General features: G+C 63.3%; 51 protein-coding genes (2 of these 51 cut by a window edge). 38 read left to right on the top strand and 13 right to left on the bottom strand.

Annotated elements, in window-relative coordinates:
- The 3 genes in view from ACSZPK_RS11255 to ACSZPK_RS11245 are tightly spaced (at most 24 nt apart) and all read left to right on the top strand, a layout consistent with a single transcriptional unit that may run on beyond the window.
- Nucleotides 1-1149: the 3' portion of a TolC family protein gene (locus tag ACSZPK_RS11255; protein WP_437881583.1), read on the top strand. The gene continues 93 nt to the left of window position 1, outside the view; only the last 1149 of its 1242 coding nucleotides appear in the window; the start codon falls outside the window, past its left edge; its stop codon occupies nt 1147-1149.
- Between the two features lie 22 nt (nt 1150-1171).
- A complete protein-coding gene (locus tag ACSZPK_RS11250) occupies nt 1172-2371 on the top strand; it encodes an efflux RND transporter periplasmic adaptor subunit (protein ID WP_437881527.1) in 1200 nt (399 codons plus the stop codon).
- 24 nt (nt 2372-2395) lie between these two features.
- Nucleotides 2396-5533 (top strand): CusA/CzcA family heavy metal efflux RND transporter, encoded by a 3138-nt coding sequence (locus tag ACSZPK_RS11245; RefSeq protein ID WP_437881526.1) that lies wholly within the window; start codon nt 2396-2398, stop codon nt 5531-5533.
- A gap of 71 nt (nt 5534-5604) precedes the next feature.
- Here ACSZPK_RS11245 and ACSZPK_RS11240 read toward each other — a convergent pair whose 3' ends face one another.
- Nucleotides 5605-6546, bottom strand: coding sequence for a cation diffusion facilitator family transporter (locus ACSZPK_RS11240; RefSeq protein WP_437881525.1), 942 nt, complete (start codon nt 6544-6546; stop codon nt 5605-5607).
- 99 nt (nt 6547-6645) lie between these two features.
- The gene (locus ACSZPK_RS11235; RefSeq protein ID WP_437881524.1) at nt 6646-7587 is read right to left on the bottom strand and encodes a LysR family transcriptional regulator; all 942 of its coding nucleotides are present in this window, start codon (nt 7585-7587) and stop codon (nt 6646-6648) included.
- A 292-nt stretch (nt 7588-7879) separates the two neighbouring features.
- Between ACSZPK_RS11235 and ACSZPK_RS11230 the strand changes: the two genes are divergently transcribed.
- Both ACSZPK_RS11230 and ACSZPK_RS11225 read left to right on the top strand, forming a co-directional pair.
- Nucleotides 7880-8710 (top strand): amidohydrolase family protein, encoded by an 831-nt coding sequence (locus ACSZPK_RS11230; RefSeq protein ID WP_437881523.1) that lies wholly within the window; start codon nt 7880-7882, stop codon nt 8708-8710.
- Between the two features lie 16 nt (nt 8711-8726).
- Nucleotides 8727-9467, top strand: a complete 741-nt coding sequence (locus ACSZPK_RS11225; RefSeq protein WP_437881522.1) for an SDR family NAD(P)-dependent oxidoreductase — start codon at nt 8727-8729, stop codon at nt 9465-9467.
- A 20-nt stretch (nt 9468-9487) separates the two neighbouring features.
- Here the strand turns inward: ACSZPK_RS11225 and ACSZPK_RS11220 are convergent, their stop codons facing one another.
- Both ACSZPK_RS11220 and ACSZPK_RS11215 read right to left on the bottom strand, forming a co-directional pair.
- Nucleotides 9488-10084, bottom strand: coding sequence for a TetR/AcrR family transcriptional regulator (locus ACSZPK_RS11220; protein ID WP_437881521.1), 597 nt, complete (start codon nt 10082-10084; stop codon nt 9488-9490).
- Between the two features lie 11 nt (nt 10085-10095).
- Nucleotides 10096-11307: a multidrug effflux MFS transporter gene (locus ACSZPK_RS11215; RefSeq protein ID WP_437881582.1), complete on the bottom strand. Its 1212-nt coding sequence runs from the start codon at nt 11305-11307 to the stop codon at nt 10096-10098.
- 244 nt (nt 11308-11551) lie between these two features.
- Between ACSZPK_RS11215 and ACSZPK_RS11210 the strand changes: the two genes are divergently transcribed.
- From ACSZPK_RS11210 to ACSZPK_RS11180, 7 genes are all read left to right on the top strand, one after another.
- Complete coding sequence (locus ACSZPK_RS11210) at nt 11552-11923, top strand: antitoxin Xre/MbcA/ParS toxin-binding domain-containing protein (RefSeq protein WP_437881520.1); 372 nt, start codon at nt 11552-11554, stop codon at nt 11921-11923.
- A 6-nt stretch (nt 11924-11929) separates the two neighbouring features.
- A complete protein-coding gene (locus tag ACSZPK_RS11205; RefSeq protein ID WP_437881519.1) occupies nt 11930-12676 on the top strand; it encodes an RES family NAD+ phosphorylase in 747 nt (248 codons plus the stop codon).
- Between the two features lie 87 nt (nt 12677-12763).
- On the top strand, nt 12764-13147 hold the full coding sequence (locus ACSZPK_RS11200) for a hypothetical protein (RefSeq protein ID WP_437881518.1): 384 nt from the start codon (nt 12764-12766) through the stop codon (nt 13145-13147).
- Nucleotides 13148-13562: 415 nt separating this feature from the next.
- On the top strand, nt 13563-13973 hold the full coding sequence (locus tag ACSZPK_RS11195) for a tetratricopeptide repeat protein (RefSeq protein WP_437881517.1): 411 nt from the start codon (nt 13563-13565) through the stop codon (nt 13971-13973).
- A gap of 264 nt (nt 13974-14237) precedes the next feature.
- Entirely contained in the window at nt 14238-15044 is an 807-nt protein-coding gene (tcdA, locus tag ACSZPK_RS11190; RefSeq protein ID WP_437881516.1) for a tRNA cyclic N6-threonylcarbamoyladenosine(37) synthase TcdA, read from the top strand.
- A gap of 102 nt (nt 15045-15146) precedes the next feature.
- Entirely contained in the window at nt 15147-16322 is a 1176-nt protein-coding gene (locus ACSZPK_RS11185) for an alpha/beta hydrolase (RefSeq protein WP_437881515.1), read from the top strand.
- Between the two features lie 304 nt (nt 16323-16626).
- Complete coding sequence (locus ACSZPK_RS11180) at nt 16627-17088, top strand: DUF1456 family protein (protein ID WP_437881514.1); 462 nt, start codon at nt 16627-16629, stop codon at nt 17086-17088.
- 19 nt (nt 17089-17107) lie between these two features.
- On the opposite strand, the gene ACSZPK_RS11175 is transcribed toward ACSZPK_RS11180, so the two are convergent.
- The 9 genes from ACSZPK_RS11175 to map form a co-directional block, all read right to left on the bottom strand.
- On the bottom strand, nt 17108-17518 hold the full coding sequence (locus ACSZPK_RS11175) for a SufE family protein (RefSeq protein ID WP_437881513.1): 411 nt from the start codon (nt 17516-17518) through the stop codon (nt 17108-17110).
- On the bottom strand, nt 17515-18720 hold the full coding sequence (locus tag ACSZPK_RS11170; protein ID WP_437881512.1) for an aminotransferase class V-fold PLP-dependent enzyme: 1206 nt from the start codon (nt 18718-18720) through the stop codon (nt 17515-17517). Before ACSZPK_RS11170 ends, ACSZPK_RS11175 begins: the two co-directional genes overlap by 4 nt.
- 91 nt (nt 18721-18811) lie before the next feature.
- Nucleotides 18812-19846: a 2,3,4,5-tetrahydropyridine-2,6-dicarboxylate N-succinyltransferase gene (gene dapD / locus ACSZPK_RS11165; protein WP_437881511.1), complete on the bottom strand. Its 1035-nt coding sequence runs from the start codon at nt 19844-19846 to the stop codon at nt 18812-18814.
- Between the two features lie 33 nt (nt 19847-19879).
- Nucleotides 19880-20503, bottom strand: coding sequence for a LysE family translocator (locus tag ACSZPK_RS11160; protein WP_437881510.1), 624 nt, complete (start codon nt 20501-20503; stop codon nt 19880-19882).
- A complete protein-coding gene (locus ACSZPK_RS11155) occupies nt 20503-20850 on the bottom strand; it encodes an ArsC family reductase (RefSeq protein ID WP_437881509.1) in 348 nt (115 codons plus the stop codon). The genes ACSZPK_RS11160 and ACSZPK_RS11155 overlap by 1 nt, the downstream gene beginning before the upstream one ends.
- A gap of 156 nt (nt 20851-21006) precedes the next feature.
- On the bottom strand, nt 21007-22002 hold the full coding sequence (locus ACSZPK_RS11150) for a sensor histidine kinase (protein WP_437881508.1): 996 nt from the start codon (nt 22000-22002) through the stop codon (nt 21007-21009).
- Between the two features lie 303 nt (nt 22003-22305).
- On the bottom strand, nt 22306-23502 hold the full coding sequence (dapC, locus tag ACSZPK_RS11145) for a succinyldiaminopimelate transaminase (RefSeq protein WP_437881507.1): 1197 nt from the start codon (nt 23500-23502) through the stop codon (nt 22306-22308).
- A 94-nt stretch (nt 23503-23596) separates the two neighbouring features.
- Nucleotides 23597-26299: a [protein-PII] uridylyltransferase gene (locus tag ACSZPK_RS11140; protein ID WP_437881506.1), complete on the bottom strand. Its 2703-nt coding sequence runs from the start codon at nt 26297-26299 to the stop codon at nt 23597-23599.
- Nucleotides 26300-26336: 37 nt separating this feature from the next.
- The gene (map, locus tag ACSZPK_RS11135) at nt 26337-27137 is read right to left on the bottom strand and encodes a type I methionyl aminopeptidase (RefSeq protein WP_437881505.1); all 801 of its coding nucleotides are present in this window, start codon (nt 27135-27137) and stop codon (nt 26337-26339) included.
- Between the two features lie 282 nt (nt 27138-27419).
- Here map and rpsB point away from each other — a divergent pair, with 282 nt between their 5' ends.
- The 26 genes from rpsB to ispD form a co-directional block, all read left to right on the top strand.
- The gene (rpsB, locus tag ACSZPK_RS11130; protein ID WP_437881504.1) at nt 27420-28163 is read left to right on the top strand and encodes a 30S ribosomal protein S2; all 744 of its coding nucleotides are present in this window, start codon (nt 27420-27422) and stop codon (nt 28161-28163) included.
- A gap of 122 nt (nt 28164-28285) precedes the next feature.
- A complete protein-coding gene (gene tsf / locus ACSZPK_RS11125) occupies nt 28286-29152 on the top strand; it encodes a translation elongation factor Ts (RefSeq protein WP_437881503.1) in 867 nt (288 codons plus the stop codon).
- A 178-nt stretch (nt 29153-29330) separates the two neighbouring features.
- A complete protein-coding gene (pyrH, locus tag ACSZPK_RS11120; protein ID WP_437881502.1) occupies nt 29331-30074 on the top strand; it encodes a UMP kinase in 744 nt (247 codons plus the stop codon).
- Nucleotides 30071-30628, top strand: a complete 558-nt coding sequence (frr, locus tag ACSZPK_RS11115) for a ribosome recycling factor (protein WP_437881501.1) — start codon at nt 30071-30073, stop codon at nt 30626-30628. Before pyrH ends, frr begins: the two co-directional genes overlap by 4 nt.
- A gap of 11 nt (nt 30629-30639) precedes the next feature.
- Nucleotides 30640-31401, top strand: a complete 762-nt coding sequence (uppS, locus tag ACSZPK_RS11110; protein ID WP_437881500.1) for a polyprenyl diphosphate synthase — start codon at nt 30640-30642, stop codon at nt 31399-31401.
- Entirely contained in the window at nt 31395-32198 is an 804-nt protein-coding gene (locus ACSZPK_RS11105) for a phosphatidate cytidylyltransferase (RefSeq protein WP_437881499.1), read from the top strand. Before uppS ends, ACSZPK_RS11105 begins: the two co-directional genes overlap by 7 nt.
- Before the next feature lie 8 nt (nt 32199-32206).
- Nucleotides 32207-33397: a 1-deoxy-D-xylulose-5-phosphate reductoisomerase gene (gene ispC / locus ACSZPK_RS11100; RefSeq protein WP_437881498.1), complete on the top strand. Its 1191-nt coding sequence runs from the start codon at nt 32207-32209 to the stop codon at nt 33395-33397.
- 15 nt (nt 33398-33412) lie between these two features.
- On the top strand, nt 33413-34765 hold the full coding sequence (gene rseP, locus ACSZPK_RS11095; RefSeq protein ID WP_437881497.1) for a sigma E protease regulator RseP: 1353 nt from the start codon (nt 33413-33415) through the stop codon (nt 34763-34765).
- Between the two features lie 74 nt (nt 34766-34839).
- The gene (bamA, locus tag ACSZPK_RS11090; protein WP_437881496.1) at nt 34840-37254 is read left to right on the top strand and encodes an outer membrane protein assembly factor BamA; all 2415 of its coding nucleotides are present in this window, start codon (nt 34840-34842) and stop codon (nt 37252-37254) included.
- Nucleotides 37255-37293: 39 nt separating this feature from the next.
- On the top strand, nt 37294-37797 hold the full coding sequence (locus ACSZPK_RS11085; protein WP_437881495.1) for an OmpH family outer membrane protein: 504 nt from the start codon (nt 37294-37296) through the stop codon (nt 37795-37797).
- A 2-nt stretch (nt 37798-37799) separates the two neighbouring features.
- On the top strand, nt 37800-38855 hold the full coding sequence (lpxD, locus tag ACSZPK_RS11080) for a UDP-3-O-(3-hydroxymyristoyl)glucosamine N-acyltransferase (RefSeq protein WP_437881494.1): 1056 nt from the start codon (nt 37800-37802) through the stop codon (nt 38853-38855).
- A 45-nt stretch (nt 38856-38900) separates the two neighbouring features.
- On the top strand, nt 38901-39341 hold the full coding sequence (gene fabZ, locus ACSZPK_RS11075) for a 3-hydroxyacyl-ACP dehydratase FabZ (RefSeq protein ID WP_437881493.1): 441 nt from the start codon (nt 38901-38903) through the stop codon (nt 39339-39341).
- Nucleotides 39338-40114: an acyl-ACP--UDP-N-acetylglucosamine O-acyltransferase gene (lpxA, locus tag ACSZPK_RS11070; RefSeq protein ID WP_437881492.1), complete on the top strand. Its 777-nt coding sequence runs from the start codon at nt 39338-39340 to the stop codon at nt 40112-40114. The genes fabZ and lpxA overlap by 4 nt, the downstream gene beginning before the upstream one ends.
- Nucleotides 40114-41247 carry a lipid-A-disaccharide synthase gene (lpxB, locus tag ACSZPK_RS11065; RefSeq protein WP_437881491.1) on the top strand — a complete coding sequence of 378 codons (1134 nt, stop codon included), beginning with the start codon at nt 40114-40116 and terminating at the stop codon, nt 41245-41247. Before lpxA ends, lpxB begins: the two co-directional genes overlap by 1 nt.
- Nucleotides 41247-41846 (top strand): ribonuclease HII, encoded by a 600-nt coding sequence (rnhB, locus tag ACSZPK_RS11060; RefSeq protein ID WP_437881489.1) that lies wholly within the window; start codon nt 41247-41249, stop codon nt 41844-41846. Before lpxB ends, rnhB begins: the two co-directional genes overlap by 1 nt.
- Before the next feature lie 93 nt (nt 41847-41939).
- The gene (locus tag ACSZPK_RS11055) at nt 41940-42437 is read left to right on the top strand and encodes a sigma-70 family RNA polymerase sigma factor (protein ID WP_437881488.1); all 498 of its coding nucleotides are present in this window, start codon (nt 41940-41942) and stop codon (nt 42435-42437) included.
- Nucleotides 42434-43387 carry a FecR domain-containing protein gene (locus ACSZPK_RS11050; protein ID WP_437881487.1) on the top strand — a complete coding sequence of 318 codons (954 nt, stop codon included), beginning with the start codon at nt 42434-42436 and terminating at the stop codon, nt 43385-43387. Before ACSZPK_RS11055 ends, ACSZPK_RS11050 begins: the two co-directional genes overlap by 4 nt.
- Nucleotides 43388-43510: 123 nt before the next feature.
- Nucleotides 43511-45925 (top strand): TonB-dependent siderophore receptor, encoded by a 2415-nt coding sequence (locus ACSZPK_RS11045; protein ID WP_437881486.1) that lies wholly within the window; start codon nt 43511-43513, stop codon nt 45923-45925.
- 263 nt (nt 45926-46188) lie between these two features.
- Nucleotides 46189-49722 (top strand): DNA polymerase III subunit alpha, encoded by a 3534-nt coding sequence (gene dnaE, locus ACSZPK_RS11040; RefSeq protein WP_437881485.1) that lies wholly within the window; start codon nt 46189-46191, stop codon nt 49720-49722.
- A 116-nt stretch (nt 49723-49838) separates the two neighbouring features.
- Nucleotides 49839-50792, top strand: coding sequence for an acetyl-CoA carboxylase carboxyl transferase subunit alpha (accA, locus tag ACSZPK_RS11035; protein ID WP_437881484.1), 954 nt, complete (start codon nt 49839-49841; stop codon nt 50790-50792).
- 151 nt (nt 50793-50943) lie between these two features.
- Nucleotides 50944-52248 carry a tRNA lysidine(34) synthetase TilS gene (gene tilS / locus ACSZPK_RS11030; RefSeq protein ID WP_437881581.1) on the top strand — a complete coding sequence of 435 codons (1305 nt, stop codon included), beginning with the start codon at nt 50944-50946 and terminating at the stop codon, nt 52246-52248.
- A 171-nt stretch (nt 52249-52419) separates the two neighbouring features.
- Nucleotides 52420-54051: a CTP synthase gene (locus ACSZPK_RS11025; protein ID WP_437881483.1), complete on the top strand. Its 1632-nt coding sequence runs from the start codon at nt 52420-52422 to the stop codon at nt 54049-54051.
- Between the two features lie 4 nt (nt 54052-54055).
- Nucleotides 54056-54901: a 3-deoxy-8-phosphooctulonate synthase gene (kdsA, locus tag ACSZPK_RS11020; protein WP_437881482.1), complete on the top strand. Its 846-nt coding sequence runs from the start codon at nt 54056-54058 to the stop codon at nt 54899-54901.
- A 145-nt stretch (nt 54902-55046) separates the two neighbouring features.
- On the top strand, nt 55047-56336 hold the full coding sequence (gene eno, locus ACSZPK_RS11015) for a phosphopyruvate hydratase (RefSeq protein WP_437881481.1): 1290 nt from the start codon (nt 55047-55049) through the stop codon (nt 56334-56336).
- Between the two features lie 111 nt (nt 56337-56447).
- Nucleotides 56448-56729, top strand: a complete 282-nt coding sequence (gene ftsB, locus ACSZPK_RS11010; protein WP_437881480.1) for a cell division protein FtsB — start codon at nt 56448-56450, stop codon at nt 56727-56729.
- A protein-coding gene (gene ispD, locus ACSZPK_RS11005; RefSeq protein ID WP_437881479.1) for a 2-C-methyl-D-erythritol 4-phosphate cytidylyltransferase crosses the window boundary here: on the top strand, nt 56726-57051 show its 5' portion. It continues 382 nt past the right edge of the window; only the first 326 of its 708 coding nucleotides appear in the window; the start codon lies at nt 56726-56728; its stop codon lies beyond the right edge, outside the window. Before ftsB ends, ispD begins: the two co-directional genes overlap by 4 nt.

Below are 57051 nucleotides of genomic sequence, written 5' to 3'. Positions count from 1 at the left end.
GAGGCCTTGGCCCAGGCCGAGCGCAACAATCCCGACCTCGCCGCCGCTGGCTGGTCGATTGCGATTGCCCAGGGCGAGCGCACCCAGGCTGGCTTGCTGCCCAACCCCGAGCTGTCGTGGGAGGTCGAGGATACCCGTAGCGACACGCGCACCAGCACGCTGCAGATCACCCAGCCCATCGAGCTGGGCGGCAAGCGCGGCGCGCGGATCGCCGTGGCCGAGCGTGGCTCGGATGCGGCCGCCGTCGAGCTGGAACGTGCCCGCAATCAGCTGCGTGCCGAGGTGATCCAGGCATTCCATGGCGTGTTGCAGGCGCAGATGCGCGCCGAGCTGGCCGAGCAGTCGCTGGCGCTGGCCGAGCGGGGTGTGACGATTGCCGAAGGGCGGGTCAGGGCGGGCAAGGTTTCGCCCATCGAACAGACCCGCGCCAGGGTGCAGTTGTCCGAGGTTCGCCTGGAGCTGCGGCGGGCGCGTTCGGCGCTGGTCGCCGGGCAGTCGCGGTTGCAGGTGGTGTTGGGCAGCGATCCGTCGGCCCGGCTGCGGGCGCTCGGTGAGGCCACGGCGTTGCCCGCCATGCCCGGGCCCGAGCGCTTGAGAGGTGCGCTGGCCGACAGCGCCGACCTGCGCCTGGCGCGCCTTGTCGTCGACCGGCAGGAGGCCTCGTTCGAACTGGAGAAGACCCAGCGCATTCCCGACCTGAACGTGACCCTGGGCAGCCAGTACAGCTCGGAAGACAAGGAGCGGGTGAATGTCGTCGGCCTGTCGATGCCGATACCGCTGTTCAACCGCAATCAAGGAAATATCCTCGCCGCCGCACGCCGTGCCGATCAGGCCCGTGATCAGCGTAACGCCGCGCAACTGCGCCTGCAGGGGCTGGTCGAGGACGCCGTGGCGCAATGGGACGCCGCCAGCGTGGAGATCGACGTCCTCGGCGGCAGCGTCCTGCCCGCTGCGCAGAACGCCGTGGACAGTACCGCCCGGGGCTTCGAAATGGGCAAGTTCGCCTTCCTCGATGTGCTGGATGCCCAGCGCACGCTGATCCAGGCGCGCCTGCAATTGATCCAGGCCCTGGCTGCGGCCACCGACTCCTGGGTCCGCCTCGAACGCATTTATGGCGACCTCTCGGTTTTCGCCCATGCCCCTCAGTGATTACATCGTTTCAGGAGTACTTATGAGCAGGAAATCGGCACTTGTCATGGCGCTGGTGGTGGGCTTCGCCTCCTTTGCCGCAGGCTATCCGCCGGCGGTCGCCGAGGAGGCTGGCCATGGCCACGAGGAGCACGGCCATGGCGACGAAGACGGGCATGGGGAGGAAAAAGGCCATGGCGACCATGAGGAGCAGGAAGGCCTGATCGAACTGAGCGACGAGCAGATTCGCACCGCTGGCATCCAACTGGCCAAGGCTGGCCCCGGGGCGATCGGCACGCGCTTGTCGCTGCCTGGCGAGATCCGTTTCGATGAAGACCGCACCGCCCACGTCGTACCACGCACACCGGGTGTGGTGGAAAGTGTCGAGGTCAACCTGGGCCAGCAGGTGAAGCAGGGCCAATTGCTGGCCGTCATCGCCAGCCAACAGGTGTCCGAGCTGCGCAGCGAGCTGGCCGCCGCGAACCGTCGCCTCGATCTGGTCAGGACCACCTACCGGCGTGAAGAGAAGCTGTGGAAGGAGGGCATCTCGGCCGAGCAGGATTACCTGCAGGCGCGCCAGGCCATGCACGAGGCCGAGATCACCCAGGCCAACGCCAGCCAGAAACTCAAGGCCATCGCTGGCGAGGGTAGCCGCGCCAGTGGCAATCGCTATGAGCTGCGTGCGCCGTTCGCGGGTACGGTGGTGGAGAAGCATCTGGTGCTGGGTGAGGTGGTGAGTGACGCCAGCAACGCTTTCACCCTGTCGGACCTGAGCCGCGTCTGGGCCACCTTCAGCATCGCGCCGAAAGACCTCGCGGTGGTGCGCGTGGGCAAGCCGGTCAAGGTGGTTTCCCCTGATCTGCAGACCGAGGTCAGCGGCAGCGTGGCCTACATCGGCAACCTGCTTGGCGAACAGACGCGCACGGCCACCGCCCGCGCGGTACTGAACAATCCCGAGGGCGCCTGGCGGCCGGGGTTGTTCGTCAGCATCGAGCTCACCACCTCATCCCATCAGGTGAGCGTCAGCGTGCCGGCCACGGCGATCCAGACGGTCGAGGAAAAGCCCACGGTGTTCGTCCGCGTCGAGCATGGCTTCCTGGCCCAGCCCGTTGTACTGGGCGGGACCAGCGATGGTTTCGTCGAGATCAGACAGGGCCTGGATGCCGGCGCTGAAGTCGTCACCCAGGGCAGCTTCGTCCTCAAGTCCGAACTCGGCAAGGGTTCTGCCGACCACGCCCACTGATCGCCCCGCGACGAGATTCCGACCATGTTCGAACGCCTCATTCAGTTCGCCATCGAGCAGCGCATCGTCGTGCTGTTGATGGTTCTTGCGATGGCGGGTGCCGGCATCGCCAGCTACCAGAAACTGCCGATCGACGCCGTCCCCGACATCACCAACGTACAGGTGCAGATCAGCACCGCCGCCGCCGGCTTTTCGCCGCTGGAAACCGAGCAGCGGGTGACCTTTCCCATCGAAACCGCGATGGCCGGCCTGCCCCAGCTCAAGCAGACCCGCTCGCTGTCGCGCTCGGGCTTTTCCCAGGTCACGGTGATTTTCGAGGATGGCACCGATATCTTCTTCGCCCGGCAACTGGTCAACGAGCGCCTGCAACTGGCCCGCGAGCAGCTACCGCCAGGCGCCGAGGCGGCCATGGGGCCGATTTCCACCGGCCTCGGCGAGATCTTCCTGTGGACCGTCGAGGCCGAGGAGGACGCGCTCAAGGACGACGGCACGCCCTACACGCCGACCGACCTGCGGGTGATCCAGGACTGGATCGTCAAGCCGCAACTGCGCAACGTGCCTGGCGTCGCCGAGATCAACACCATCGGCGGCTTCGCCAAGGAATTCCAGATCGCCCCGGACCCCAAGCGCCTGGCCGCCTACAAGCTGACCCTGGCCGATCTGCTGGTCGCCCTGGAACGCAACAACGCCAACGTCGGCGCCGGCTATATCGAGCGCAACGGCGAGCAGTTGCTGGTCCGCGCGCCGGGGCAGGTCGCTGGTGCCGAGGACATCGCCGCCATCGTCGTGGCCAATGTCGACGGCACCTCGATCCGCGTGCGCGATATCGCCGAGGTGCAGATCGGTCGCGAGCTGCGCTCCGGCGCGGCGACCGAGAACGGCCGCGAAGTGGTCCTGGGCACTGTGTTCATGCTGATCGGCGAGAACAGCCGCAACGTGTCCCAGGCTGTCGCCGCCAGGCTGCAAGAGGTCAACCGTTCGCTGCCCAAGGGCGTGGTGGCGATCCCGGTGTACGACCGCACCAACCTGGTGGACAAGGCCATCGCCACGGTCAAGAAGAACCTGATCGAGGGCGCGGTGCTGGTGATCGCGGTACTGTTCCTGTTCCTCGGCAATATCCGTGCGGCGATCATCACCGCCCTGGTCATCCCGCTGTCGATGCTGTTCACCTTCACCGGCATGTTCGGCAACAAGGTCAGCGCCAACCTGATGAGCCTCGGTGCCCTGGACTTCGGCATCATCGTCGACGGCGCGGTGGTGATCGTCGAGAACGCCATTCGCCGCCTGGCCCACGCCCAGCACAAGCACGGGCGCATGCTGACCCGCAGCGAACGCCTGCACGAAGTCTTCGCCGCCTCGAAGGAAGCGCGGCGGGCGCTGATCTTCGGCCAGTTGATCATCATGGTCGTGTACCTGCCGATCTTTGCCCTCACCGGGGTGGAAGGGAAAATGTTCCACCCCATGGCCTTCACCGTGGTGATCGCCCTGCTGGGGGCGATGATCCTGTCGGTGACCTTCGTCCCGGCGGCCATCGCGCTGTTCATCACCGGCAAGGTCAAGGAGGAGGAAAACCTGGTCATGCGCAAGGCCCGGCAGGGCTACGAGCCGGTGTTGGCCTGGGTCATGGGCCATCGCGCCGTGGTGTTCGCCGGTGCGGCGCTGCTGGTGCTGCTGTCCGGCGTTCTGGCCAGCCGCATGGGCAGCGAGTTCGTGCCCAGCCTGAGCGAGGGCGACTTTGCCTTGCAGGCGCTGCGTGTGCCGGGCACCAGCCTGACGCAGTCGGTGGAGATGCAGGCGCTGCTGGAGAAAACCCTGGTCGAGAAGATGCCGGAGATCGAACGGGTGTTCGCCCGTACCGGCACCGCGGAAATCGCCGCCGACCCGATGCCGCCGAACATTTCCGACGCCTATGTGATGCTCAAGCCCAGGGAACAGTGGCCTGATCCGGGCAAGTCGCGCGAACAACTGATCGCCGATCTGCAACGCATCAGCGCCACGGTGCCGGGTAGTAACTATGAGTTGTCGCAGCCGATCCAGCTGCGTTTCAACGAGCTGATTTCCGGGGTGCGCAGCGATGTCGCGGTGAAGGTGTTCGGCGATGACATGGACGTGCTGAACAAGACCGCCACGGAGATTTCCGAAGCGCTGGAGGGCATCCAGGGCGCCTCGGAGGTCAAGGTCGAGCAAACCTCTGGCTTGCCGGTGCTGACCATCGACATCGACCGGGAAAAGGCCGCGCGCTACGGCCTGAATGTCGGCGATGTGCAGGACACGGTCGCCGTCGCCGTGGGCGGGCAGAAGGCCGGTACTTTGTTCGAGGGCGACCGGCGCTTCGACATGGTGGTGCGCCTGTCCGATCGTTTGCGCACCGATATCGACGGTTTGTCGCGCCTGTTGATTCCCGTACCGCCACGGCCTGGCAACGCGGGCGAGCAGATCGCCTTCATCACCCTGGCGGAGGTGGCCAGCCTGGACCTGGTCCTCGGCCCGAACCAGATCAGCCGCGAGAACGGCAAGCGCCTGGTGATCGTCAGTGCCAACGTACGCGGTCGCGATATCGGCTCCTTCGTCGAGGAAGCCGCCCGGCGGCTGGAGAGCGTCCCGCTGCCGGCCGGCTACTGGACCCGTTGGGGCGGCACCTTCGAGCAACTGCAGTCGGCGGCGGCGCGTTTGCAGATCGTCGTGCCGGTGGCCTTGCTGCTGGTCATGGCCCTGCTGTTCATGATGTTCAACAACCTCAAGGACGGCCTGGTGGTGTTCACCGGTATTCCCTTCGCCCTGACTGGCGGCGTGCTGGCGCTGTGGTTGCGCGATATCCCGTTGTCGATCTCGGCGGGCGTCGGTTTCATCGCCTTGTCGGGGGTGGCGGTGCTCAACGGCCTGGTGATGATCGCGTTCATCCGCAATTTGCGTGAAGACGGGCGCTCCCTGCATCAGGCGATCACCGAGGGCGCGCTGACACGTTTGCGCCCGGTGTTGATGACCGCACTGGTGGCATCGCTCGGCTTCGTGCCGATGGCCCTGGCCACGGGCACCGGAGCGGAAGTGCAACGGCCGCTGGCGACCGTGGTGATCGGTGGCATCCTCTCGTCCACCGCGTTGACCTTGCTGGTGCTGCCGGCGTTGTACCAGTGGGTTCATCGCCGGGACGAGGAGGTTTAGTCCGTACTTTGCCGGTGCGGGTTGCCCGCGATCCTAAAGCGCCGCCTTGTTTCGCGCGCCTGCGTGGGCAATCAATGCTGCTGCAGGCTGCCTGGCGGGTCCACCTGCACGGTGACGTGGGTCAGGCCATAACGCTGGCGCAGGTGTTCGCCGACTTGCTCGGGCAGGGTCAGCGGATCGACCCCGGCTTCTGGGGTGACATGCACGGTGGCGACGCTGGCATCGTCGGTCAGGGTCCAGGCATGCAGGTGGCCGGCTTCGGCGACGCCAGGTAGCGTTTGCAGTTCTTCCTCGGCGCGGCGGGCATCGATGCCCGTCGGCGTGGCTTGCAGCAGCACCTGGATCGAGTCGCTGACCAGGCGCCAGGCCGAGCGCACCACCAGCAGGGCGACGATCACCGAGAGGATCGGGTCGAGAATGGTCCAGCCGGTGAACATGATGCCAATTGCCGCGGCAATCGCGCCCACCGAACCCAGCAGATCGCCGATGACGTGGAGCAGGGCCCCACGCAGGTTGCTGTCGCCCTTGTTGCCTGCGTTCAGCACCAGCGCGCCGACGATATTGACCAGCAGGCCGATCACCGCGACCACCAGCATCGGCCCGGCCATTACCTCGACCGGCTGGCGAAAGCGCGCGATGGCTTCCCAGACGATCCACGCGGTGAGCAACAGCAGCACCGAACCATTGGCCAGCGCCGCCAGGACCCGCACGCGCTCGAAGCCATAGGTGCGACGCGCATCGGGCTCGCGGGCCGCGATGCGGTAGGCGATCAGGGCCAGGAACAGGGCGGCCGAGTCGGAAATCATATGGCCGGAGTCGGCGATCAGCGCCAACGAGCCGGCCATCCAGCCCCCGACCGCCTGGACCAGCGCATAGGCGGCGGTGATGATGAACACCAGGCGGATGCGCCTGGCGTTGCTGCTCGTCACCTTCGGCGCGTGGCTGTGCCCGGCATGGTCGTGATCGTCATGCGAGTGGCCGGCGTGGTCATGATCGTGATCGTGCTGGGGCATCGTTGGCTCCTTCCTGGGCGGGACGATCCGCGGCGAATGGGTACATGGATGTTATGACGAGACAGTCGCGGCTGTAATCAGGCTGGCCTGTGGTGGGGTTCAGAGCGCCGGCAATTCGCAGCCCTCGATCAGGCGCCCCAGGCGCCGCGCCTTGTCGAACAGCACATGCATCATATGCAGCGCGGGGGCGGAAAGCGCTTCGAAGCGCGAGTGGACGAAGCAGATGTCGAAGGTGATGTCGTCGGCCAGCGGTACTACACACAGGCCGCTTTCCTCGGCGACGAATTCGTCGATGATGCTCAGGCCCATGCCTTGCTTGACCAGGGCCACGCCTTCCACGGCATTGGTGAAGTCCAACTGCGACTCGTAAGCCAGCCCGTGGCGCTGGAAATGCCCGGCCAGCAACTGGCCGAAGATCATGTCCGGGCGGAACAGCACCAGCGGTTGTCCGCTCAGGTCCGCCAGGCTCAGGGCCTCGCCGGTGGCCAGCGGGTGCCCGGGCGGCAGCACGGCAACCATCCGGCCACGCATGAACGGCAGCGAGTTCAGGTGTTCGTGGGGCACCGGCAGGGCGGCCACGGCCAGGTCGACCTGCCTGCACAGCAGTTGCATCGGCATGTCGCTGATCAGGCTGGCCTGCCACTGGATGTTCAGGCCGGGCATGTCGCGCTTGAGCGCGGCGAGGGCGAACGGCATCAGCACGGTCGACAGCGAGGCGCTGCAGCACACGCGCAGTTGCTTGCCGGGTTGGGCCGCCAGGGCCAGGGCGCATTCGTTGACCGCCTGGGCCGCCTGGTACACGCGCTCCACCTCGCGGTACAGCGTCTGCGCTTCGGTGGTCGGCACCAGGCGATTGTTGATGCGTTCGAACAGGCGGTAGCCAAGACGGCTCTCGATGTACTGCAGCAGTTTGCTCACCGCGGGTTGCGACACGTAGAGCATCTTCGCCGCGGCGCTCACCGAGCCGGTGAGCATCACCGCGCGGAATGTTTCCATGTGGCGCAGCTTGAAGATCCAGTGGGCGGAGTCGGGCCTGGGCATGCTTAACCTGGGGTTATGGTGTTCGCCATCCAGGCATGAGCGCATCCGCCCGGCCTGACATAAGGTGGGCGACACGATACCAAATGGCAGGGACCTTGGTTGGAGCGAGGCGGGAGCGGACGTTTCGGTTCACCGCCATTCCCGCGAAGGCGGGAATCCAAATACCCCGGTTTTTCTGGATTCCCGCCTTCGCGGGAATGACGATTGACGGTAGACCGGGCGCTTGCAGGATGTCTGCCCCTGCCCCAAAGCAGCCCCATTCGGGCTCGACTCTTCAATGGAAGCCAACCGCATGAGCATATTCGACGAGCCGAAGATCGACTGCCACAACCACCTGTTCGACCCGCAGCGCTTTCCCTACCGCAGCGATGCAATCTATTCACCCAGCGGCCAGGAGGTCGCGACTCAGCCGCAGTTCCAGCGGGTGATGGACGCCTATGGTGTCGAACATGCGTTGCTGGTCGGTCCCAACAGTGGGTATGGCACCGACAACGCCTGCCTGTTGCACGCCTTGGCCACCGGTGGCCGGCGCTTCAAAGGCATTGCCGTGGTCGACCACGCGATCACGCTGGACAAGCTGGCCGCGCTCAAGGCCCAAGGCGTGGTCGGTGTCGCATTCAACCCGGCGCTGGCGGGTGTGGCAGCGATGGCCGATGCGCTGCCTTTGCTCGCCCGTCTCGCCGAACTGGAGATGTTCGCCCAGGTACAGGTGCAGGGCGACCAGTTACCCGACCTGCTCGACTTGTTGGGACCGCTCCCGGGAGCACTGCTGATCGATCATTGTGGCCGGCCTGTGGTCGAGCAGGGCCTGGGCCAGTCAGGCTTCCAGGCATTGCTGCGCCTGGCCGACAACGGCCGCGCCTGGGTCAAGCTGTCGGGCATGCAGAAGTTCGCCGAACCTGACCTGCTCGACGAACAGGCCGGTCCCTACGTCCAGGCCCTGCTCGATGCCTTCGGTGCGCAGCGCTGCATCTGGGGCTCGGACTGGCCCTTCATCCGCCAGGCCGAGCGGGTCGACTACGGCCCGCTGCTGAAGCTGGCCGAGCGTCTGCTGCCGGACGCCGCCGTTCGCCGGCAGGTGATGTGGGAAACCCCGCGTCGCCTGTTCGGTTTCTCCGACTGACCCAAGGAATCCGTACATGAGCAACTCCCTCGAAGGCCAGGTGGCCATCATCACCGGCGGCATGCGCGGCATCGGCCTGGGTATCGCCAGGCGCCTGCATGCCGCCGGCGCGCGCATCGTCATCTGGGACCTGGCGGTGGATGACTGGGACAGCGCCAGTGCCGGCTTCGAGCCGGCGCTGCGCCAGGCGGTCAATGTCGCCCGGCTCGTGTCGGTGGAGAAGGCGTTCGGCGAAGTGCTCGAGGCATTCGGCCAGGTACAGATTCTGGTGAACAACGCCGGCATCAATGGTCCGGTCGTGCCGTGCTGGGAATACCCGCCCGAGGCCTGGGAGCAGGTGCTGGCGGTGGATTTGAACAGCGTGTTCTATTGCTGCCGCACGGCGATCCCGCACATGCGCGAGCAGGGCTACGGGCGCATCGTCAACGTCGCCTCCATGGCCGGCAAGGACGGTGTGCAATACATCTCGGGCTACTCGGCGGCCAAGGCCGGGGTGATCGCCTTCACCAAGGCGGCGGCCAAGGAGCTGGCCCAGGACGGGGTGCTGCTCAACTGCATCGCCCCGGCCATGGTCGAGACCGGCCTGATGGCCGAGATGACGCCCGAGCACATCGCCGCGAGCAAGGCCAAGATCCCCATGGGGCGGTTCCTGCAGATCGATGAAATCGCCAACATGGTGACCTGGATCGCCGGTCCGGAATGCAGTTTCACCACGGGTTTCGTCTTCGACCTGAGTGGCGGCCGCGCGACTTACTGAGTGTCAGGTAAACGGCGCGTTCATGGCCGTAACGCGTCGAGGTCGATGGCCGGGATAATCCGCCGCAGGGCCGACAGGCGCCGCTCGTAGGCCTCTGCGTTGCCATAGGTCAGGTCGACATGCAGGCTGTCGATCGCTGCCATGTAGGTTTCCGCGAGCAATTCGCCGACGCTCGTCGAGGGAGGCGGATGGCTGACGTTCAGGGCATCGAGGAAGCGCGCGCGCAGTTCCCCCAGGTAGCGTTCGAAGCCGTCGATCACGACCTGCCTGAGTGGCTCCGGCGGATAGAAGGCGGCACGCAGGAGAAAGCGCAATGAGCTGTTGCCGCGAAAGCGCTCGCTCAGTCCATCGAGGTAGGGTTCGCCGGCGAAGCCTGCGTTGCCGCTGCCCGCGAAGTGCTCGGCCACGTAGGCACGCTCGGCTTGCAGGGCGAGTTCGAGGGTCACCTGGTACAGCGCGTCCTTGCCATCGAAGTGGGCGTACAGCGAGGCTTTCCTGATCCCGGCGAGCACGGCGATATCGTTCAGCGAAGCGGCGTCGTAGCCGTGTTCGGCGAACTGATCGAGGGCCAGCAGGGCGATACGTTCGGCGGCGGGGCTGAGGCTGTCGGCAGTCATGGTGTGTCTCGTCAGCAATGATCGATCTGCGCGAAGGACGCTTCCTTCGGCAGGCTGATGGCGGTCAGCAGGCAGACCAGCAGCGCGCTGGCCGCGAGCAGGCCGGCCCAGGCCATGGGTCCATGTTGCAGGGCCAACGCGGCCACGGGCGTCGCCCCGGAGGACACCGACAGCTGGAACGCGCCGAGCAGCGCCGCGGTCGAGCCCAGCGAGCGCTCCTGGGACGACATCACCAGCGACATCAGCGTCGACTCGGCGATGCCCAGGCCGAACAAGGCCAGGGCCATGCCGAGCGCGACGCCTGCCAGGCCTATGGCGCTTGCCGTCGACCACAGGGTGAGCAGCGAGCCGGCGGCCATGCACGCGACGCCGATCAGCGACAGCCGATTGAGGCCGAGGCGGCCGACGAGCTTGCCGGCCAGGGTCGCGCCGATCAGGATCGCCACGCCGGTGACGCCGAACAACAGGCCGAAGGCCTGGGGGCTCAAGCCATATTCCTGCTGGTAGACCAGGGTCGCGCCGCCGATGTAGACGAACAGGAAGAAGAACACGGCCGCTGCCGCCAGGGTCGGTTTGAGAAAGCCTTTGTTCCTGGCGATGCGGAGGTAAGTCCGCAGTACGGTGCGTGGATGCAGGCGCTCGCGTTTATCCACGGCCAGGGTTTCCGGCAGGTTCAGCCAACTGTTGGCCAGCACCAGCAGCCCGAACGCGGCGAGCACCAGCATGATCGCGCGCCAGCCGAAATGCGCATCGATGAAGCCGCCCAGGGCCGGGGCGAAGATCGGCGCCACGCCCTCGATGGTCATCAACAGGGCGAACAGCCGGGTCGCACTGGCACCGCGGCTGACGTCACGCACCATGCTCATGATCACCACCAGGGTCAGCGCACTGCCCAGGCCCTGGACGAAGCGCAGGGCGATCAGCGTGTGCAGGGTCGGTGCCCAGGCCGCGCCGAGCGAACACAGGGTGAACAGCACCAGGCCGGCCAGCAACGGGCGGCGACGGCCATAGGCATCGACCAGTGGGCCGAAGATCAACTGGCCCAGGCCCATGGCCAGGAGGAAGAAGGTCAGGGTCAGTTGCACACTGGCGAAGCTGTCCTGGTAGTCCTGGGCGATCTGCGGAAGGCTGGACAGGTACATGTCGACCGCCGAAGGGCCAAGGGCGCCGATCAGGCCGAGACTGATCGCCAGCTTCAGGGGCGGGGCGTGGACTTTTTGGATATTCATGATCCTATGCTCTCATGCTTTGCTACCTACCGTTCGGTAGGCTTGGTTCGCGCAGCATATGCGGTTGTGTCGGGAGGGTCAAACGAGGCATGCCGCGAACGTCTCCTGCGCGGCGAATCATTACAGCGACGCGCGATAGGCGAATAGGCGGGTTTGCAGAGTTGCCGGGCTCAACCGGGTTTGTTCTATTTGCTTATTTTGTGTATGTTTTGTCTCAAACAAACATGGAGGCCCGCTCATGATCGCACTAAGCAAACCAGGGGTGGACGGCGATGCCGTTCTGCTCAAGGCGTTGTTGAATACGCGGGAGCAATTGGGCCTGACTCAAGTGCAACTGGCGGCCATCGTCGGCGTCAATCGCTCGGCGATCAGCCGCTGGAGTGAAAGTGGCGGCTTGAAGCCGCAAAGCAAGACGGGCGAGCTGGCACTGCTGCTGATCCGCATCTATCGCGCGCTATACACCCTGTTCGGCGGCAATCTCGACGACATGCGCCATTTCCTGCGTACGCAGAATCATCATCTGGCTGGCATTCCCCTGGAGTTGATGAGCCAGGTCCAGGGCCTGGTGCGCGTGGTCGAATACCTCGATGCCATCCGTGGCAAGGTGTGAGGCGCCATGGATATCTGGAATCGCTGCGACGGTCTCGCACAGATCAAGCCGATCCGCGGCGCATTGCTGCGCATGGTGGAAAACCAGGAGCAGGTGGCGACCACGCAACTGGTCGACACCCTCGACGAGCAGGCTGTACTCGAACAACTGCTGGAAGCCAGCAAGCCACCTCTGCCGACGGCCACCGAGGCGCTGCACTACCTGTTGCAGACCCCGTTCCGCTACCCGCCGCTGCGCTGGGGCTCGCGGTTCGGTCGCAAGCACGAGCCGAGCCTGTTCTACGGCGCCGGCTCGCTGGAAACGGCGATGGCGGAAACGGCGTTCTATCGCTTCGTGCTCTGGCACGGCATGGCCACGCCGCCGCCGAGCGGACGGATTCTTTCCGAGCATTCGTCGTTCGAGGCGCAGTACCGGGTCGAGCGCGGCGTGCGCCTGCAGCAGCCTCCGTTCGATGCTTTCGCCGAACAGTTGAGCGATCGCAGCGACTACCGCCACACCCAGCGACTGGGCAGTGCCATGCGCGATGCTGGGGTCGAAGCGTTCGAGTATCGATCGGCCCGCTGTGACGGAGTGAATGTCGCCCTCTATACCCCCCGGGCATTCGCCAAGTCCAAACCGTCGAACCTGAATACCTGGCTGTGTGAAACCACGAGTGGCTACGTCGCCTTCAAGCAGGCGCAAGGCGCGGGGGCGCCGATCCGCCACGACCTGTCGACATTCCTGGTCGATGGCCGGTTGCCACAACCGGCCTGAAGGGCATGGTCCGTCAAGCGCAGGACCGGCAGTTGACGACGCGTCGCTTAACTACCAAGGTGGCGTCCCCTGACAGGAGAGCGCCCGATGCACCCAGCAGCACTGCCACGCCAAGCCGTACTCGATCATCACGATGCCGTCGATTGCACGGTCTATCGGCCCGATGCCCATGACGAAGATGCCGAGGAACTCGATCTTGGCGACGCCAAGGTGCTTTTCACCGGTCCGTTCCAGGCGCCGCAGGCGTGGGATGCGGCGGAGCGCGAAGCCTTTTTCGATGGGCTCGACCCGGCCCTGTTTTTCACTGCCCTGATCGAGCCCGAGGCTGCGCCTGCCAGCAAAGCCCATTTTGTGGCTCAAGCCGGTGACTATCTGGCGGCGATAGAAGGTGGCGCGGTGACCATGTATTTCGTCCACGAGCGGGACGAAAAGGGCTATGTGCTGATTCGCGATGACCAGCCATTGTTCTGACGGACTGCCGGTTGGGCGAGCAGCCCATGGGCACCTGCGACATTGCGCCAGCTTGCCTGCGTTGCACCTGAACGGAGCGGCGAGCGCAGTGGGGGCGCAGACTTGTGCACAATGGCGAGGCACCTTGTCAAGCTTTCCTCACAATGCGTCGTAACTGCTTGATTCTTCGTTGTGATTTTTTAACCGAATGAAAAATAAGGATTTTTTACATTGGTGAAAAAATCATCAGTTTAAGCAGAAGGCCCATGGCATCGGCAATCGGTGACCTTTCCAAAAGGTTTTCCACGAAGTTATCCACAGGATTTGTGGATTGTGTTCGTGACCTGCCTGGAACGTTTTCTGCAAGGATTTGCAAGTCTTTACGACGGCGAAAAAGAGAGTAGAGTGCGCGCCTTCGCCGTCGCTCGCCGTTCCCATGAAGCCTCGTTTCCCTGCCGCCGTTCGCTCCTCATCGCCGCAAACCACCCGTCTACCCGCGCGCATGGCCTTCTGGCTGCTCGACCGTCCGCTGCTGGGCAGCAGGCCGAGCGTCAAACGTATCGCCGGGCGCCTGCTCAAGCAGCCGGCACGGCAAGGGCTGGTCGAGGCGCAGAGTCGCCTGGGGCAATTGCTGTGCCGCGATTGCGGCAACGCCCGTGACCGGCGCATTGGCCTGGAACTGTTGCGTCAGGCCGCACGTACAGGCGATTTGCGCGCCCAACTGGAGTTGGGCCAGTTCTACTCTCAGAGTCGTCAGCGTGAGCCACTGCAAGCGCGTCATTGGCTTGAGCAGGCCGCCGCCCAAGGTTCGACGCAAGCCATCGCATTGCTGGATGCGCTGTCCTAGCAGGCTGGCGGGCGGTGCAATCGAAATAGCTTGCGGCTTCCTGGCATCGCACTGTCCTGCCTAGGTTTTTCAACGGCCCAGCTCCCGCAGATCGTGTTCATCCCGCTCCCATGTTGCTGGCCATCTTCGGCGTACGGAAGAGCGGGCTGTCCGATACCTGTATGGCATCGCCCGGCCCATGTCTGGCGGGCCTTGTGTGGTTTTTCCGCTCACATCGGCAGTGCTTGCGCCTATAATGCCGGCCGTTTTTTCCGGGGGGATGCGATGGACGATCAGCGTTTCGGTGGTGTGGCCCGTCTCTACGGGGGCGAGGGCTTGCAGCGGCTCAAGGCCGCCCACGTCGCGGTGGTCGGCATCGGCGGTGTCGGTTCCTGGGCGGCCGAGGCGCTGGCGCGTTCCGGTGTCGGTGAAATCTCGCTGTTCGACCTCGACGATGTCTGCGTCACCAACACCAACCGCCAGGTGCATGCGACGGCCGCTAGCATCGGCCAGTCCAAGGTCGAGGTCATGGCGGCGCGGATTCGCGCCATCAACCCCGACTGCGTGGTGCATGCGGTGGGCGATTTCGTCACCCGCGAGAACATGGCCGAGTGCATCGGCGAAAACCTCGATGGGGTGATCGACTGCATCGACAGCGTGATGGCCAAGGCCGCGCTGATCTCCTGGTGCAAGCGGCGCAAGATCCAGATCGTCGCCACCGGCGGCGCGGGCGGGCAGATCGACCCGACCCAGGTGCGCATCGCCGACCTGAACAAGACCATCAACGACCCGCTGATCGCCAAGGTGCGTTCGCTGCTGCGCCGCGACTACAACTTCTCGCGCACGCCGGGGCGCACCTACAGCATTTCCTGCGTGTATTCCCTTGAGCAACTGCGTTATCCCCAGGCCGACGGCACGGTATGCCAGACCAAGGGCTTCGCCGACGAGGGTGTGCGCCTGGACTGCGCTGGCGGTTTCGGCGCGGTAATGATGGTCACCGCGACCTTCGGCATGGTGGCGGCGAGCCGAATGGTCGATAAACTGGTGGCTGGCGCGCGGCGTCCGTCGGAGCGCGCGTCGAAGCCGGGTTGAACTCTGTATCGACTTCTTTACCCAGCGGTTACCCAGTATTGACCCACCTGGCGATCATGGCTTGGCACTATGCGTGCTCCGCTTTCTCTGGATGATCTCCCTGTGCTGCGATTCCTTTCCCTGTTGGGTGCTGGCTTGTTGCTGAGCGCCTGCGCCCATCACCCCGAACCGCCCGCGTCGCCCGAGGCACGTATCGATCAACTCATGAGCGGTGCCTACCGGCCCGCACGCCAGCCCGTCGATGGCTGGCATGCGCAGTGGACGGTGGACGGCGAGGTTGTCGATGTGGACTGGCTGGCGCCGGTCCAGGGCTCGGCATTGCCGGTGATCCTTTATCTGCCAGGGCTTGGCGATGATGGACGTGCTGGCGAACCATGGCGGCGTGCATGGGCCGAGGCGGGTTACGCCGTGCTTTCGGTGCAGGCGCAGCGTCACGGATGCGCCATCTATGCCAGTCCGGACGCGCAGGTGGGGGCTTTCCGCAGCATCGCCCAGCGCGCCTATGCCGATGACGCCTTGCAGCGCCGCCTGCGTCAACTCGAACAGGTGCTGGGGGAAGCGCGCCGGCGCGCCCAGGTCGGCGATGGCGACTTCGCCAGGGCCGACTGGAACCGCCAGGTGGTCGCTGGTTTCGATCTTGGTACCCAGACGGCGGCAGCGTTGCTCACGTCTGCCCACGGCTGGGCACCGAAGCTGGCGATCCTGCTCAGTCCCTTCGAGCCGCCACAAGGGCTCGCCGAGCAGATCAAGGTGCCGGTGCTCGCCGTGACGGGAGCGGCCGACGACGATCCTTTCAACTGGGTAACACCAGCGCAACGTCATCAGCGCCTCTGGCAGCACTTGCCCGTATCCGCGAGCTACCAACTGCTGCTCGAACGCATGACGCATGCGCAACTGGGCGGCACTTTCGGTGGCGCTCCGGGGAGCGGCGGTGCGGCCGATGGAGAGCGTCCAGCGCCTCCCAGTGGTGGCGGGCGAGGCCCAGGTGGTGGTGGTGGTGGTGGTGGTGGTGGTGGTGGTGGTGGTGGGCCTAGCGGTGGACCTGGTGGTGGCCCTGGCGGCCCAGGTGGTGGCGAGAGGGTGTTCGAGAGCCGTGCGGGTCATGGGCAAGGCATGCAGGAATCTCTCGACCCGCGTGAAGCTGCGGCCCTGCTGTCGGTCAGCGTGGCGTTTCTCGATAGCAACCTGCGTACTGCGAACGACGCGAAGCAATGGCTGGAACTGGATGCCAACCGCTGGCTGGCCCCCGGTTCCAGATTGCAGGCACAACAGCCTTGACCCCTTCGCTGGAGGTCACTCCCTGACCTCCAGCCAGCCTTTTCTTCCTCTCTGAACTCCCAGTTCTGGCGCACCGGACGATGCGGCGTGCCTGTAGTTCGACAAGACCTACTACAGCACCGTTGCCGACAGCGGTTACGGGCGAGCCGCGCAACTTCACCCTGAGCCTGCGCGGGCAGTTCTAATCGCGTCAGCGGCAGGGACGCCCAGGCCGTCGTATCAGCCGCACGAAGCGGGCCGGCAATCCGTATAATCGCCGGCCTTTCGTGCCGCTTTCGGCACGATCCGTGGATGAGACTGCCGAATGACCAACAACGATGTGATACGCAACCTGCGCTATGTACTGGATGTCAGCGACCAGAAGATGGTGGATATCTGCCAGCTTGCGGATTACCCGGTGACGTTGGCCGAGATGACGGCCTATCTGAAGAAGGATGATGAAGAAGGTTTCGTGGAATGCCCTGACACCGCCATGGCGCACTTCCTCGAAGGGCTGGTGTTCTTCAAGCGCGGTCGTGACGAGAGTCGCCCGCGCCTGCCGGTGGAGAAGCGCCCGGGCAACAACAGCATCCTGAAGAAGGTGCGTGTCGCCTTCGAACTGCGTGACGACGACATGCACGCGATCCTGCAGGCCGCCGACCTGCCGATGACCAAGCCCGAGTTGAATGCCCTGTTCCGCAAGCCGGATCACAAGAACTACCGTCCTTGCGGCGACCAGGTGCTGCGTAACTTCCTGCGCGGCCTGGCCCTGCGCGAGCGTGGCTAGTCGGCGCGACGTTCAGCGGTCAACCCGCCTCGACCATCTGGCGCATCTTCAGCAGTACGGCATTCAGGCCGTTGCTGCGAGAGGGTGAAAGCTGCCGGCCCAGGCCGAGCTGGGCGAACCACTCGGCAAGATCCAGCCTGGCCAGCTCTTCGCCATCCAGCCCGGCGATGCGCGCCAGCAATACCGCGAGCAGGCCACGGATCAGCCGGGCATCGCTTGCGGCACGGAAGTGCCAGGTCGTTTCACGCTTGTCGCCGACCAGCCACACCTGGCTTTCACAGCCCTGCACACGATTGGCTTCGCTGCACTCGCTGTCCGCCAGCGCCTCCAGGCGTTCGCCCCACTGCAGCAACAGGCGGGCACGCTGCTCCCAGCCCGGGCAGGCGGTGAAGGCAGCCAGCGCTTCGCGGGCTTGCTCGGGCAGGCTCATCGCAGCAGCTCCAGTGCCTTGTCCAGCGCTTCGAAGAAACGCCGCAGGTCGGCTTCGTCGTTGTAGAGAGCGAGCGATACACGAATGGCTCCGGCAACCCCGAGGCGCTGCAGCAACGGCATTGCGCAGTGATGACCGGCACGTACGGCAATGCCCTGGTCGGTGAGCAGGTGGGCGAGGTCGCCGCTGTGTACGCCGTCGACACTGAAACAGGCCAGGGCGATTCGCGGTTCGCCGAGCAGGCGGACGCCGTCACGCTGGCGCAGGCCGGCCAGCAATCGCTGATGCAGGGCCTGTTCGTGCTGATCGACCGCGTTTGAGTCCAGTCGCCCCAGGTAGTCGAGTGCCGCGCCCAGTGCGATCACCCCGGATACTGGTGGTGTGCCAGCCTCCAGTCCCAGTGGTGCCGGGCGGAACGAGGAGGTGTGGTAGTCGGTCTGCCGGACCATCTCGCCGCCCAGTTGCCAGTGCCTGAGGTGTTGCAGTGCTTCACGGCGGCCATAGAGCAGGCCGACACCATCCGGGCCGTAGAGCTTGTGGCTGGAACAGGCGTAGAAATCGCACCCCAGCGCCTGTACAGCCTGACGAGCGTGAACCGCGCCTTGGGCGCCATCGACCACGCTCAACGCCCCGAAGGCACGAGCCAGGTTCACCAGCTCGGTGGTCGGCTGCCAGCGCCCGAGCACGTTGGACAACTGACTCACCGCCAGCAGGCGGGTACGCGGGCTGACCAATGCAGTGGCTTGTTGCAGGTCCACGTCGCCGGCAGCCGTGAGCGGCAGGATCACCAGCTTCAGCGACTTGCGCTGCGCCAGTTGCTGCCAGGGCAGCAGGTTGGCGTGGTGCTCGGCGGCACTGATGACGATCTCGTCGCCTGCGACGAACAGGTGTTCCAGGCCGTAGGCCAGCAGGTTGAGGGATTCGGTGGCGCCACGGGTGAAGACGATCTCTTCGGCACTCGCCGCGTTCAGCCAGCGGGCGACCTTGTGCCGGCTGTCTTCGAACGCACGGGTGGCGCGCTCTCCGGGCACATGCTGGGCACGGTGCACATTGGCGGCGCCGGCCTGGTAGTAGCCGAGCAGGGCATCGAGAACCGCTTGTGGCTTCTGCGCGGTGGCGGCGCTGTCGAGGTAGGTCTGGCCTTCGCTTTCAAGGGCCAGGATGCCGGGGAAGTCGGCGCGCCAGGGGGAGGTCAGGGACATCCGGATTCCATAGGCTGAATGTAGAAGCGGGCCAGGCCCGCGATGACCTGGAGTCTATCGCGCGCATGGCCCGCTTGGAGCAACACCTGGATCAGTTGTGCGCGTGCAACGCTTCGTTCAACTCGATCGCGGTCTTGTTGGTCTTGCACTCGACCGCGCCGCTCTGCGAGTTGCGACGCAGCAACAGGTCGGGCTGGCCGGCCAGGTCGCGGCCCTTGACTACTTTGACCAGGTTGTTCTGGTCGTCGAGCAGGGCGATCTTGGTACCGGCGGTGACGTACAGGCCGGCTTCGACGATGTTGCGGTCGCCCAGCGGAATGCCGATACCGGCGTTGGCGCCGATCAGGCAGCCTTCGCCCACGGAGATGACGATGTTGCCGCCGCCGGACAGGGTGCCCATGGTCGAGCAGCCGCCGCCCAGGTCCGAGCCCTTGCCGACGAACACGCCCGCGGAGACGCGGCCTTCGATCATGCCTGGGCCTTCGGTGCCGGCGTTGAAGTTGACGAAGCCTTCGTGCATCACGGTGGTGCCTTCGCCGATATAGGCGCCCAGGCGTACGCGGGCGCTGTCGGCGATACGCACGCCGGCCGGGACCACGTAGTCGGTCATTTTCGGGAACTTGTCCACCGAGAACACTTCCAGCAGCTCGCCTTTCAGGCGGGCTTCCAGTTGACGCTCGGCCAGCTCGGCCAGGTCGACCGCGCCCTGGCTGGTCCAGGCCACGTTCGGCAGCAGTGGGAAGATACCGGCCAGGTTCAGGCCGTGCGGCTTGGCCAGGCGATGGGACAGCAGGTGCAGCTTGAGGTAGGCCTCAGGGGTGGAGGTCAGCGCGGCGTCTTCGGCGAGCAGGGTGACGACCAGCGGCTTGGTGCTTTCGGCCAGGCGGGTCAGCAGTGCGCTTTGGGCGGCATCGATGCTTTTCAGCGCGCTGGCCAGTTCAGCGGCTTGCTGATTGGTCAGGGCGATCGCCTGGTTGCCCGCGCTGTAACCGACGATCGGGGTCACCGCAGCGATCAATTCGGCCGACGGCTTGAGCAGCGGTTGAGCGTAGAAGACTTCCAGCCAGTTGCCTTGACGGTTCTGGGTGCCGACGCCGAAGGCGATGCTGAACAGGGATTGCGACATGTCTGTTTACCTCTTGAATCGAATCGGGATGGATCAGGCTGGCCGGCGACTGAGCAACAGGCCCAGCCCGGCGCCGCCCAGCAGGACGGCACAGCAACGGTTGAACAGGCGCCGGGCGCGTTGCCCGGCGAGCAGCCGGCCCAGGTGCAGGCCGGCCAGTGAATACAGGGCGACTGCGACCAGTTCCAGGACCAGGAAGGTGCCGCCCAACAGGGCGAACTGTTGGCCCGCGGGCAAGCGCGGATCGACGAACTGCGGCAGGAACGCGGTGAAAATCAGGATCGCCTTGGGATTGCCGGCCGCCAGCAGGAACTCCTGGCGTGCCAGGGCCCAGAGGTTGGCGCGCTGGATTGGCAAGCCAGCCTCCAGGGACTGTGCCGGCGCGCGCCAGAGCTGGACCGCCAGCCACAGCAGGTAGAGCCCGCCAAACAGCTTGATCGCCAGGAACAGGCTGGCTGAGGTCTGCAGCACCAGGGCCAGGCCAGAGGCGGCAAGGGCGATCATGCCGGCGAATGCCAGCAGGCGTCCGAATGCCGCCAGGCAGGCCAGGCGCAGCCCGTGACACGCCGCATTGTTCAGCGACAGCAGGTTGTTCGGTCCCGGCACCAGGTTCAAGGCGAAGCAGGCGGGCAGGAACAACAACCAGACGCTGTTCATCAGGCGAAGGCCGCCGCGTAGAGATCGGGCTTGAAACCGACCAGGGTGCGCTTGCCCAGGTCGAGTACCGGGCGCTTGATCATCGATGGCTGGGCCAGCATCAGTTCGATGGCCTTGGCCTGGTCGAGATCGGCCTTCTGGCTGTCGTCGAGCTTGCGGAAGGTGGTGCCGGCGCGATTCAGGATCGTTTCCCAGCCGTGCTCATCGCACCATTTCTGCAGGCTGGCGCGGTCGATGGCGGCGGTCTTGTAGTCGTGGAAGGCGTAGCTCACGCCCTGCTCGTCGAGCCAGGTGCGGGCTTTTTTCATGGTGTCGCAGGCCTTGATGCCATAGAGCGTGTAAGTCATTGATTTCCCTTGGGAGCAGGGCTTTCCCCAACACTCCCCCAATATCTCGCAAAAACTCAGCCGGCGATTATGCCACGTCGGTCCACTCCGCGCTTAGGCTGTCGCGATAGGGCCTGTCATCGTGAGTGAAGCGTGCTGGTAGCTGGGTGTGCTGGGCTATTTGTCGACTGGAAACCTGAAACCGATGCGCAGACCTTCCGCCAGCCAATTTCTTGTCACCGTGGCCCCGATCGATCGTCCCAGGCGGTCAATCAATGTACTGCCGAATCCAGATTTCTCCGGGGCATTCAAGACAGAAGGCCCCCCAACCTCGGTCCAGTTCAAGTCCAGGTAGCCATCTGCCGCATCCCAAGAAAGTCTCACCTCGCCTTGCGCCGTACTCAACGCGCCGTGCTTGACAGCGTTAGTGGCCAATTCATGAATGCATAGCGCGATAGCGCTTGATATTTCATGGGCGATCAACTGGGCATGGCCGTCGATCCGGCATTGGCCGGAGAAGGGCGTCAGGACGGAGTCGAGTATCGATTTCAAGTCTACGGCGGCTGTGTTCGCGCTCGATAAGATTGCCTGGTATGACCGTGCAAGAGCCCCCAGTTTTCCAGCAACGATCCTTGCAAGGCCTGCAGAGTCACCTGAGGCGAATGCTTCTTTCTCTGACATGCTGACGACGGCGCCAACGACTGAAAAAATATTATTGATGCGGTGGAGCATTTCCCGGGACAGTAAGCGCTCGCGCTCCAGGGATTTGTCTAGTTCTCGTTTGAGCAGAATCTGCTCGGTAACGTTTCGAGAAACGCAAATGATAGAAGCCACGCCCCCCTGCTCATCTGTGACGGGTGTGAGCAGGTTATCCCAGTATATGGTGGCTCCATCGCCTTCACTGTAGCCTGCAAAGCGTGCCGGGCTGCCGCTTGCCGCTTGTGAAAGAGCCTCATAGGCAGAGGCGTGGACAGATGGCGGGAGCAAGGAAATCCATGGCGTTCCCTCGGCTGTACGGGTTGTCAGGCCCAGGGCGACACGTCCGGCAGCGTTGATGGCGAGAAGCACGCCGTCTGGGGTAATCACCTTGATGCAATCTGGCGTGGCAGCCAGCATTGCTTCTTCAAATTTGGAGACAGCAGTCCTACTGCATCCTTCATCACGGCTCGTCATCTGAATATGCCATCACTGCCCACCGGGTGTGTGGAGATTAGGGCATCCGCAAGATGCCAGCAATCCGGAGTCTGGGGGCGATTAGGGTATGGTCGCTTCCACTGCGGAAACTGGGTGAGCAGGTCTATCCATGCCTGGGAGCCTGCTCACGATGTTCTCGCGCAGAGCTGATCGCGATACGAACGACTCAATAACCGAGCGACGTGAGCCGCGAACAATTCGAACTCGAGAAACGTGGCATAACCCTGCTCGCCGCCCGCGTCCGGCCAGCCGTTGCATGGCAAGTCCTTTTGCCGGTAGCGATCAGCGGGTCTCGACGAAGCGGCGAATGCGCTCGGCCGCTTCGATGCACTCGGCCAGCGGGGCGACCAGGGCCATGCGCACGCGACCCGCACCGGGGTTGAAGCCCTCCACTTCGCGAGAAAGATAGGAGCCTGGCACCACGGTCACATGTTCCTTGATGAACAACTCGCGGGTGAAGCTGGCATCGTCGCCGGGCGTTCTGGCCCAGAGGTAGAAGCCACCGTCCGGGCGCTGCACGTCGAGCACGCCGCCGAGGATGTCGAGCACGGCATCGAACTTCTCGCGATACAGGTCGCGGTTGGCGCGTACGTGGGCTTCGTCCTGCCAGGCGGCGATGCTGGCCAGTTGGGTCTGCACGGGCATGGCGCAACCGTGGTAGGTGCGGTAGAGCAGGAAGGCCTTGAGGATATCCGCATCGCCCGCGACGAAGCCCGAGCGCAGGCCGGGCAGGTTGGAGCGCTTGGACAGGCTGTGGAACACCACGCAGCGCTTGAAATCGCTGCGGCCGAGTTCGGCGCAGGCGGTCAGCAGGCCGGGCGGCGGGTTGTCTTCGTCGAAGTACAGCTCGCTGTAGCACTCGTCGGCGGCGATGACGAAATCATGCTCGTCGGCCAGGGCGATCAACTTCTTCAGGGTTTCCAGGGGCACCAGGGCGCCGGTCGGGTTGCCCGGCGAGCAGATGAAGAGGATCTGGCAGCGCTCCCAGACTTGCGCCGGTACGGCATCGAAGTCGGGATTGAAGCCGTTCTGTTCCAGGCAGGGCAGGTAGTGCGGCTGGGTGCCGGCGAGCAGGGCCGCGCCCTCGTAGATCTGGTAGAACGGGTTGGGACTGACCACCAGGCCGCCAACGTCGCGCTGGGCGACCGTCTGGGTAAAGGCAAACAGCGCTTCGCGGGTGCCGTTGACCGGCAACACGTGGCGTGCGGCATCGAGCCAGCCGTTCGGTACGTTGAAACGGCTCTCGCACCAAGTCGCGATGGCTTGGCGCAGCGCTGGCAGGCCCAGCGTGGTCGGGTATACGGCCAACTGATCGAGATTGGCGCTCAGGGCCTCGGCGACGAACTGCGGCGATTTGTGCTTGGGTTCGCCGATCGACAGGGCGATGGGACGTTTGCTCCGATCCGCCTCGGCGCCGGCGAGCAGGGCGCGGAGTTTCTCGAACGGGTAAGGCTGCAAATGGGCAAGGGCGTTGTTCATGACGAGTCACTGCTGTGGTTCGTAAAAGCCCGCGACACTAGCACGTTGGGGCCGATTCGGACATTACGGGCGGTCCGGCGTCCGACCCGGACGCTCAGATACCGATCCGCAGCGGCCTGCCTTCGTTGTTGCCGGTCGCCGACAGTTGCCGGGCAATGGTGGCCTGCAGGTCGGCGCAGAGCTGCGGGTCCGACAGCGGCTGGTTGTTGGCGTCGGTGACGAAGAACACGTCTTCCACGCGTTCGCCGAGGGTGGCAATCTTGGCGTTCTGCAGCGACAGGTCGAAGTCGAGGAAGATCTTGCCGATCCGTGCCAGCAGGCCGGGCCGGTCCGGGGCGATGATTTCCAGCACGGTGACCGGACGTTGCGCGTCGTTGTGGATGCTCACCTGCGGCTCGAAGGCGAAGTGCTTGAGCTGGCGCGGTACACGACGCTGGATGATGTTCGGGTAGTCGTCCGGGTTCTTCAGCGCTTCGACCAGGCCATCGCGAATTTGCTGGATGCGCTGTGGGTTTTCACCGATCGAGCCGCCTTCCGCTTCGAGCACGATGTAGGTGTCGAGGGTGAACTGGCTGGTCGAGGTGATGATCCGCGCGTCATGGATGTTCAGGTTGAGCTGATCCATCGCCGCCACGGTCACGGCGAAGAAATCATGCTGGTCGGGCGCATAGATGAAGATCTGCGTGCCGCCCTCGAACTCGCGCTGGGTGGTTTCCTTGATCAGCACCAGTGGGTCGTTGCCGGCTGGGTGCTGGAGAATCGCATCGGTGTGCCAGGCCACGTCGCCAGCGGTATGACGCAGGAAATAGTCGTCGCCAAGCTGGCTCCACAGTTGCTCGGCATCGTCCTGGTCGATGCCGCCGCGCACCAGGATATCGATGGCCGCACTCTGGGTCTGGCGAATCTGCTCTTCGCGGTCCGGCGGGTTCTCCAGGCCACGGCGCAGGGCGCGCTTGGTCTCGGTGTAGAGCTGGCGCAGCAGGCTGGCGCGCCAGGAGTTCCACAGGCTCGGGTTGGTGGCGTTGATGTCGGCCACGGTGAGCACGTAGAGGTAGTCCAGATGGGTCTGGTCGCCGACGAACTGAGCGAAGTCGAAGATCACCTGCGGGTCGGACAGGTCCTTGCGCTGGGCGGTGGTCGACATGGCCAGGTGGTTCTGCACCAGCCAGACGATCAGCCGGGTATCCCAGGCGGGCAGGTGGTGGCGTACGCCAAAGGCTTCGGCGTCGATGGCACCGAGTTCCGAGTGGTCGCCGCCACGGCCCTTGCCGATGTCGTGATAGAGGCCGGCCAGGTAGATCAGCTCGGGCTTGGGCAGGCGGTCGATGACTTTGCTGGCCAGGGGGAATTTCTCCGCCAGTTCCGGCCATTTCAGCTTGCGCAGGTGCTTGATCAGGTTGAGCGTGTGCGCATCGACGGTATAGATGTGGAACAGGTCGTGCTGCATCTGCCCGATGATGTGGCCGAACTCCGGCAGGTACAGACCGAGGATGCCGTAGCGGTTCATCCGCCGCAGGTTGCGGTGGATGCCCTGGCTGGATTTGAACAGCTCGATGAACAGGCTGGTGTTGCGGATATCGCGGCGGAAATCGTCGTCGATCAGGTGGCGACTGTCGCGCAACAGGCGAATGGTATCGGCGCGCACACCTTCGATCTCGGGGTGCTGGGCCATCAGCACGAACACTTCCAGCAGGGCGAACGGCGTGCGCTTGAATACGTTGGGATGAATCGCCTCGAGGTAGCCGTCGCGAATCTGGAAGCGGCTGTTCAGCGGTTGGGCCGGACCGCTCTCGCCTTCGCGGACGATGACTTCCTCGAAGTGCTGGTTGATCAGGTCGTTCAGTTCGGAAACCGCCATCACCACCCGGTAATACTTCTGCATGAAGCGTTCGAGCGCGAGCTTGGCATCGTTGTCCTGGTAGCCGAGCAGGGCGGCGATCTTGCCCTGGTAGTCGAACAGCAGGCGGTCCTCGGCGCGTCCGGCGAGCATGTGCAGGGCGTAGCGCACTTTCCACAGGAACTCCTGGCTCGACGACAGCATGGCGTGCTCGCTCTCGACCAGGAAACCCTGCTGCACCAGCGCGTGCAGGTTCAGCGTACCGAACTGGCGGCGGGCGACCCAGAGGATGGTCTGGATGTCGCGCAGGCCGCCGGGCGAGCCTTTGACGTTGGGTTCCAGGTTGTACTCGGTGTCGTTGTACTTGGCGTGGCGCGCGCGCTGCTCCTTGCGCTTGGCCAGGTAGAACTCCTTGCTAGGCCACATCGTCCGCGGGCTGGTGACTTCCTGCATGCGCTGGCGCAGGTGCTCGGGGCCGGCGATGGTACGGCTTTCCATCAGGTTGGTGACCACCGTCAGGTCGGCCCGTGCCTCTTCGGCGCACTCGGCCACCGAGCGCACGCTCTGGCCGACTTCCAGGCCGATGTCCCAGAGCAGCGTGAGGAAGCCTTCGATGGGCTCGCGGAAGGTTTCGTGGTCGGCGCTGTCGAGCAGGATCAGCAGATCGATGTCGGAGTAGGGGTGCAGTTCGCCACGGCCGTAGCCGCCAACCGCCAGCAGGGCGATATCGGCGTCCTCGCTCCAGTCGAAGCGCTTCCAGGCCTCGCGCAGGATCTGGTCGACGAACCAGGCACGGTCTTCGACCAGGCGACGAATGTCGCGGCCGCTGCGAAAACGTTCGTCGAGCGCCTCGCGTGCCTGGCGGATAGCCTTCTTGAATGCGGCGATGGGGCTGGATTTCAACGCCAGTTCCGCCTGGAACTGGCCGCGGTCGAACAGTTCCGGGTCCATCTGCGGCATGCGGGCTACCTTCTCTTCTATCTATAAAGGACGATCGTCAGGCGTTGGTGCGGGCGATGGTGTCGTCGCTGCGCAGGGTGAGGATCTCGTAGCCGTCGGCGGTGACCAGGATGGTATGTTCCCATTGCGCCGAGAGCTTGCGGTCCTTGGTGATCGCGGTCCAGCCGTCGCCGAGCAGGCGGGTTTCCGGGCGACCCTGGTTGAGCATCGGCTCGATGGTGAAGGTCATGCCTTCCTTGAGTTCGACGCCGGTGCCGGCGCGGCCGTAGTGCAGGACCTGGGGTTCTTCGTGGAACACCGCGCCAATGCCATGGCCACAGTATTCGCGCACGACGGAGAAACCGTTCTTCTCGGCGTGCTTCTGGATCACCTCGCCGATATCGCCCAGGCGCGCGCCGGGACGGACGGCCTCGATGCCTTTGTACATCGACTCCTGGGTGACGCGGCTGAGCTTGGCGGCCCACTCCGGCACCTTGCCGACCAGGAACATCATGCTGGTGTCGCCGTGGTAACCGTCCTTGATCACGGTGACGTCGATGTTCATCACGTCGCCGTCCTTGAGTGGCTTGTCGTTGGGGATGCCGTGGCAGACCACATGGTTGAGCGAGGTGCAGATGGATTTCGGGAAGCCCGGGCGACCCGGTGCGGCGCCGTAGTTGAGGCACGCCGGAATGGCCTTCTGCACGTTGACGATGTAGTCGTGGCAGATGCGGTCGATTTCCTCGGTGGTGACGCCGGGTCTGACGTGCTCGCCGATCATCTCCAGCACGTCGGCGGCCAGGCGGCCGGCGATGCGCATTTTTTCGATTTCGTCGGGAGTCTTGATACTGGCGGTCATGGCTATCTCGGTATGTCCTATAAAGGACGCCATTTTAAGCCGCAAGCTCCAAGCCGCAAGCTTCAAGTAAAGCAAGGCGCGTCCACGGTGTGCCGCAAGCCTCCCTTGAGGATCGCGGCTGGTAGCTTATGGCTGCTTTCTGTGGTATAAAACGCGCCGCTTTACGGGCATGGGGTCCGCAAAGCTTTAATCCGCACACGTATCGACACGATTTCCTGGGTGCCCGCAAGGGTTGGAGATTGGGATGCGTGGAGGCCTAACCCGACTTATCAAGGAACTATCATGTCCCAAGTCAACATGCGCGATATGCTGAAGGCCGGTGTGCACTTCGGCCACCAGACCCGTTACTGGAACCCGAAAATGGGCAAGTTCATTTTCGGCGCGCGCAACAAGATCCACATCATCAACCTGGAAAAAACCCTGCCGCTGTTCAACGACGCGCTGTCGTTCGTAGAGCGCCTGGCCCAGGGCAAGAACAAGATCCTGTTCGTCGGCACCAAGCGTTCCGCTGGCAAGATCGTGCGTGAAGAGGCCGCTCGTTGCGGTTCTCCGTTCGTCGATCACCGCTGGTTGGGTGGCATGCTGACCAACTACAAGACCATCCGTGCTTCGATCAAGCGCCTGCGCGAGCTGGAAACCCAGTCCCAGGACGGCACCTTCGCCAAGCTGACCAAGAAAGAAGCCCTGATGCGTTCGCGCGATCTGGAAAAACTGGATCGCAGCCTCGGTGGTATCAAGGAAATGGGTGGCCTGCCGGACGCCCTGTTCGTGATCGACGTCGACCACGAGCGCATCGCCATCACCGAAGCCAACAAGCTGGGCATCCCGGTCATCGGCATCGTCGATACCAACAGCAGCCCGGAAGGCGTTGACTACATCATCCCGGGTAACGACGACGCCATCCGCGCCATCCAGCTGTACATGGGTGCCATGGCCGATGCCGTGATCCGTGGTCGTGGCAATGCCGGTGGCGGCACCGACGAGTTCGTCGAAGAAGCTGCCGCTTCCGAGGCCAGCGAAGGCTGATAGCGGGCGACGCAGTCACTCGTTACGCGAGAAGGGGGCTAGGCCCCCTTTTTGCCACTTAGGAATATGTGCCCGGTATCCGGGTTTGAATGGTTGATTACCGATTCAAGAGGATCAAGAACATGGCAGAAATTACTGCAGCCCTGGTTAAAGAACTGCGCGAGCGCACTGGCCAAGGCATGATGGAATGCAAGAAGGCTCTGGTTGCTGCGGGTGGCGATATCGAAAAAGCGATCGACGACATGCGTGCTTCCGGTGCCATCAAGGCCGCCAAGAAAGCGGGCAATATCGCCGCTGAAGGTTCCATCGCCGTTCGCGTCGAAGGCGGCCGTGGGGTGATCATCGAAGTCAACTCGCAGACCGACTTCCTGGCCCTGCAGGACGACTTCAAAGGGTTCGTCAAGGACAGCCTGAACGAAGCCTTCGAGCAGAAACTGAGCGAAGCCGCGCCGCTGATCGCTTCCCGCGAGTCGGCTCGCGAAGCGCTGGTCGCCAAGTGCGGCGAGAACGTCAACATCCGTCGCCTGACCGCTGTCGAGGGCGAAACCGTCGGCTCCTACCTGCACGGCCACCGCATTGGCGTCCTGGTTGTGCTGAAAGGCGGCAACGAAGAGCTGGCCAAGCACATCGCCATGCACGTTGCGGCTTCCAACCCGGCCGTCGTCTCGCCGGACCAGGTTTCCGAAGAGCTGGTTGCCAAGGAAAAAGAAATCTTCCTGCAACTGAACGCCGACAAGATCGCCGGCAAGCCGGAAAACATCGTCGAGAACATGATCAAGGGCCGTATCGCCAAGTTCCTCGCCGAGGCCAGCCTGACCGAGCAAGCCTTCGTCATGGACCCGGAAGTCAAGGTAGGCGAGCTGGCCAAGAAAGCCGGTGCCGAGATCGTTTCCTTCACCCGCTTCGAAGTGGGCGAGGGCATCGAGAAGCCAGTCGACAACTTCGCTGACGAAGTTGCCGCTCAAGTGGCTGCCGCCAGCAAGCAATAAGACGGTTATCTACCGTTGTATCGAAGAGGCCGCCCGCTACCGCGCGCGGCCTCTTTTGCAAAGCGCGCGGCCTGCCCGGCGGCGCGCGGCACGAATTCATCGGGCGGTGGTCTGACTGCCCGATAAGCTGGGGGCCGCGAGGTCTCCTTTCAATACACGCCGCAGGAGAGAAAACGTAATGGCCCAGCAGGTGAGTGGTCGTCAGCCTCGCTATAAACGCATTCTGCTCAAGCTCAGCGGCGAGGCCCTGATGGGCTCCGAGGACTTCGGTATCGATCCGAAGGTGCTCGATCGCATGGCGCTGGAAGTCGGTCAACTGGTTGGTATCGGTGTGCAAGTCGGCCTGGTCATCGGCGGTGGCAACCTGTTCCGTGGCGCTGCGTTGTCGGCGGCGGGCATGGATCGCGTCACTGGCGACCACATGGGTATGTTGGCTACCGTGATGAACGCCCTGGCCATGCGCGACGCGCTGGAGCGCTCGAATATCCCTGTTACGGTGATGTCGGCGATTACCATGGTGGGCGTGACCGACCATTACGATCGACGCAAGGCCATGCGCAATCTGGCCGTTGGCGAGGTGGTGATCTTCGCCGCGGGTACCGGTAACCCGTTCTTCACCACCGACTCGGCCGCCTGCCTGCGTGCCATCGAGATCGAGGCTGACCTGGTTCTGAAAGCCACGAAGGTAGATGGCGTGTACACTGCCGATCCCTTCAAGGACCCCAATGCCGAGAAGTTCGAGCGCCTGACCTATGACGAGGTGCTGGACCGCAAGCTGGGCGTTATGGACCTGACAGCCATCTGTCTGTGCCGTGACCACAACATGCCGCTGCGGGTCTTCAACATGAACAAGCCTGGCGCCCTGCTGAATGTCGTGGTGGGTGGCGCCGAAGGAACTCTGATCGAGGAGGAAGCACAATGATCAACGAGATCAAGAAGGACGCGCAGGAGCGCATGAAGAAGTCGGTCGAGTCGCTGGACCATGCGTTCGCCAAGATTCGCACCGGCCGTGCCCATCCGAGCATCCTCGACAGTGTGATGGTTTCCTACTACGGCTCCGACACGCCGCTGCGCCAGGTTGCCAACGTGGTCGCCGAAGACTCCCGCACCCTGGCCCTGACCGTGTTCGACAAGAGCATGATCCAGGCGGTCGAGAAAGCCATCATGACCTCCGACCTGGGCCTGAACCCGGCCACTGCGGGTACCACCATCCGTGTGCCGATGCCGGCACTGACCGAGGAAACCCGCAAGGGCTTCACCAAGCAGGCGCGCGCAGAGGCCGAAGGTGCCCGCGTCGCGGTGCGCAACATCCGTCGCGATGCCCTGGCGAGCCTGAAGGATCTGGTCAAGGAAAAGGAAATCAGCGAGGACGAGGAGCGTCGTGCCGCTGATGAGGTCCAGAAACTGACCGACAAGTTCGTCGCTGAAGTGGAAAAGGCACTGGAAGCCAAAGAAGCCGACCTGATGGCGGTTTGATCGTTTTCCAAATGGCCAAGAACAAGCAGGACGCCCTCGCGGTGGTACCGCGGCACGTGGCGATCATCATGGACGGCAACAACCGCTGGGCCAAGCGCCGCCTGTTACCTGGCGTCGCCGGGCACAAGGCGGGCGTTGACGCCGTGCGCGCGGTAATCGAGGTCTGTGCCGAATCGGGGGTCGAGGTGTTGACCCTGTTCGCCTTCTCCAGTGAGAACTGGCAGCGCCCAGCCGAGGAGGTCGGGGCGTTGATGGAGCTGTTCTTCAATGCCTTGCGCCGCGAAGCGCGGCGTTTGAAGGACAATGCCATCAGCCTGCGCATCATCGGCGACCGTTCGCGTTTCCATCCCGAGCTGCAGGCCGCGATGGCCGAGGCCGAGGCATATACCGCCGGGGAGAATCGTTTCATCCTGCAGGTCGCCGCCAACTATGGCGGTCAGTGGGACATCACCCAGGCGGCCCAGGCGCTGGCGCGTGACGTCCAGGCCGGGCGTATCCAGCCGGGCGACATTACCTCGGGCATGCTCCAGAATGCGTTGGTCACGGCTGACCTGCCTCCTCCTGACCTGTGCATCCGCACGGGAGGCGAGTACCGCATCAGCAATTTCCTGCTCTGGCAGTTGGCTTATGCCGAGCTGTATTTCTCCGAGCTGTTCTGGCCGGATTTCAAACACGATGCCATGCGCAAGGCACTCACCGACTTCGCCACGCGTCAACGCCGTTTCGGCAAGACGGGCGATCAGGTGGAAAACGAGGGCGGAAACCGATGCTGAAGCAACGAGTCATTACTGCGCTCATTCTATTGCCGATCGCGTTGGGCGGATTTTTCCTGCTCGACGGCGCTGCATTTGCCCTGTTCATCGGTGCGGTGGTGACCCTGGGTGCCTGGGAGTGGGCCCGTCTGGCCGGCTTTGCGGCCCAGGGTGCGCGTTTGGCGTATGCCGCCGCCGTAGCCTTGGCGCTGTTCCTGCTCGCCAGCGTTGTGCAACTGGCACCTGTGGTGCTCTCGCTTGCGGTGCTTTGGTGGCTGGTGGCTGTCGTGCTCGTGCTGACCTACCCGGAAAGCAGCCAGCTCTGGTCCTCCGCCCGCATTCGCCTGGTCATCGGCCTGCTGATCCTGCTGCCCGCCTGGCAAGGCCTGGTGCTGCTCAAACAGTGGCCGCAAGGTAACTGGCTGATCATCGCGGTCATGGTGCTGGTCTGGGGCGCCGATATCGGTGCCTATTTCGCCGGCAAGCGTTTCGGCAAGCGCAAGCTCGCGCCCAGTGTCAGCCCGGGTAAGAGCTGGGAAGGCTTCTATGGCGGCCTTTTGGCTAGCCTGCTGATCACCTTTGTCGTCGGCCTGGTACGCAGTTGGACGGTCGGTGGCCTGCTGGTGGCGCTGATCGGTACTGCGCTGGTGGTGGGGATTTCCGTGGTTGGCGACCTGACCGAAAGCATGTTCAAGCGTCAGGCTGGGGTGAAGGACAGCAGCAGCCTGCTGCCGGGCCATGGTGGCGTTCTGGATCGCATCGACAGCCTGACGGCGGCGGTTCCGCTATTCGCCGTTCTCTACTGGCTGGCTGGTTGAGGTATCCCGTGGTTCGACCGCAGCAGATCACCGTTCTCGGTGCCACCGGCTCCATCGGGCGCAGCACGCTGGATGTGCTGGCACGGCATCCCGAGCGCTACCAGGCGTTTGCCCTCACCGCGTTCTCGCGTCTGGATGAACTGGAGCGGCTGTGCATCGCTCATCGCCCGGTCTTCGCGGTGGTCGATGATGCCGCGGCGGCCTCGCACCTGCAGGGGCGCCTGGCCGGTGCGGGGCTTTCCACGCGAGTGCTGGTCGGCGTGTCAGGGCTGTGCGAAGTCGCTTCTCATCCGGAGGTGGATGCGGTCATGGCCGCCATCGTCGGCGCGGCGGGATTGCGTCCGACCCTGGCGGCGGTGGAGGCGGGCAAGAAAATCCTGCTGGCCAACAAGGAAGCGCTGGTGATGTCCGGTGGCCTGTTCATGCAGGCCGTGCGGAGCAGCGGTGCGGTCTTGCTTCCTATCGATAGCGAGCACAATGCGATTTTCCAATGCTTGCCTGGCGATTACTCGCGCGGTCTTGCCGAGGTCGGCGTGCGGCGCATCCTGTTGACCGCCTCCGGAGGGCCGTTCCGTGAGATGGATGCGACAGCCCTGGAGCAGGTGACGCCCGAGCAGGCCTGTGCCCATCCCAACTGGTCGATGGGGCGCAAGATCTCCGTCGACTCGGCGAGCATGATGAACAAGGGGCTGGAACTGATCGAAGCCTGCTGGTTGTTCGATGCGCGCCCCGAGCAGGTCGAGGTGGTGGTGCATCCGCAAAGCGTCATCCATTCGCTGGTGGACTATGTGGACGGCTCGGTGCTCGCGCAGTTGGGCAACCCCGACATGCGCACCCCCATCGCCCATGCGCTGGCGTGGCCGCAGCGTATTGCCTCGGGCGTCGACTCGCTCGACCTGTTCAGCATTGCCCGCCTGGATTTCCAGCGTCCAGACGAGCAGCGCTTCCCGTGCCTGCGCCTGGCGCGACAGGCCGCGCAGGCTGGTGGCGATCGGCCGGCGCTACTCAATGCGGCCAATGAAGTGGCGGTGGCGGCGTTCCTCGAGCGACGCATCCGTTTCACCGAGATCGCGAGTATGATCGGGGATGTTTTGGATCGAGAGGCCGCTACGGCGGTCGAAACGCTCGGCGCGGTGCTCGATGCCGATGCTCGCGGCAGGGCTGCGGCTCTTCAATGGCTGGCTGCTCGCGGGCGCTGACTGCGGAGAAATACGATGAGTGCGTTGTACATGTTCTTCGGCACCCTGATTGCCTTGGGGGTGCTGGTTACCATTCACGAGTACGGCCATTTCTGGGTGGCGCGACGTTGCGGCGTCAAGGTGCTGCGTTTCTCCGTAGGCTTCGGCAGCCCGTTGCTTCGCTGGCATGATCGGCGTGGCACCGAATTCATGATCGCGGCCATTCCCCTTGGCGGCTACGTCAAGATGCTCGACGAGCGGGAGGCGCCAGTCGCCGCCGAGGAGCTGGATCAGGCATTCAACCGCAAGTCGGTGGCGCAGCGAATTGCGGTTGTTGCTGCTGGCCCGATAGCCAACTTCCTGCTGGCCATCCTGTTTTTCTGGATTCTGGCGATGCTTGGCTCGCAACAGGCCAAGCCTGTCGTTGGCGCTGTGCTGCCTGATAGCCTGGCGGCGCAGGCTGGTTTGCAGCCCGGGGTGGAAATCATCGCCGTCGACGGCGAACCGACCCCTGGTTGGAGCGCCGTCAACATGCAGTTGATCCGGCGTCTCGGTGAGACTGGCAGCCTGGAGCTGCGCACTCGGCAGGCCGGTTCGTCCGCCGAACAGACCCACGCCCTGGCGCTGAAGGACTGGCAGCGTGGCGTGGATCAGCCCGACCCGCTGAATGCCCTTGGGATTCGCCCATGGCGCCCGGTTATCGCGCCGGTACTGCGTGAAATCGATCCGGATGGCCCTGCCCATGCCGTCGGTATCCAGCTTGGCGATCGCCTGCTGAGCATCGACGGGCGTGCCATCGACGATTGGCAGCAGGTGCTCGACCAGCTAAAACCCTTGCCGGACAAGGACGTGACCCTGCGTATCGAGCGTGATGGCCGCACCCTGGAACTTCCGGTGAGGCTTTCGGCGCGTGGCGAGGGTGATACCCGCAGTGGCTACCTCGGGGTTGGCGTGGGTGCTGTCGAATGGCCACCGGAAATGCTCCGCGAGGTCAGTTATGGTCCGCTCGAAGCTGTAGGCGAAGGTCTGCGCAGGACCTGGCACATGACCCTGCTGACCTTTGATTCCGTGAGGAAAATGCTGGTCGGCGAGCTCTCGGTAAAAAACTTGAGTGGACCGATAACCATTGCTAAAGTGGCGGGCGCTTCAGCGCAGTCGGGAGTAGGGGACTTCCTTTATTTCCTCTCCCTGCTGAGCATTAGCCTGGGGGTTCTTAACCTGTTGCCCATTCCTGTGCTGGATGGGGGACACCTGCTGTTCTACCTGATCGAATGGGTACGCGGGCGTCCGCTCTCCGAACGGGTCCAGGGGTGGGGGATGCAGATAGGTATCAGCCTGGTGCTCGGGGTGATGCTGCTGGCTCTGGTCAATGACCTGGGGCGTCTGTAGTCAAATGCCGAATTACGAAGCTGCCGCGTATCGCGGCAGTTTCTTTATTGCCAGTTGGAATAAAAAAGGACTTCATGAAACGTCTGCTGCTACCAGCGGTCCTTGCCGCATTGATGATTGCCGAAGTTCACGCTGAGTCCTTCACCATCTCAGATATCCGCGTAAACGGTCTGCAACGGGTTTCCGCCGGGAGCCTGTTCGGCGCCTTGCCACTCAACGTGGGTGACGCTGTCGACGACAGTCGCCTGGTCGATGCGACCCGCGGCCTGTTCAAGACAGGTTTCTTCCAGGACATCCAGATCGGCCGTGACGGCAACGTCCTGGTGATCACTGTCGTCGAGCGTCCTTCCATCTCCGGCATCGAGATCGAAGGCAACAAGGCGATCAGCACCGATGACCTGAAGAAGGGCTTGACCCAGTCAGGCCTCGCCGAGGGCGAGATCTTCCAGCGCGCGACCCTCGAAGGTGTGCGCAACGAGTTGCTGCGCCAGTACGTGGCCCAGGGCCGCTACTCGGCCGAGATCGACGCCGAGGTGGTGCCGCAGCCGCGTAACCGCGTCGCGCTGAAGATCAAGATCAACGAGGGTACCGTCGCCGCCATCCAGCACATCAACGTGGTGGGCAACACGGTGTTCCCCGAGCAGGATCTCGTCGATCTGTTCGAGTTGAAGACCACCAACTGGCTGTCGTTCTTCAAGAACGATGACAAGTATGCCCGCGAGAAGCTGTCTGGTGACCTGGAACGCCTGCGTTCCTATTACCTCGATCGCGGCTACATCAACATGGACATCTCTTCCACCCAGGTGTCCATCACCCCGGACAAGAAGCACGTCTACATCACCGTCAACGTCAACGAAGGTGAGAAGTACACCGTTCGCGAGGTGAAGCTTTCCGGCGATCTGAAAGTCCCGGAAGACGAAGTCAAGCGTCTGCTGCTGGTCAAGGAAGGGCAGGTCTTCTCGCGCAAGATCATGACCACCACGTCCGACCTGATCACCCGTCGCCTGGGTAACGAAGGCTACACTTTCGCCAACGTCAACGGCGTACCCGAGCCGCATGACGATGACCACACGGTCAGCATCACCTTCGCCGTCGACCCGGGCAAGCGCGCCTATGTCAACCGCATCAACTTCCGTGGCAACACCAAGACCGAAGACGAAGTGCTGCGCCGCGAGATGCGCCAGATGGAAGGCGGCTGGGCCTCGACCTACCTGATCGACCAGTCCAAGGTGCGCCTCGAGCGCCTCGGCTACTTCAAGGAAGTCAACGTCGAGACCCCGCAGGTGCCGGGTACCGATGACCAGGTTGACGTCAACTACAGCGTCGAGGAACAGGCTTCCGGCTCCATCACCGCGAGCATCGGTTTCGCCCAGAACGCCGGTCTGATCCTGGGTGGTTCGATCAGCCAGAACAACTTCCTGGGTACCGGCAACAAGGTCAGCATCGGCCTGACCCGCAGCGAATACCAGACCCGCTACAACTTCGGCTTCGTCGACCCCTACTGGACCGTCGACGGTGTCAGCCTGGGCTACAACGCCTTCTACCGGACCACTGACTACGACGACCTCGACGTCGACGTATCCAGCTACTCGGTAGACAGCCTGGGGGCAGGTGTCACCATCGGCTACCCGATCAGCGAGACCGCGCGCCTGACCTACGGCCTGACCGTGCAGCAGGACAAGCTGGATACTGGCTACTACACGGTGGACGAGATCCTGGCGTTCATGGACACCGAGGGCAAGAGCTTCCTCAACTTCAAGGGTTCCATCGGCTGGTCCGAGTCGACCCTGAACAAGGGCGTGCTGGCGACCCGTGGTCATTCCCAGAGCCTGACCCTGGAAGCCACCCTGCCGGGTAGCGACCTGTCGTTCTTCAAGCTCGACTACCGTGGTCAGCTGTTCGTGCCTGTGACCGAGAAGACCGCGCTGCGCTTCCATACCGAACTGGGCTTTGGCGATGGTTACGGTTCAACCTCGGGCCTGCCCTTCTACGAGAACTACTATGCCGGCGGTTTCAACTCCGTACGTGGTTTCGAAGACAGCACCCTGGGCCCGCGCAGCACACCCAGCGTGGCGCGGGTAAATGGCGTGGCGGATTACACCGAAGGTGCAGGTCCGGGGGACGACGGCCGTTATACCGACGACCAGGATGCCGTGGCCTTCGGGGGTAACGTGCTGATCCAGGGTGGCCTGGAGTACCTGTTCCCGCTGCCGTTCGTGAAAGACCAGAGCCAACTGCGTACCGTGCTGTTCTGGGACGTGGGTAACGTGTTCCTGAGCGACTGCCCGGCCAAGACGGCCTCTACCCAGTACATGAATACCCAGGGTTGTGGCGACATCAATCTGAACAACCTGGCCAGCTCGGTGGGCCTTGGCGTGACCTGGGTTACCGCCCTGGGCCCGCTGAGCTTCAGCCTGGCTGCCCCCATCAAGAAACCGGACAATGCAGACATGCAGGTGTTCCAGTTCTCCCTGGGACAAACCTTTTAATCTGTTCAACGACAACAATGTGTGTTGTAGGAGTGCATCGTGCGTAAGCTGACTCAACTGGTACTGGTCACTTTTGCCCTTGTGGCGACCCCGGCTTTCGCCGAGATGAAAGTGGCTGTCCTCAACTATCAAATGGCCCTGCTTGAGTCCGATGCGGCGAAGAAGTATGCAGTGGATGCCGAGAAGAAATTCGGTCCGCAACTGAACAAGCTCAAGCAACTGGAATCCGACGCCAAGCGTATTCAGGACCGTGTCGCCAAAGAAGGCGAGAAGATGCAGCAGGCCGAGCGCGAGCGTCTGGAGCTCGAGTTCAAGCAAAAAGCCCGTGATTTCCAGTTCCAGTCCAAGGAACTGAACGAATCGAAAGCCGTTTCCGACCGCGAGATGCTCAAGCAGCTCAAGCCCAAGCTGGATAAGGCCGTCGAGGACGTGATCAAGGCCGGTAACTTCGACCTGGTGCTTGAGCGTGGCGCTGTCGTCGACGTCAAGCCGCAGCTGGACATCACCCGCCAGGTGATCGAGCGCATGAACGCGCAGCGTTGAACATGACTGTAGAGTTCACCCTCGGCCAGTTGGCCGAGCGTCTCGGTGCCGTGCTGCGCGGTGCCGCCGACAAGCCTATTCGTGGCTTGGCGACCCTGCAGGACGCCGGTCCGGATCAGCTCAGTTTTCTTGCCAACGCCCAGTACCGCAAGTTCCTGGCGGACAGCCATGCCGCAGCGGTCCTGTTGAGCGAGGCGGATGCCAAGGATCATGGCGGTGATGCACTGATCGTCGCCAATCCTTACCTGGCCTATGCCGAACTTTCCCATTTGTTCGACCGCAAGCCGGTTGCCGCTCCGGGTATCCACCCGACGGCCGTGGTTGCCGAAGATGCCTTCGTCGATCCGTCTGCCAGCATCGGCGCCTACGTAGTGATCGAAAGTGGCGCGCAAATCGCTGCGGGTGTGACTATCGGTGCGCAAAGCGTCGTAGGTGCACGCAGTGTGATCGGTGAGGGTGGCTGGTTGGCCCCGCGTGTCACGCTTTACCACGACGTGGCGATCGGCAAGCGCGTGGTGATCCAGTCCGGTGCGGTGCTGGGGGGCGAGGGTTTTGGCTTCGCCAACCACAAAGGCGTCTGGCAGAAGATCGCCCAGATCGGTGGCGTGACCCTGGGGGACGATGTCGAAATCGGTGCCAATACCACCATCGACCGTGGTGCCCTGGCTGATACCCGCATCGGCAATGGCGTCAAGCTCGACAACCAGATCATGATCGCGCACAACGTGCAGGTCGGTGACAACACGGCCATGGCTGGTTGTGTCGGCATTTCCGGCAGTACCCATATCGGCAGGAACTGCATGATCGCCGGCGGTGTGGGCATGGTCGGCCACATCGAGGTGTGCGACAACGTTTTCGTCACCGGCATGACCATGGTTACCCGCTCGATCACTGAGCCGGGCGCGTATTCGTCTGGCACGGCCATGCAACCTGCGGCGGAATGGAAGAAGAGTGCGGCACGCATTCGTCAGTTGGATGAAATGGCCCGCCGGGTACGTGAGCTGGAAAAAAGGCTCGCGGCAGTGACCCCGAGCCCCGATGTTTCATCTGATGCCTGACCCGCGTCTTACGCTGCCCCTATTTTTTGAACAGGCTTCCCTGAAATGATGGACATCAACGAAATTCGCGAATACCTGCCGCACCGCTACCCGTTCCTGCTGGTAGACCGTGTGGTCGACCTGGATGTTGAAGGCAAGAAGATTCGCGCCTATAAGAATGTCAGCATCAACGAGCCTTTCTTCAACGGCCACTTTCCCCTGCACCCGATCATGCCGGGCGTGCTGATCATCGAAGCGATGGCCCAGGCCGCCGGCATCCTCGGTTTCAAGATGCTCGACGTGAAGCCTGCCGACGGCACGCTCTACTACTTCGTCGGTTCGGACAAGCTGCGCTTCCGCCAGCCGGTGCTGCCGGGTGACCAGTTGATCCTCGAAGCCTCGTACATCAGCAGCAAGCGCGGCATCTGGAAGTTCGATTGCAAGGCGTTGGTCGATGGCAAGGAAACCTGCTCGGCCGAAATCATCTGTGCGGAACGCAAACTATGAGTTTGATTGACCCTCGCGCCATCATCGATCCGTCAGCGAAGCTGGCGGATGGCGTCCAGGTCGGCCCTTGGTCGATCGTTGGGCCCGATGTGGAGATCGGCGAGGGTACCGTTATCGGTCCGCACGTGATCCTCAAGGGGCCCGCGCGGATCGGCAAGCACAACCATATCTACCAGTTTTCCTCGATTGGCGAAGATACCCCCGACCTCAAGTACAAGGGCGAGCTGACGCGCCTGGTGATCGGCGATCACAACGTGATTCGCGAGGGAGTGACGATCCACCGTGGCACCGTGCAGGACCGTTCCGAGACCACCATCGGTGACCACAACCTGTTGATGGCCTACGTGCACATCGGCCATGACAGCGTGATCGGCAACCACTGTATCCTGGTCAACAACACTGCATTGGCCGGCCATGTGCACATGGACGACTGGGCGATCCTCTCCGGCTTCACCCTGGTCCATCAGTTCTGCCATATCGGCGCCCACAGCTTTTCCGGCATGGGCACTGCGATCGGCAAGGACGTGCCTGCCTACGTCACCGTATTCGGCAACCCGGCCGAGGCGCGCAGCATGAACTTCGAAGGCATGCGCCGTCGTGGTTTCAGTGCCGATGCCATCCATGCCCTGCGCCGCGCCTACAAGGTGGTCTACCGCCAGGGGCTGACGGTCGAGCAGGCCCTGGGCGAACTGGCCGAGGCCGCTACCCAGTTTCCCGAAGTGGCGGTGTTCCGCGATTCGATCCAGGCCTCTACGCGCGGTATCACTCGCTAGTGACTCGGCCTCTGCTCATTGCGTTGGTGGCTGGCGAAGCTTCCGGCGACATTCTTGGCTCCGGCTTGATGCAGGCCATCAAGGTTCGTCATCCTGACGCGACCTTCATCGGCGTGGGTGGCCCGCGTATGGAAGCCCAGGGGCTGGCCAGCCAGTTTCCCATGGAGCGTCTTTCGGTGATGGGACTGGTCGAGGTACTGGGTCGCCTGCCTGAGCTGCTGTCGCGCCGAAAGCACCTGATCCGCTCGCTGATCGACGCCAAGCCGGATGTATTGATTGGTATCGATGCCCCCGATTTCACCCTGGGCGTAGAGCTGAAACTGCGCCAGGCCGGCATCAAGACCGTGCATTACGTCAGCCCGTCCGTGTGGGCCTGGCGGCAAAAACGGGTGTTCAAGATCCGTGAAGCCTGCGACCTGATGCTGACCCTGTTTCCGTTCGAGGCGCGCTTCTACCTGGAGCACGATGTGCCGGTGCGTTTCGTCGGCCATCCGCTGGCCAACACCATTCCCCTGCAGGCGGATCGCGAAGCGGCCAGGCAAGCCTTGGGCCTGGCCCCGGACGATGTGGTCGTGGCCCTGATGCCTGGCAGTCGCGGCGGCGAAGTCGGGCGCCTGGGGGCGTTGTTCCTGGATGCCGCCCAGCGTTTGTGTGTGATGCGTCCTGGCATTCGCTTCGTGCTGCCTTGCGCCAGCCCGGCACGTCGCCAGCAGATCGAGGCAATGCTGATAGGTCGCGATTTGCCACTGCTGCTGCTCGATGGCCGTTCCCATGAGGCACTGGCGGCCTGCAATGCGGTGTTGATCGCTTCTGGTACCGCGACCCTGGAGGCATTGCTGTTCAAGCGGCCCATGGTCGTTGCCTACAAGGTCGCTTCGCTGACATTCATGATCCTCAAGCGCCTGGTGAAAAGTCCCTATATCTCGCTGCCCAACCTGCTGGCCGAGCGCATGCTGGTGCCCGAGCTGATCCAGGATGCCGCCACCCCCGATGCCCTGGCCCAGGCCATCGCACCCTTGCTCGATGGCGGCGAGGTGCAGACATCCGGCTTCGACAGCATTCACTGCGCCTTGCGCCAGGACGCCTCGGCGCAGGCCGCTGACGCAGTGCTCACGCTGATAGGAGAACGCTGATGCAGTTCGGACTGGATTTCACCCTGGTCGAAGAGTTGGTGGCCGGGGTCGATGAGGTCGGGCGTGGCCCGCTCTGCGGTGACGTGGTTACCGCCGCGGTGATTCTCGACCCGGCCAGGCCCATTCTTGGCCTCAACGACTCGAAGAAACTCACAGAAGCGCGCCGTGAAAAACTCTTCGACGAAATCCAGGAAAAAGCCCTGGCCTGGTGCATTGCCCGCGCCGGGGTCGAGGAAATCGACCGGCTGAACATCCTTCACGCGACCATGCTGGCCATGCAGCGCGCGGTCGAAGGCCTGTCGGTCACGCCGCGCCTGGCCCTGATCGACGGCAACCGTTGCCCCAAGCTGGCCGTGCCCAGCGCTCCGGTCGTCAAGGGCGACAGCCAGGTCCCGGCCATCGCCGCCGCATCGATCCTGGCCAAGGTCACCCGTGACCGCGAAATGAAGGAAATGGACAAGCTCTATCCGGGCTACGGCATCGCCCTGCACAAGGGCTACCCGACGCCGGTGCATCTCGAAGCCCTGAGGCGCCTGGGGCCGACCCCCATCCACCGACGCTCCTTCGCACCGGTGCGCGAGGCGTACGAGCGCGCCTGACAAGCAATTATCGTGGCAAGTGATTGCAGCGGGCAGGGTGCATGTTGATAATTGGTATCGATTCTCAAATGCGTTCCTGTATCGAGCCGATCCATGCCCGAATCTTCCGCACACACACCCATCGAGGTTCTGTACAGCGAACATCATGGCTGGCTGCACAATTGGCTGCGCAAGAAGCTGGGCTGTAGCGAGGTAGCGGCCGACTTGGCGCAGGACACCTTTCTGCGCCTCATCGACCGCGATGAACCGCTGCTGATCCGCGAGCCACGGGCCTACCTGGCGACCGTTGCCCGCAGCATGCTGAGCAATCATTTCCGGCGCAGGAAACTGGAGCAGGCCTACCTCGATGCCCTGGCGCAATTGCCAGAGGTTTTCGAGCCATCGCTGGAGGAGCGGGCAATCCTGATGGAAACCCTCATGGAACTGGATCGCCTGCTCGACGGACTGCCGGTGGCGGTGAAAAAAGCCTTTCTCTATTCCCAGCTCGAAGGTTGGTCCCAGGAGCGTATCGCTGCTGAACTCGACCTGTCGGTCTCGACGGTCAAGCGTTACATCGTCAAGGCCGGCGAGCGTTGCATCTTCCTTTCATGAAACAGCTGCCGATCCGCGAAGACGTCGTTCGCCAGGCCCTAGAGTGGATGGTCGAACTGCAGTCCTCCCAGTCCGGGCAAGCCACCCGCGAGGCATGGTCGAGCTGGCATGATGCCGACCCCGAGCACGCCCGCGCCTGGCAGCGTATCGAAGCCTTCGGGGAGCGTTTCGGCACGTTCGACGGTCCCGCCCGGAGAGTGCTGTCGCGTGCCGGCAGCGCCCCCGCTGACTCACCGCAACGGCGCCAGGCGATCAAGACCCTGCTGGTTCTGGCCGTGGCTTCGGGCGCGGCCTGGACGGTTCGCGAGCGCACCCCTTGGCCGAGCTGGACGGCCGACATCCGCACGACTACCGGCGAGCGACGGCATGTCTCGCTGGGCCATGGCATCGAACTGCAACTCAATGGCGCGACGGCCCTGGACTTCGACGCCGAGCGGCGGCAACTCTATCTGCGTAGTGGCGAGGTGCTGGTCGATACGCTGAACGTCAGTTCTGCCAGGCCGTTGCAGGTGATCTGCCGCGATGGCCAGGTCAGCGTGGAGCGCTCGCGCTTTTGCCTGGGGCAGTTCGAGCATGGCAGCCGTCTTGGTGTGTATGCCGGTGAGGTCACGTTGCGTGCAGCCGGCGTAATCCGTCAGGTCGGGCCCGCAACGACGCTACGATTCGATCAACTGCGGATATCACCTGCTCGCCCCGCAGGCTCGAATGACCTGGCCTGGCTCGAAGGCATGCTGGTGGTCGACGGCGTGCGCCTCGGCGACCTGTTGCAGGACCTGCAGCGCTATCGCCACGGCTACCTGGGCTGTGCGCAGTCGATTGCCGATTTGCGCGTATCCGGTACCTATCCGCTTGCTGACACTGATCGTGTTCTCGAAGCGCTGGCCGGCAACTTCGATCTACGCTTGCGTCGCTTCACCCGTTACTGGGCAACGCTGGAGCCCAAGGCGTAGCCGCCTGCGCCTGGCTAAAAGCCAGCCAGGATAAAAAATTTGCAAAAGGTGAACTGATTTTCATCTCTCGGGTGACTTGGACAGTAGAGCATCCACATACCGGCTCGGGAGAGCGCGCCTACAATGTCCACACTCACCAGCACACGACACCTATTCGCCCGCGGCAGCCTGGCCTGCGCGATTGCTTTCAGCCTGCCCTTCACGCTGTCCTCGACCCTGGCCGTTGCGCAAAGCGACAGCAGCCAGTCGTTCAATATTTCTCCCGGGCCGTTGTCCGAGGCGTTGAACAGCTTCGGCCGGCAGACCGGCATTCTGCTCTCCTATCCCGCAGTGCTCGCCGACGGTCGACAGAGCCCTGGACTGCAAGGCGACTATGGTATCGACGAGGGGTTGCAGCGCCTGCTGGCCGGCAGCGGCCTGCAGGCGGTTCGGCAGGGAGATGGCAGTTACGCGTTGCAGCCGGTGCCGGACGATGGCGTGCTCGAACTGGGCGCGACCAGTGTCAACGGCCAGCGGGACAATGGCTTGAGCACGGAAGGCAGCGGCTCCTATGCGGTGCGCGGCGCGTCGATCATGAAGGGCGCGCAATCGCTCAAGGACATTCCACAATCGGTCACGGTCGTCACGCGCAAGCAGATGGATGATCAGGGGGCCGTGTCGCTGGACGACGTTCTGGCCAAGACTCCCGGCATTACCCTGGTCAAGCGTCCGGGGGGAGGTAACGACATCTACTCCCGTGGTTTTCTCACCACCACGATCCAGTACGACGGCGTGCCGCTGGCCAGGGGCAGTTACTGGGGCAACTCGCTCGCGGCCAGTTCCGTGTACCTGGATCGGGTCGAAGTGCTGCGCGGGGCTCAGGGCCTGCTGGAGGGCGCGGGCAACCCTGCCGGCTCGGTCAATGTGGTGCGCAAGCGCGGCCTGGCCGAACCGGCCCTGGCCGTGGAGACTCGTGCCGGCTCCTGGGACAACTATGGCACTCGCCTGGACGTCGGCAGCGCCCTGGATGACGAAAAGCGACTGCGCAGCCGTTTCGTCGTGGATTACGAGGACCGTGGCTACTTCGTCGACACGATCGAGGACCGTAACCTCAACGCCTACGCGGCACTTGACTTCGACCTGACAGCCGATACCACGATGGGGATCGGCCTGGTCCGCTCGCACCTGAAGGGCAACCGCGCGTTGTATAGCGGGGTGCCGCGCTATGCCAACGGTTCCTCGCTGGACGTGTCCCGCTCGACCTATGTCGGAGCCGGGTGGAATGAATCCGAGCGTCGCGAGACCCAGGTATTCGCCGATATCGAGCACAGCTTCAATCCGGACTGGAAGCTCAAGGTCGCGGCCGCATTCGTCAAGGAGGACTGGGAAGCAGAGCAATCCAACAGTCAAGGCACGGTTGCGGTTGGTGGCGATACGGTCAACGGGACTGGCTACGTCTATGACTATTCCGCCACCAGCAAAGGCCTCGATGCCAATCTGAGTGGCAAGTTCGAGGCATTAGGCCTGTCTCAGGAGATCGTGCTGGGCGCCAACTACAGCAAGCAGAAGCGTGACGATGGCTACCTCCAGTACTCGCGTTACACGAGCTACAACGTCTTCGCGGTCAACCATGATGCACCTCGCCCGGACGGCGTTGTGACACCCTACAGTGCGGGCGCGCTCTACGACACCACGCAAAAAGGCATCTATGGCATGTGGCGCGCTCACCTGACCGACGACCTGACCCTGGTGCTGGGAGCTCGAAGCAGTTGGTACCTGAATCAGGAGAGCTCCGTCTACGGTGATTACGAGAACCGTAAAAGCGGCCAGGTCACCCCTTATGCGGGAGTGATCTATGCCCTCAATCCGCAGTGGTCGGTGTATGCCAGTTATGCCGACATCTTCCAGCCACAGCTGGAAAAGGACGCCCAGCAGAGCCAACTGGAGCCGATTGTCGGCGTCAACTACGAGGTCGGCATCAAGGGCGAACTGTTCGACGGTGCGCTGAATACCTCGCTGGCGATCTTCCGTATCGACCAGGAAAACCGCGCGGTCGAAGACCAGAATTCGCCGATGAATTGTGATGGCTGGTACTGCTACCGTGCCGCTGGCGAGGTACGTAGCGAAGGCATCGAACTCGAGGCGCATGGCGAGCTGTTGCCGGGCTGGCAGGTCAGCGGCGGTTATACCTATAACCGCAACAAGTATCTGGAGGACAACGATTCGGCCTTGATCGGCGAGCGTTTCGACTACAAGACGCCGGAGCACATCCTGCGGCTCTGGTCGGACTATCAGCTCACCGGTGCCTTGAGTCGCTGGAGCGTCGGCACCGGGGTTTCCTACCAGAGCGCGCGGGAAACCAGCACCATCACCCAGCAGGGCGGTTACTCGGTATGGGATGGCCGGGTCGCGTACCAGATCGACAAGCACTGGTCGGCGTCGGTGAACCTCAACAATATCTTCGACAAACGCTACTACTCGTACATGGACGACTTTTTCTACTCCAGCTACTTCGGCGAGCCGCGTAACTTCCTGCTGACGTTGCGCGGCAATTTCTAAGGCTGCTGGTGTTTCGGCCTGGATTTTGAGCCGGCAGGTTTGAGGCAGAAGCGGCCGGTTCCGTCATTCCCGCCTGTGCGGGAATGACGATGAACGTAAGCGTCCGCAATTTCCTCAACGCGGTCTGAGAAGTCGATCTGAGATCGTGAACAGGTTCTGAGCCTTTTTAACCTGACGAGATCTTTCCCTCGTCAGGTGTCGTGTCCTTTCCGGTCAGGACCGGTACAATCCCGGCCTCGTTTTTTGCCGTTACCGGAATCCCCATGACCGCCACCTTCGTCCACCTACGCCTGCACACCGAGTTTTCCCTGGTCGACGGCCTGGTCCGGGTCAAACCCCTGGTCAAGGCGGTGGCCGGTGCCGGTATGCCGGCGGTGGCGGTCACCGACCTGAGCAACATGTGTTCGCTGGTGAAGTTCTACAAGGCGGCCCAGGGCGGCGGGGTCAAGCCGATCTGCGGCGCCGATATCTGGCTGGCCAGCGAGGACGAGGACGGGCCGCTCAGCCGCCTGTCGCTGCTGGCGATGAATGCCAAGGGCTACCGCAACCTCACCGAGTTGATCTCCCGTGGCTGGATGGATGGCCAGAGCAACGACATGGTGATCATCCAGCGCGAGTGGGTGGCGCAGGCCGCCGAAGGCCTGATCGCGCTGTCGGCGGCCAAGGAAGGGGAGATCGGCCAGGCGTTGCTGGCGGGCGATCATGGCCGCGCCGAAGCACTGCTCAAGCGCTGGCTGGCGGTGTTTCCGGAGCGTTTCTATGTCGAGCTGCAGCGCACCAGCCGGGTCGGTGACGAGGAGCATGTGCATGCGGCGGTGGCCCTGGCCGACCGTTGCGGTGCGCCGCTGGTGGCGACCAACGATGTGCGTTTCCTCAAACAGGACGACTTCGAAGCCCACGAGACCCGCGTCTGCATCGGCGAGGGGCGTATCCTCGACGACCCGAACCGTCCGCGTAACTTTTCCGACCAGCAGTATCTCAAGACGCCCGAGGAAATGGCCGAGCTGTTCAGCGACCTGCCCGAGGCGCTGGAAAACACCCTCGAGATCGCCAAGCGCTGCAACATCGAAGTGCAGCTCGGCAAATATTTCCTGCCCGATTTCCCGACGCCCAATGGCATGGGTATCGACGACTACCTGCGCCACGCCTCGTTCGAGGGCCTGGAGGAGCGCCTGGCGGTGTTGTGGCCGAAAGACACCACGCCGAACTACGAAGAGAAGCGCCAGGTGTATGTCGACCGGCTCAATTTCGAGCTCGACATCATCATCCAGATGGGCTTTCCCGGCTACTTCCTGATCGTTATGGACTTCATCAAATGGGCCAAGAACAATGGTGTGCCGGTTGGCCCGGGCCGGGGTTCGGGAGCCGGTTCGCTGGTCGCCTACGTGCTGAAGATCACCGACCTCGACCCCCTGGCCTATGACCTGCTGTTCGAACGCTTCCTCAACCCGGAACGGATCTCCATGCCCGACTTCGACGTCGACTTCTGCATGGACGGTCGCGACCGGGTGATCGACTACGTGGCCGAGAAGTACGGCCGCAACGCGGTGAGCCAGATCATCACCTTCGGCTCCATGGCGGCCAAGGCGGTGGTGCGCGACGTGGCGCGGGTGCAGGGCAAGTCCTACGGCCTGGCCGATCGTCTGTCGAAGATGATCCCGTTCGAAGTCGGCATGACCCTGGAAAAAGCCTTCGAGATGGAAGAGCCGCTGCGCGACTTCGTCAAGAACGACGAAGAGGCCGCGGAAATCTGGGAGATGTCGCTCAAGCTCGAAGGTATCGTGCGTGGCACCGGCAAACACGCTGGCGGCGTGGTGATCGCGCCGACCAAGCTGACCGACTTCTCGCCGATCGCCTGTGACGAAGAGGGCGCCGGCCTGGTGACCCAGTTCGACAAGGACGACGTCGAGCAGGCTGGCCTGGTCAAGTTCGACTTCCTTGGCCTGCGCACCCTGACCATTATCAAGTGGGCGATGGAGACCATCCACCGCGACCAGCGTGCGGCAGGGGTGGCGGAAGACAAGCTGGTCAACATCGACTTCATCCCGCTGGATGACAAGAAAACCTACGACATGCTGCAGAAGGCCGAGACCACGGCGGTCTTCCAGCTTGAATCGCGCGGCATGAAGGAGTTGATCAAGAAGCTCAAGCCCGACTGCCTGGAGGACATGATCGCCCTGGTTGCACTGTTCCGCCCCGGTCCGCTGCAATCGGGCATGGTGGACGACTTCATCAACCGCAAGCACGGCCGCGAGCAGTTGTCCTATCCACACCCCAACTACCAGTACGCCGGCCTGGAGCCGGTGCTGAAGCCGACCTACGGCATCATCCTGTACCAGGAACAGGTGATGCAGATCGCCCAGGTCATGGCCGGCTACACCCTTGGCGGTGCGGACATGCTGCGTCGTGCCATGGGCAAGAAGAAGCCCGAGGAAATGGCCAAGCAGCGCGGCGGCTTCATCGAGGGGTGTGCCAGCAACAACATCGATGGCGACTTGGCGGGCAACATCTTCGACCTGGTGGAAAAATTCGCCGGCTACGGCTTCAACAAATCCCACTCGGCCGCCTACGGCCTGGTCTCGTACCAGACCGCCTGGCTCAAGGCGCATTACCCGGCGCCGTTCATGGCGGCGGTGCTGTCGGCGGATATGCACAACACCGACAAGGTGGTGATCATCATCGAGGAATGCCGCAACATGAAGTTGCGCATCGATCCGCCGGATGTCAACGCCTCGGAATTCAAGTTCACCGTCAACGACGACGGCCGTATCGTCTACGGCCTGGGCGCGGTGAAAGGGGTGGGCGAGGGCCCGGTCGAGGCCATCGTCGAGTGCCGTGCCGAGGGTGGGCCATTCAAGGATCTGTTCGATTTCTGCAACCGTGTCGACCTCAAGCGCATCAACAAACGCACCCTGGACGCCCTGGTGCGCAGTGGCGCGCTGGATCGCCTCGGGCCGTTCTATCAGGACGAACTCAAGGCCTATCAGGCCAGCGTCGACAAGAACCGTGCGGTGCTGCTGGCTTCGATGGAAGAGGCGATACAGACCGCCGAGCAGACAGCTCGCAGCCATGACAGCGGTCACATGGACCTGTTCGGCGGCCTGTTCGCCGAGCCCGAGGCGGACATGTACGCCAGCCATCGCAAGGCGCGCGAGCTGTCGATCAAGGAACGCCTGAAAGGCGAGAAAGACACCCTTGGCCTGTATCTCTCCGGTCACCCCATCGATGAGTACGAAGGCGAGGTGCGGCGCTTCGCCCGCCAGCGTATCGTCGAACTGCGCCCGTCACGGGAGACCCAGACCATCGCCGGACTGATCGTCAACCTGCGGGTGATGAGGAACAAGAAGGGCGACAAGATGGGCTTCATCACCCTGGACGACCGTTCCGGGCGCATCGAGGCCTCGTTGTTCGCCGATGCCTTCGCCAGTAACCAGGCTCTGCTGCAGAGCGACACCCTGGTGGTGGTCGAGGGCGAGGTCAGCAACGACGAGTTCTCCGGTGGCATGCGTCTGCGCGCCAAGCGCGTGATGAGTCTGGAGGAGGCCCGCACCGGCCTGGCCGAGAGCCTGCGCCTGCGCGTGGCGCGCGAAGCCTTGCAAGGCGATCGTCTACGCTGGATGGCGGAGTTGCTCGGCAAATATAAAGGGGCTTGCCCGCTGACCCTGGATTACAGCGGCAGCGACGCCCGTGCCGTGTTGCAGTTCGGCGAACAGTGGCGAATCGACCCTGCCGACGGACTGATTCAGGCGTTGCGTGACCAGTTCGGCCGCGACAACGTCTTCCTCCAATACCGCTGATCGGTGGCCCCTCGGGGCCGCCTCAGAACTCGACCCCGTGCGCCATATCTTTTAAGGTAGGCGCCCAGATGGAATCAGCAGCCCGGCCCTATGGCCGCCGATGTTAACGGACGCCTATGAACCCGAATTTTCTCGATTTCGAACAGCCTATCGCCGACCTGCAAGCCAAGATCGAAGAGTTGCGCCTGGTCGGTAACGACAACGCGCTGAACATCAGCGACGAGATTTCCCGGCTGCAAGACAAGAGCAAGAGCCTGACCGAAAGCATTTTCGGCAACCTCAGCAGCTGGCAGATTTCCCAGCTCTCGCGCCATCCGCGCCGTCCGTACACCCTGGACTACATCCAACACATCTTCACCGAGTTCGACGAGCTGCACGGTGATCGTCACTTCTCCGACGACGCGGCCCTGGTCGGCGGTGTCGCCCGTCTGGACGACCAGCCGGTGATGATCATCGGCCACCAGAAGGGTCGCGAAGTGCGCGAGAAAGTGCGTCGCAACTTCGGCATGCCGCGCCCGGAAGGCTACCGCAAGGCCTGCCGCCTGATGGAGATGGCCGAGCGCTTCAAGCTGCCGATCCTGACCTTCATCGATACCCCCGGCGCGTATCCGGGCATCGACGCCGAAGAGCGCAACCAGAGCGAGGCCATCGCCTGGAACCTGCGTGTCATGGCGCGCCTGAAAACCCCGATCATCGCCACCGTCATCGGTGAGGGTGGTTCCGGCGGCGCACTGGCCATCGGTGTGTGCGACCAGTTGAACATGCTGCAGTACTCCACCTACTCGGTGATCTCGCCGGAAGGTTGCGCCTCGATCCTGTGGAAAACCGCAGAAAAGGCACCGGATGCCGCCGAGGCCATGGGCATCACCGCCGAGCGCCTGAAAGGCCTGGGCATCGTCGACAAGGTCATCCCGGAACCACTGGGCGGCGCCCATCGCGACCCGGCCGTTGCCGCCGCCAGTATCCGTGCCGATCTGCTGGAGCAACTGGCAGGCCTGCGCAAGCTGGACCACGACAAGCTGCTGCAACGCCGTTATGACCGCCTGATGAGCTACGGTCTGGCGTCCTGAGTCGAATGCTGTAGACGAAACGGGCCCGCAGGCCCGTTTTTTGTTTAAGCTCGCTGTCCTTGTTGATCGTTTCCGCGCGCGGCGGTGTTGAGTCGCCCGAGCAAATCATGGCTGTGAGCGTGGTGAGGAGCGAAAGCGGGCCATGGCAACAATGAGCACCCTGCAACAAAAACTCCTTCGCGCACTACAAGGCTGGCTGCGTGCCCCTGCCTGGCGCCTGGCCCTGTCCGGAGGGCTGGACTCGACCGTTCTCGTGCATCTGTTGGCTGGATTGCGCGCGCATCACGCATTGCCGCCGTTATCCGCAATCCATATCCACCATGGATTGCAGGCGGTTGCTGATGGCTGGCCTGCTCACTGTCAAAGGCTCTGCGAGTCCCTGAATATTGCGCTGTTGGTCGAGCGCGTCCAGGTCGACAACGCTGCCAGCCTGGAGCGGGCGGCGCGTGATGCCCGTTACGCGGCTTTCGCCCGAATGCTGGGCAAGGACGAAGTGCTGCTCATGGCCCAGCATCGTGACGACCAGGCCGAAACGTTCTTGCTCCGACTGATGCGTGGTGCTGGCGTGCTGGGCCTGGCTGGCATGCCTGCGAGCCGTTACCTGGGAGAGGGCAGGCTGGTGCGGCCATTGCTGGATGTGAGCCGTGCGGAACTGCTGGCGTATGCCGAGCAGAATGAACTCGAATGGATCGAAGATCCGTCCAATGCGGATACCCGACTGTCGCGCAATTTCCTGCGCCATGAGGTCGTGCCGAAGCTGGATGCCCACTGGCCGTCGGCAAGCCAGAACATTGCCCGCAGCGCTGCCCATCTTCGCGAAGCACAGGCTCTGCTCGATGACCTGGCCGCAGAAGACCTTGCCCGATCCGCTGCCGATCATTCGTTCACCTGGTTGCGGTTGCCTGGTTTGCGCTTGCAGCCTTTGCGGGGCTTGTCCGCCGCCCGCCAGCGCAATGCCCTGCGAGCCTGGCTGGCCCGGCGCACGCTGTTGCCCGATAGCGACCACTGGGTCGGTTGGGAAGCATTGCGTGATGCTGCGCCCGAAGCCAACCCGGTCTGGCGCTTGCACGGCGGAGAACTGCGGCGGGCTGTCGGCCATCTGTGGTGGCTCGATGGCGCCTGGTTGGATGTTCTCCAGGCGCCGCCAGTCTGGAGCAAGGCAAAAGATGCCCTTGAACTGCCGGGCAACGGCTCGCTGTATCTGGATGGACCTGCGCCGCCCGGTGCGCTGCAGGTCCGTTACCGCCTGGGTGGGGAGCGCATGCACCTGCCAGGACGCGGCCATCGCGACCTCAAGCGCCTGCTCAACGAATGGCATGTTCCTGCATTCGTGCGCGATCGTTTGCCGCTGCTGTTCGTCGATGATGAGCTCCTGGCTATCGCCAATCTGCCTGGGCTCGACGGTTCCCAGCATGGCGACTGGCGTTTGCGCTGGATCGCGCCGACGAACGCGTAAGGTTTGAGCTGATGAGGGCTTTCCGGTAGACTACGCTCCCGTCTTATCACTGCTTCTGTGGACTCCTTCTGGAACCCGCAGCGGCATGCTTATTTCAGGTTGGCCACGAGCCGGCCTGCGCTTTTACCCCGGCGGCACCGACCGCTTGAACGCAGACTTCTAGGATTTTTCATGACGCGCTACATATTCGTGACGGGCGGTGTTGTTTCTTCATTGGGGAAAGGCATCGCCTCGGCATCTTTGGCGGCTATCCTGGAGGCGCGTGGCCTGAAGGTCACGATGCTCAAGCTGGACCCGTACATCAACGTCGATCCGGGCACCATGAGCCCGTTCCAGCATGGTGAAGTGTTCGTCACCCACGACGGCGCCGAGACCGACCTCGACCTCGGTCACTATGAGCGGTTCATCCGCACGACCATGAGCAAGAGCAACAACTTCACCACCGGCCGCGTCTACGAAGACGTGCTGCGCAAGGAGCGCCGTGGCGATTACCTGGGGGCGACCATCCAGGTCATCCCGCACATCACCGACGAGATCAAGCGCCGCATCATCAAGGGTGCCGGCGATGCCGACGTGGCCATGGTCGAGATTGGCGGCACCGTGGGCGACATCGAGTCCCAGCCGTTCCTCGAAGCCATTCGCCAGTTGCGCGTGGAAGTGGGCGCCAAGCGCGCCATGCTGATGCACCTGACCCTGGTGCCGTACATCGCCACCGCTGGCGAGACCAAGACCAAGCCGACCCAGCATTCGGTCAAGGAACTGCGCTCCATCGGCCTGCAGCCTGACGTGCTGGTATGCCGTTCCGACCACGAGATCGACCTGTCCTCGCGGCGCAAGATCGCCCTGTTCACCAACGTCGAAGAACGCGCGGTGATCGGCCTGGAAGACGTCGACACCATCTACAAGATTCCGTCGGTGCTGCACGCCCAGGGCCTGGACGATTTCGTCGTCGAGCGCTTCGGCTTGCAGTGCGGCCCGGCCGACCTGTCCGAGTGGGACCGCGTGGTCGATGCCAAGCTGAACCCGGAAAAAGACGTGACCATCGCCATGGTCGGCAAGTACATGGAGCTGCTGGACGCCTACAAGTCGCTGATCGAAGCGATGAGCCATGCCGGCATCACCAACCGGACCAAGGTCAACCTGCGCTACATCGATTCCGAGGACATCGAGAACCAGGGCACCGGCCTGCTCGAAGGCGTCGACGCCATCCTGGTTCCGGGCGGCTTCGGCCTGCGCGGCGTGGAAGGCAAGATCAAGACCGTGCAGTACGCTCGCGAGAACAAGATCCCGTACCTGGGCATCTGCCTCGGCATGCAGGTGGCGGTCATCGAATACGCCCGCAACGTGCTGGGCTGGAGCGATGCCAACTCCTCCGAGTTCACCCAGGACAGCAAGCACCCGGTGGTCGGCCTGATCACCGAATGGCAGGACGCCACCGGCGCCACTGAAACCCGCGATGCCGCCTCCGACCTGGGCGGCACCATGCGCCTCGGCGCCCAGGATTGCCAACTGGTCGAAGGCTCCAACGTACGCGCCTGCTACGGCAAGGACGTGATCGTCGAGCGTCACCGTCATCGCTACGAAGTGAACAACAACCTGCTGCCGCAGTTGATCGAGGCCGGCCTCAAGGTCTCGGGTCGTTCCGCCGATGGCGCGCTGGTCGAAGTGGTCGAGGCCCCGGATCACCCGTGGTTCGTCGCCTGCCAGTTCCACCCGGAATTCACTTCCACGCCGCGCGACGGTCACCCGCTGTTCAGCGGTTTCGTCAACGCCGCACTGGCGCAGAAAGCGAAGAAGGCCTGACCGCATGGCGCAGAAGATCATCAAGGTCGGCGACATCGAGATCGCCAACGACAAACCGTTCGTCCTCTTCGGCGGGATCAACGTCCTCGAATCCCGTGACCTGGCCATGACCGCCTGCGAGGCGTATGTGAAGGTCACCGAGAAGCTTGGTATTCCCTACGTGTTCAAGGCCAGCTTCGACAAGGCCAACCGTTCTTCCGTCACCTCCTTCCGTGGCCCCGGCCTGGAAGAAGGCATGAAGATCTTCGAAGAGGTGAAGAAAACTTTCGGCGTGCCGGTGATCACCGACGTTCACGAGCCTTGCCAGGCGCAGCCGGTGGCGGACGTGTGCGACATCATCCAGTTGCCGGCGTTCCTGTCGCGCCAGACCGATCTGGTGGTGGCGATGGCCAAGACCGGCGCGGTGATCAACATCAAGAAAGCCCAGTTCCTTGCGCCGCAGGAAATGAAACATATTCTCGCCAAGTGTGTCGAAGCCGGCAACGATCAGCTCATCCTCTGCGAGCGTGGTTCATCCTTCGGGTACAACAACCTGGTGGTGGACATGCTCGGCTTCGGCATCATGAAGGCCTTCGAGTATCCGGTGTTCTTCGACGTTACCCACGCCCTGCAGATGCCGGGTGGCCGCGCGGACTCCGCTGGTGGCCGCCGTGCCCAGGTCACTGAACTGGCCAAGGCCGGTATCAGCCAGGGCCTGGCGGGGCTGTTCCTCGAGGCGCATCCCGATCCGGAAAACGCCAAGTGCGATGGTCCTTGTGCCCTGCGCCTGGACAAGCTCGAACCGTTCCTCACCCAGCTCAAGCAGTTGGATGACCTGATCAAGAGCCAGGAGCCGATCGAGACCGCCTGAATCGGCGTTTCTCCCGATCGTTTCAACCGTTTCACCGCCCGGCCTGTCCGCCGGGTCGTCATGTCCGCCGGGCCTGCCGTTGATTGCCCGTCCGACAGCCGAATGCAGCAGTGCGTTTTCGTCAACCTTTGGAGTGCTTACAAGAATGGCAAAGATCGTCGATATCAAGGGTCGTGAGGTTCTCGACTCCCGTGGCAACCCCACCGTCGAAGCGGACGTGATCCTCGATAACGGTATCGTCGGCCGCGCCTGTGCGCCGTCCGGTGCCTCGACCGGTTCCCGCGAAGCACTGGAACTGCGTGATGGCGACAAGAGCCGTTACCTGGGCAAGGGCGTGTTGAAGGCCGTGGCCAACATCAATGGCCCGATTCGCGATGCGCTGCTGGGCAAGGACCCGGTCGAGCAGAAAGCGCTGGACAAGGCGATGATCGATCTCGATGGCACCGAGAACAAGGCCAAGCTGGGCGCCAATGCGATCCTCGCCGTATCACTGGCCGCTGCCAAGGCTGCCGCCGAAGACCAGGACCTGCCGCTGTACGCGCATATCGCCAACCTCAACGGCACGCCTGGCCAGTACTCCATGCCGGTGCCGATGATGAACATCATCAACGGCGGCGAGCATGCCGACAACAACGTCGACATCCAGGAGTTCATGGTCCAGCCGGTCGGCGCGAAGAACTTCGCTGACGCCCTGCGTATCGGCGCCGAGATCTTCCATCACCTGAAAGCCGTGCTCAAGGCCCGTGGCCTGAACACCGCCGTAGGCGACGAAGGCGGTTTCGCCCCGAACCTGACCTCCAACGAGGATGCCCTGTCGGCCATCGCTGAAGCGGTCGCCAACGCCGGCTACAAACTGGGCAGCGACGTGACCCTGGCGCTGGACTGCGCGGCCAGCGAGTTCTTCGAAGACGGCAAGTACAACCTGTCCGGCGAAGGCAAGTCCTTCGATGCCGAAGGTTTCGCCGACTACCTGAAAGGCCTGACCGAGCGCTTCCCGATCATCTCCATCGAAGATGGCCTGGACGAGTCCGACTGGGCCGGCTGGAAGATCCTCACCGACAAGATCGGCGCCAAGGTGCAACTGGTCGGCGACGACCTGTTCGTGACCAACACCAAGATCCTCAAGGAAGGCATCGACAAGGGCATCGGTAACTCGATCCTGATCAAGTTCAACCAGATCGGCTCGTTGAGCGAAACCCTGGAAGCCATCCAGATGGCCAAGGCCGCCGGCTACACCGCGGTGATCTCGCACCGTTCCGGCGAAACCGAAGACAGCACCATCGCCGACCTGGCCGTGGGCACTTCCGCCGGCCAGATCAAGACCGGCTCGCTGTGCCGTTCCGACCGCGTTTCCAAGTACAATCAGTTGCTGCGTATTGAAGAGCAACTGGGCGCCAAGGCGCCGTACAAGGGCCGCGCCGAGTTTCGCGGTTAAGTGATGCAGTGAATATCCTGGCCGGCGATTCGTCACTGAAGTTTTCACCGGCCGGGTGAAGAATGGTAAAAGGGCAGCCTCTCGTGCTGCCCTTTTCGTACGGTCCTATCGATGGCAAAAGCCCCTTACTGGTTGTTCCTCGTCCTGCTGCTGGTCCTTTCAGGCCTGCAGTACCGCCTTTGGGTGGGCGATGGCAGCCTGGCTCAGGTCACCGATCTGCAGCACCAGATATCCGAGCAGAAGGGCGAGAACGAGCGCCTGCTCGAGCGCAACCGCGTGCTCGAGGCCGAGGTGACGGAGCTGAAGAAAGGCACCGAGACCGTCGAGGAACGTGCGCGCCACGAGCTCGGCATGGTCAAGGATGGCGAAACCCTTTACCAGTTGGCCGAATGACGAACGATTCCCTGCCGTCTTTCTGGCTGATCATTCCTGCGGCAGGCATTGGCTCGCGCATGCGTGCCGACCGCCCCAAGCAGTACCTGCAACTGGCTGGCCGCACGATTCTCGAACACACCCTCGCTTGCTTCCTCGGCCATCCCCGGCTGAAAGGCACGGTGGTCAGTCTTGCCGTCGACGATCCTTATTGGGCGACGCTGGAAAGCTCGCGCAACGAACTCATCGAGTGCGCACCAGGGGGCGAAGAACGCTCCGACTCCGTGCTTAACGCGCTGCTGCGCCTGCTCGAACTGGGGGCCCAGCCGGACGATTGGGTATT

It is taken from the genome of Pseudomonas sp. LRF_L74, assembly GCF_965644255.1.
Classification (GTDB): Bacteria; Pseudomonadota; Gammaproteobacteria; order Pseudomonadales; family Pseudomonadaceae; genus Aquipseudomonas.
This window is presented reverse-complemented; position numbering and strand designations above follow the sequence as displayed.

What these genes read in the sequence shown, in the direction of transcription:
- ACSZPK_RS11250 (WP_437881527.1), top strand. Translation starts at nt 1,172, where the DNA reads ATGAGCAGGAAATCGGCACTTGTCATGGCGCTGGTGGTGGGCTTCGCC.
- ACSZPK_RS11245 (WP_437881526.1), top strand. Translation starts at nt 2,396, where the DNA reads ATGTTCGAACGCCTCATTCAGTTCGCCATCGAGCAGCGCATCGTCGTG.
- ACSZPK_RS11240 (WP_437881525.1), bottom strand. Translation starts at nt 6,546, where the DNA reads ATGCCCCAGCACGATCACGATCATGACCACGCCGGCCACTCGCATGAC.
- ACSZPK_RS11235 (WP_437881524.1), bottom strand. Translation starts at nt 7,587, where the DNA reads ATGCCCAGGCCCGACTCCGCCCACTGGATCTTCAAGCTGCGCCACATG.
- ACSZPK_RS11230 (WP_437881523.1), top strand. Translation starts at nt 7,880, where the DNA reads ATGAGCATATTCGACGAGCCGAAGATCGACTGCCACAACCACCTGTTC.
- ACSZPK_RS11225 (WP_437881522.1), top strand. Translation starts at nt 8,727, where the DNA reads ATGAGCAACTCCCTCGAAGGCCAGGTGGCCATCATCACCGGCGGCATG.
- ACSZPK_RS11220 (WP_437881521.1), bottom strand. Translation starts at nt 10,084, where the DNA reads ATGACTGCCGACAGCCTCAGCCCCGCCGCCGAACGTATCGCCCTGCTG.
- ACSZPK_RS11210 (WP_437881520.1), top strand. Translation starts at nt 11,552, where the DNA reads ATGATCGCACTAAGCAAACCAGGGGTGGACGGCGATGCCGTTCTGCTC.
- ACSZPK_RS11205 (WP_437881519.1), top strand. Translation starts at nt 11,930, where the DNA reads ATGGATATCTGGAATCGCTGCGACGGTCTCGCACAGATCAAGCCGATC.
- ACSZPK_RS11200 (WP_437881518.1), top strand. Translation starts at nt 12,764, where the DNA reads ATGCACCCAGCAGCACTGCCACGCCAAGCCGTACTCGATCATCACGAT.
- ACSZPK_RS11195 (WP_437881517.1), top strand. Translation starts at nt 13,563, where the DNA reads ATGAAGCCTCGTTTCCCTGCCGCCGTTCGCTCCTCATCGCCGCAAACC.
- tcdA (WP_437881516.1), top strand. Translation starts at nt 14,238, where the DNA reads ATGGACGATCAGCGTTTCGGTGGTGTGGCCCGTCTCTACGGGGGCGAG.
- ACSZPK_RS11180 (WP_437881514.1), top strand. Translation starts at nt 16,627, where the DNA reads ATGACCAACAACGATGTGATACGCAACCTGCGCTATGTACTGGATGTC.
- ACSZPK_RS11175 (WP_437881513.1), bottom strand. Translation starts at nt 17,518, where the DNA reads ATGAGCCTGCCCGAGCAAGCCCGCGAAGCGCTGGCTGCCTTCACCGCC.
- ACSZPK_RS11170 (WP_437881512.1), bottom strand. Translation starts at nt 18,720, where the DNA reads ATGTCCCTGACCTCCCCCTGGCGCGCCGACTTCCCCGGCATCCTGGCC.
- dapD (WP_437881511.1), bottom strand. Translation starts at nt 19,846, where the DNA reads ATGTCGCAATCCCTGTTCAGCATCGCCTTCGGCGTCGGCACCCAGAAC.
- ACSZPK_RS11160 (WP_437881510.1), bottom strand. Translation starts at nt 20,503, where the DNA reads ATGAACAGCGTCTGGTTGTTGTTCCTGCCCGCCTGCTTCGCCTTGAAC.
- ACSZPK_RS11155 (WP_437881509.1), bottom strand. Translation starts at nt 20,850, where the DNA reads ATGACTTACACGCTCTATGGCATCAAGGCCTGCGACACCATGAAAAAA.
- ACSZPK_RS11150 (WP_437881508.1), bottom strand. Translation starts at nt 22,002, where the DNA reads ATGACGAGCCGTGATGAAGGATGCAGTAGGACTGCTGTCTCCAAATTT.
- dapC (WP_437881507.1), bottom strand. Translation starts at nt 23,502, where the DNA reads ATGAACAACGCCCTTGCCCATTTGCAGCCTTACCCGTTCGAGAAACTC.
- ACSZPK_RS11140 (WP_437881506.1), bottom strand. Translation starts at nt 26,299, where the DNA reads ATGCCGCAGATGGACCCGGAACTGTTCGACCGCGGCCAGTTCCAGGCG.
- map (WP_437881505.1), bottom strand. Translation starts at nt 27,137, where the DNA reads ATGACCGCCAGTATCAAGACTCCCGACGAAATCGAAAAAATGCGCATC.
- rpsB (WP_437881504.1), top strand. Translation starts at nt 27,420, where the DNA reads ATGTCCCAAGTCAACATGCGCGATATGCTGAAGGCCGGTGTGCACTTC.
- tsf (WP_437881503.1), top strand. Translation starts at nt 28,286, where the DNA reads ATGGCAGAAATTACTGCAGCCCTGGTTAAAGAACTGCGCGAGCGCACT.
- pyrH (WP_437881502.1), top strand. Translation starts at nt 29,331, where the DNA reads ATGGCCCAGCAGGTGAGTGGTCGTCAGCCTCGCTATAAACGCATTCTG.
- frr (WP_437881501.1), top strand. Translation starts at nt 30,071, where the DNA reads ATGATCAACGAGATCAAGAAGGACGCGCAGGAGCGCATGAAGAAGTCG.
- uppS (WP_437881500.1), top strand. Translation starts at nt 30,640, where the DNA reads ATGGCCAAGAACAAGCAGGACGCCCTCGCGGTGGTACCGCGGCACGTG.
- ACSZPK_RS11105 (WP_437881499.1), top strand. Translation starts at nt 31,395, where the DNA reads ATGCTGAAGCAACGAGTCATTACTGCGCTCATTCTATTGCCGATCGCG.
- rseP (WP_437881497.1), top strand. Translation starts at nt 33,413, where the DNA reads ATGAGTGCGTTGTACATGTTCTTCGGCACCCTGATTGCCTTGGGGGTG.
- bamA (WP_437881496.1), top strand. Translation starts at nt 34,840, where the DNA reads ATGAAACGTCTGCTGCTACCAGCGGTCCTTGCCGCATTGATGATTGCC.
- lpxD (WP_437881494.1), top strand. Translation starts at nt 37,800, where the DNA reads ATGACTGTAGAGTTCACCCTCGGCCAGTTGGCCGAGCGTCTCGGTGCC.
- fabZ (WP_437881493.1), top strand. Translation starts at nt 38,901, where the DNA reads ATGATGGACATCAACGAAATTCGCGAATACCTGCCGCACCGCTACCCG.
- lpxA (WP_437881492.1), top strand. Translation starts at nt 39,338, where the DNA reads ATGAGTTTGATTGACCCTCGCGCCATCATCGATCCGTCAGCGAAGCTG.
- rnhB (WP_437881489.1), top strand. Translation starts at nt 41,247, where the DNA reads ATGCAGTTCGGACTGGATTTCACCCTGGTCGAAGAGTTGGTGGCCGGG.
- ACSZPK_RS11055 (WP_437881488.1), top strand. Translation starts at nt 41,940, where the DNA reads ATGCCCGAATCTTCCGCACACACACCCATCGAGGTTCTGTACAGCGAA.
- ACSZPK_RS11050 (WP_437881487.1), top strand. Translation starts at nt 42,434, where the DNA reads ATGAAACAGCTGCCGATCCGCGAAGACGTCGTTCGCCAGGCCCTAGAG.
- ACSZPK_RS11045 (WP_437881486.1), top strand. Translation starts at nt 43,511, where the DNA reads ATGTCCACACTCACCAGCACACGACACCTATTCGCCCGCGGCAGCCTG.
- dnaE (WP_437881485.1), top strand. Translation starts at nt 46,189, where the DNA reads ATGACCGCCACCTTCGTCCACCTACGCCTGCACACCGAGTTTTCCCTG.
- accA (WP_437881484.1), top strand. Translation starts at nt 49,839, where the DNA reads ATGAACCCGAATTTTCTCGATTTCGAACAGCCTATCGCCGACCTGCAA.
- tilS (WP_437881581.1), top strand. Translation starts at nt 50,944, where the DNA reads ATGAGCACCCTGCAACAAAAACTCCTTCGCGCACTACAAGGCTGGCTG.
- ACSZPK_RS11025 (WP_437881483.1), top strand. Translation starts at nt 52,420, where the DNA reads ATGACGCGCTACATATTCGTGACGGGCGGTGTTGTTTCTTCATTGGGG.
- kdsA (WP_437881482.1), top strand. Translation starts at nt 54,056, where the DNA reads ATGGCGCAGAAGATCATCAAGGTCGGCGACATCGAGATCGCCAACGAC.
- eno (WP_437881481.1), top strand. Translation starts at nt 55,047, where the DNA reads ATGGCAAAGATCGTCGATATCAAGGGTCGTGAGGTTCTCGACTCCCGT.
- ftsB (WP_437881480.1), top strand. Translation starts at nt 56,448, where the DNA reads ATGGCAAAAGCCCCTTACTGGTTGTTCCTCGTCCTGCTGCTGGTCCTT.